This window comes from Psychrobacter sp. S1-30-MNA-CIBAN-0213 (assembly GCF_040309845.1).
In the GTDB taxonomy this organism is placed as follows: Bacteria; Pseudomonadota; Gammaproteobacteria; order Pseudomonadales; family Moraxellaceae; genus Psychrobacter.
Genome location: NZ_JBEOPE010000007.1, coordinates 1 through 57,671 on the forward strand (window position 1 = coordinate 1; position 57,671 = coordinate 57,671).

The 57,671-nt window shown below is 42.5% G+C and carries 39 protein-coding genes (1 of these 39 running past the window's edge); 14 read left to right on the forward strand and 25 right to left on the reverse strand.

Features of this window, described 5'->3' with window-relative positions:
- The 4 genes from dnaX to AAEY87_RS08375 form a co-directional block, all read right to left on the reverse strand.
- Nucleotides 1–1,520, reverse strand: a 1,520-nt coding sequence (gene dnaX, locus AAEY87_RS08360) for a DNA polymerase III subunit gamma/tau (RefSeq protein ID WP_350656779.1), incomplete at its 3' end; no start/stop codon positions are given.
- 170 nt (nucleotides 1,521–1,690) lie between these two features.
- Nucleotides 1,691–3,226 (reverse strand): lysine--tRNA ligase, encoded by a 1,536-nt coding sequence (lysS, locus tag AAEY87_RS08365; protein WP_350656780.1) that lies wholly within the window; start codon nucleotides 3,224–3,226, stop codon nucleotides 1,691–1,693.
- 122 nt (nucleotides 3,227–3,348) lie between these two features.
- The gene (gene prfA, locus AAEY87_RS08370; RefSeq protein ID WP_350656782.1) at nucleotides 3,349–4,437 is read right to left on the reverse strand and encodes a peptide chain release factor 1; all 1,089 of its coding nucleotides are present in this window, start codon (nucleotides 4,435–4,437) and stop codon (nucleotides 3,349–3,351) included.
- 207 nt (nucleotides 4,438–4,644) lie between these two features.
- A complete protein-coding gene (locus AAEY87_RS08375; RefSeq protein WP_068327899.1) occupies nucleotides 4,645–5,790 on the reverse strand; it encodes a beta-ketoacyl-ACP synthase III in 1,146 nt (381 codons plus the stop codon).
- Between the two features lie 268 nt (nucleotides 5,791–6,058).
- On the opposite strand from AAEY87_RS08375, the gene pnuC reads away from it, so the two are divergent.
- The 5 genes from pnuC to creD all read left to right on the forward strand — a co-directional run bounded on the left by pnuC (nucleotide 6,059) and on the right by creD (nucleotide 10,954).
- On the forward strand, nucleotides 6,059–6,769 hold the full coding sequence (gene pnuC / locus AAEY87_RS08380) for a nicotinamide riboside transporter PnuC (RefSeq protein WP_350656784.1): 711 nt from the start codon (nucleotides 6,059–6,061) through the stop codon (nucleotides 6,767–6,769).
- Complete coding sequence (locus AAEY87_RS08385; RefSeq protein ID WP_350656785.1) at nucleotides 6,720–7,346, forward strand: AAA family ATPase; 627 nt, start codon at nucleotides 6,720–6,722, stop codon at nucleotides 7,344–7,346. The genes pnuC and AAEY87_RS08385 overlap by 50 nt, the downstream gene beginning before the upstream one ends.
- Before the next feature lie 99 nt (nucleotides 7,347–7,445).
- Complete coding sequence (locus AAEY87_RS08390; protein WP_350656786.1) at nucleotides 7,446–8,384, forward strand: DMT family transporter; 939 nt, start codon at nucleotides 7,446–7,448, stop codon at nucleotides 8,382–8,384.
- Nucleotides 8,385–8,538: 154 nt separating this feature from the next.
- Nucleotides 8,539–8,910 (forward strand): MliC family protein, encoded by a 372-nt coding sequence (locus tag AAEY87_RS08395; RefSeq protein ID WP_350656788.1) that lies wholly within the window; start codon nucleotides 8,539–8,541, stop codon nucleotides 8,908–8,910.
- Between the two features lie 334 nt (nucleotides 8,911–9,244).
- Nucleotides 9,245–10,954 (forward strand): cell envelope integrity protein CreD, encoded by a 1,710-nt coding sequence (creD, locus tag AAEY87_RS08400; RefSeq protein ID WP_350656789.1) that lies wholly within the window; start codon nucleotides 9,245–9,247, stop codon nucleotides 10,952–10,954.
- A gap of 124 nt (nucleotides 10,955–11,078) precedes the next feature.
- On the opposite strand, the gene AAEY87_RS08405 is transcribed toward creD, so the two are convergent.
- Nucleotides 11,079–11,678 (reverse strand): class I SAM-dependent methyltransferase, encoded by a 600-nt coding sequence (locus AAEY87_RS08405; protein WP_068327915.1) that lies wholly within the window; start codon nucleotides 11,676–11,678, stop codon nucleotides 11,079–11,081.
- Nucleotides 11,679–12,079: 401 nt separating this feature from the next.
- Between AAEY87_RS08405 and AAEY87_RS08410 the strand changes: the two genes are divergently transcribed.
- The gene (locus AAEY87_RS08410; RefSeq protein WP_350656790.1) at nucleotides 12,080–12,673 is read left to right on the forward strand and encodes a cytochrome b; all 594 of its coding nucleotides are present in this window, start codon (nucleotides 12,080–12,082) and stop codon (nucleotides 12,671–12,673) included.
- Between the two features lie 464 nt (nucleotides 12,674–13,137).
- Here AAEY87_RS08410 and hrpA read toward each other — a convergent pair whose 3' ends face one another.
- The 11 genes from hrpA to AAEY87_RS08465 form a co-directional block, all read right to left on the reverse strand.
- A complete protein-coding gene (gene hrpA, locus AAEY87_RS08415; protein WP_350656791.1) occupies nucleotides 13,138–17,421 on the reverse strand; it encodes an ATP-dependent RNA helicase HrpA in 4,284 nt (1,427 codons plus the stop codon).
- Between the two features lie 233 nt (nucleotides 17,422–17,654).
- Nucleotides 17,655–17,972: a hypothetical protein gene (locus AAEY87_RS08420; RefSeq protein ID WP_068035980.1), complete on the reverse strand. Its 318-nt coding sequence runs from the start codon at nucleotides 17,970–17,972 to the stop codon at nucleotides 17,655–17,657.
- A gap of 1 nt (nucleotide 17,973) precedes the next feature.
- Nucleotides 17,974–18,567, reverse strand: a complete 594-nt coding sequence (locus tag AAEY87_RS08425; protein ID WP_350656793.1) for a DUF1543 domain-containing protein — start codon at nucleotides 18,565–18,567, stop codon at nucleotides 17,974–17,976.
- 77 nt (nucleotides 18,568–18,644) lie between these two features.
- Nucleotides 18,645–20,075: a guanine deaminase gene (guaD, locus tag AAEY87_RS08430; RefSeq protein WP_350656794.1), complete on the reverse strand. Its 1,431-nt coding sequence runs from the start codon at nucleotides 20,073–20,075 to the stop codon at nucleotides 18,645–18,647.
- A 94-nt stretch (nucleotides 20,076–20,169) separates the two neighbouring features.
- A complete protein-coding gene (locus AAEY87_RS08435) occupies nucleotides 20,170–21,285 on the reverse strand; it encodes an XdhC family protein (protein ID WP_350656795.1) in 1,116 nt (371 codons plus the stop codon).
- Entirely contained in the window at nucleotides 21,278–23,866 is a 2,589-nt protein-coding gene (gene xdhB / locus AAEY87_RS08440; protein WP_350656797.1) for a xanthine dehydrogenase molybdopterin binding subunit, read from the reverse strand. The genes AAEY87_RS08435 and xdhB overlap by 8 nt, the downstream gene beginning before the upstream one ends.
- On the reverse strand, nucleotides 23,863–25,629 hold the full coding sequence (locus AAEY87_RS08445; RefSeq protein ID WP_350656799.1) for a xanthine dehydrogenase small subunit: 1,767 nt from the start codon (nucleotides 25,627–25,629) through the stop codon (nucleotides 23,863–23,865). The genes xdhB and AAEY87_RS08445 overlap by 4 nt, the downstream gene beginning before the upstream one ends.
- Before the next feature lie 305 nt (nucleotides 25,630–25,934).
- Nucleotides 25,935–27,296 (reverse strand): uracil-xanthine permease family protein, encoded by a 1,362-nt coding sequence (locus AAEY87_RS08450; RefSeq protein ID WP_068035990.1) that lies wholly within the window; start codon nucleotides 27,294–27,296, stop codon nucleotides 25,935–25,937.
- A gap of 435 nt (nucleotides 27,297–27,731) precedes the next feature.
- The gene (locus AAEY87_RS08455; protein WP_068035993.1) at nucleotides 27,732–28,421 is read right to left on the reverse strand and encodes a 1-pyrroline-5-carboxylate dehydrogenase; all 690 of its coding nucleotides are present in this window, start codon (nucleotides 28,419–28,421) and stop codon (nucleotides 27,732–27,734) included.
- Between the two features lie 11 nt (nucleotides 28,422–28,432).
- Nucleotides 28,433–31,687, reverse strand: a complete 3,255-nt coding sequence (putA, locus tag AAEY87_RS08460) for a bifunctional proline dehydrogenase/L-glutamate gamma-semialdehyde dehydrogenase PutA (protein WP_350656800.1) — start codon at nucleotides 31,685–31,687, stop codon at nucleotides 28,433–28,435.
- Nucleotides 31,688–32,613: 926 nt separating this feature from the next.
- The gene (locus AAEY87_RS08465; protein WP_068035998.1) at nucleotides 32,614–33,909 is read right to left on the reverse strand and encodes an NCS2 family permease; all 1,296 of its coding nucleotides are present in this window, start codon (nucleotides 33,907–33,909) and stop codon (nucleotides 32,614–32,616) included.
- A gap of 526 nt (nucleotides 33,910–34,435) precedes the next feature.
- Here AAEY87_RS08465 and tolQ point away from each other — a divergent pair.
- The 4 genes from tolQ (at nucleotide 34,436) to AAEY87_RS08485 (ending at nucleotide 38,166) form a co-directional block, all read left to right on the forward strand.
- Entirely contained in the window at nucleotides 34,436–35,173 is a 738-nt protein-coding gene (gene tolQ, locus AAEY87_RS08470; RefSeq protein ID WP_068036000.1) for a protein TolQ, read from the forward strand.
- A complete protein-coding gene (gene tolR, locus AAEY87_RS08475) occupies nucleotides 35,170–35,628 on the forward strand; it encodes a protein TolR (RefSeq protein WP_068036002.1) in 459 nt (152 codons plus the stop codon). The genes tolQ and tolR overlap by 4 nt, the downstream gene beginning before the upstream one ends.
- A 92-nt stretch (nucleotides 35,629–35,720) precedes the next feature.
- On the forward strand, nucleotides 35,721–36,737 hold the full coding sequence (locus AAEY87_RS08480) for a cell envelope integrity TolA family protein (RefSeq protein WP_228138828.1): 1,017 nt from the start codon (nucleotides 35,721–35,723) through the stop codon (nucleotides 36,735–36,737).
- Between the two features lie 136 nt (nucleotides 36,738–36,873).
- Nucleotides 36,874–38,166, forward strand: coding sequence for a beta-propeller domain-containing protein (locus AAEY87_RS08485; RefSeq protein WP_350656802.1), 1,293 nt, complete (start codon nucleotides 36,874–36,876; stop codon nucleotides 38,164–38,166).
- 80 nt (nucleotides 38,167–38,246) lie between these two features.
- On the opposite strand, the gene AAEY87_RS08490 is transcribed toward AAEY87_RS08485, so the two are convergent.
- The 7 genes from AAEY87_RS08490 to AAEY87_RS08520 form a co-directional block, all read right to left on the reverse strand.
- Nucleotides 38,247–38,906 (reverse strand): c-type cytochrome, encoded by a 660-nt coding sequence (locus AAEY87_RS08490; RefSeq protein ID WP_440453677.1) that lies wholly within the window; start codon nucleotides 38,904–38,906, stop codon nucleotides 38,247–38,249.
- A gap of 58 nt (nucleotides 38,907–38,964) precedes the next feature.
- Nucleotides 38,965–40,566, reverse strand: coding sequence for a flavin monoamine oxidase family protein (locus AAEY87_RS08495; RefSeq protein ID WP_350656803.1), 1,602 nt, complete (start codon nucleotides 40,564–40,566; stop codon nucleotides 38,965–38,967).
- Nucleotides 40,567–40,647: 81 nt separating this feature from the next.
- Nucleotides 40,648–41,976 (reverse strand): cytochrome c, encoded by a 1,329-nt coding sequence (locus AAEY87_RS08500; protein WP_350656804.1) that lies wholly within the window; start codon nucleotides 41,974–41,976, stop codon nucleotides 40,648–40,650.
- A 323-nt stretch (nucleotides 41,977–42,299) separates the two neighbouring features.
- Nucleotides 42,300–42,914 (reverse strand): c-type cytochrome, encoded by a 615-nt coding sequence (locus tag AAEY87_RS08505; RefSeq protein ID WP_227514036.1) that lies wholly within the window; start codon nucleotides 42,912–42,914, stop codon nucleotides 42,300–42,302.
- A 56-nt stretch (nucleotides 42,915–42,970) separates the two neighbouring features.
- On the reverse strand, nucleotides 42,971–44,572 hold the full coding sequence (locus AAEY87_RS08510) for an NAD(P)/FAD-dependent oxidoreductase (protein WP_068036012.1): 1,602 nt from the start codon (nucleotides 44,570–44,572) through the stop codon (nucleotides 42,971–42,973).
- A gap of 200 nt (nucleotides 44,573–44,772) precedes the next feature.
- A complete protein-coding gene (locus AAEY87_RS08515) occupies nucleotides 44,773–46,212 on the reverse strand; it encodes a c-type cytochrome (RefSeq protein ID WP_350656807.1) in 1,440 nt (479 codons plus the stop codon).
- A gap of 1,001 nt (nucleotides 46,213–47,213) precedes the next feature.
- Nucleotides 47,214–47,822, reverse strand: a complete 609-nt coding sequence (locus AAEY87_RS08520; RefSeq protein ID WP_068036016.1) for a flavodoxin family protein — start codon at nucleotides 47,820–47,822, stop codon at nucleotides 47,214–47,216.
- Nucleotides 47,823–48,468: 646 nt separating this feature from the next.
- On the opposite strand from AAEY87_RS08520, the gene AAEY87_RS08525 reads away from it, so the two are divergent.
- Complete coding sequence (locus tag AAEY87_RS08525; RefSeq protein WP_068327965.1) at nucleotides 48,469–49,728, forward strand: YeeE/YedE family protein; 1,260 nt, start codon at nucleotides 48,469–48,471, stop codon at nucleotides 49,726–49,728.
- A 98-nt stretch (nucleotides 49,729–49,826) separates the two neighbouring features.
- Here AAEY87_RS08525 and pgeF read toward each other — a convergent pair whose 3' ends face one another.
- Nucleotides 49,827–50,771 carry a peptidoglycan editing factor PgeF gene (gene pgeF / locus AAEY87_RS08530; RefSeq protein ID WP_350656809.1) on the reverse strand — a complete coding sequence of 315 codons (945 nt, stop codon included), beginning with the start codon at nucleotides 50,769–50,771 and terminating at the stop codon, nucleotides 49,827–49,829.
- Nucleotides 50,772–50,774: 3 nt separating this feature from the next.
- A complete protein-coding gene (locus AAEY87_RS08535; RefSeq protein WP_502945462.1) occupies nucleotides 50,775–52,028 on the reverse strand; it encodes an RluA family pseudouridine synthase in 1,254 nt (417 codons plus the stop codon).
- 640 nt (nucleotides 52,029–52,668) lie between these two features.
- Between AAEY87_RS08535 and AAEY87_RS08540 the strand changes: the two genes are divergently transcribed.
- The 3 genes from AAEY87_RS08540 to rpoD all read left to right on the forward strand — a co-directional run.
- Nucleotides 52,669–53,847: an outer membrane protein assembly factor BamD gene (locus AAEY87_RS08540; protein ID WP_068036023.1), complete on the forward strand. Its 1,179-nt coding sequence runs from the start codon at nucleotides 52,669–52,671 to the stop codon at nucleotides 53,845–53,847.
- A gap of 307 nt (nucleotides 53,848–54,154) precedes the next feature.
- Nucleotides 54,155–56,383, forward strand: coding sequence for a DNA primase (locus AAEY87_RS08545; RefSeq protein WP_350656811.1), 2,229 nt, complete (start codon nucleotides 54,155–54,157; stop codon nucleotides 56,381–56,383).
- Nucleotides 56,384–56,801: 418 nt separating this feature from the next.
- Nucleotides 56,802–57,671, forward strand: the beginning of a protein-coding gene (gene rpoD, locus AAEY87_RS08550) for an RNA polymerase sigma factor RpoD (RefSeq protein WP_350656812.1). It continues 1,029 nt past the right edge of the window; only the first 870 of its 1,899 coding nucleotides appear in the window; the start codon lies at nucleotides 56,802–56,804; its stop codon lies beyond the right edge, outside the window.

The window sequence follows — 57,671 nt, forward strand, 5'->3', positions numbered from 1 at the left end:
GGCTCAGCAATTGGTTCAGGCTCAGCAATTGGTTCAGGCTCAGCAATTGGTTCAGGCTCAGCAATTGGTTCAGGCTCTACGCTATCGTTAATTGATGACTCATAAGCTTGAGGCAAGTTAGAAAAATTATCTATAACAATATTAGTATCAGCCATTTTGATAGACTGATTAATATTGGCTGTATCTGTTGCAAATGCACTTTCTGAGAAGTGAGCTTCATTGCCCGTCATCTTATTAGCACTTTGCTCAACACTATTATTAACTTCTTCATTAATAGCAACTTGCTCATGAACATTACTGACATTATCAAGACTATAAGGTTGCGGTTCGTGCAATGATGCAACATGACCTACAGGAGCTATAGGTTCTGATATATCTATTGAGCTAGTTGACTCAATAGAATGAGACTTTAAGACTTCATCAATAGGTAATGGGCGAAACGCTAATAGACGTAAGATACACATTTCAAGTGCTTGCATTGGCGTACTAGCAAGCTTGATACCTTCGCGTGCTTGTACTACGATTTCATAATACAACTGCAAAACATCAGGACTAATATGCTGGGCCAGTGCATTAATATCTTGTGCTTGCGCTTCATTTACATTTAAAGCAACTTCCGGTAATAGCTGCGTCAAGGCTAATTGATGCAATAGTTCAGCGAGTCCATCAAACATGCTAGTGGCATCGACCATTTGCGCGCGCATCTGCTCAATATGAGCGGCAACTGCAGACTTATCATGGTTGTAAATATCAGTAATCAAGCTTACCAAATCAGCGGCATCGATTAAGCCAAGCATGGCATTAACTGTCACATCATCAAGCGCACCTTGACCAAAGGCAATCGCCTGATCGGTAAGAGACAGCGCATCACGTACAGAACCTTTTGCAGCACTTGCCAGCTGCCAAAGTGCAGGCTGCGTATAGGCAACTTGTTCTTGAGTCAAAACGTTTGCTAAATGCTCACTAAGCAATGTCTGCGGCAAAGGACGCAGCACAAACTGTAAACAGCGCGAGATAATAGTAATCGGTAGCTTTTGTGGATCGGTGGTCGCAAGTAGAAACTTAACGTGCTCAGGCGGCTCTTCTAAGGTTTTGAGTAGCGCATTAAAGCTGTGCGTAGACAGCATATGCACCTCATCAATAAGGTACACTTTATAGCGGCCTTGGCTCGGCGCATAAGGGACATTGTCAAGTAGCTCACGTGTGTCTTCAACTTTGGTACGCGAGGCTGCATCAATCTCAATTAGATCGATAAAACGACCTTGATCGATGGCGACACAATTATCACAAACACCGCAAGGCGTACTGGTCACGCCAGTATCACAGTTCAAACACTTAGACAAAATACGAGCAATCGTGGTTTTACCAACGCCACGTGTCCCAGTAAACAGATAAGCATGATGCAGGCGATTATAATCAATCGCGTTGATCAACGCTTGCGAGACGTGCGTTTGCCCAATTAACTCATGGAAGTTTTTGGGGCGGTATTTACGCGCTAGAACTTGATATTGCTGCGACATAGCTATCCATTGTGCCAAGTGGTTAGAATTCTTATTTTGAGTATGTTTTTTGAGTGCTTATTATAGCAAAAAGCCAGCGCATTCGTCTGGCTTCTTGCTGATTCAAAAATGACTTTATGTCCGCTCAATAAGCAATTGTAACTAAAGATTGATTAAAGAGCGATTGATCACTAGTCGTTTTTGCGGCGCATATGCGGAAATAAAATCACATCACGGATGCTGGCAGAGTCAGTGAATAACATGACCAAACGATCAATACCGATACCCTCACCTGCTGTCGGGGGTAAACCGTAAGATAAGGCTTCAATATACTCTTCATCAAAATGCATGGCTTCCACATCGCCAGCGTCTTTTTCAGCGACTTGACCACGAAAACGTTCTGCCTGATCAGCCGGATCATTGAGCTCACTAAAGCCATTAGCCAATTCACGACCACCAATAAATAGCTCAAAACGATCGGTAATTTCAGGATTGTCATCGTTGCGGCGTGCTAACGGTGAAGTCTCAGCAGGATATTCAGTAATAAAGGTTGGCTGACGTAATTGATGCTCAGCCGTCTCTTCGAAGATAATGGTTATCAATTTACCGATACCAAAGACGTCTTTTACTGGTTGCTTAAGCGTGTTCGCTACATAATCCGCTAAGTACTCACGGTCATTAATACGCGACATATCGAAGCCTTCAGCATATTTTTCAATAGCTTCAGTCATAGTTATACGCTCAAATGGGGCTTTTAGACTGATACTTTCTTCTTGATAAGTAATTTCAGTAGTGCCTAAAATGTCCATCGCCAGCTTATTAAATAGACGCTCGGTTAAATCCATCAAATCATGATAATCAGCATAGGCCTGATAAAACTCAATCATGGTGAATTCAGGATTATGGCGCGTGGATACACCTTCGTTACGGAAGCTGCGGTTAATCTCAAATACTTTTTCAAAACCACCAACGACCAAGCGTTTTAGGTAAAGCTCAGGAGCGATACGTAGATACAACGGCATATCTAGCGCATTGTGATGCGTCACAAATGGACGCGCAACGGCACCACCTGGGATAGGATGCATCATCGGCGTCTCGACTTCCATGAAGCGCTCATTCAACATAAACTGACGAATGCCGCTGATCACTTGACTGCGAATCACAAACGTATCACGAGTCGTCTCATTGGTCATCAAATCAAGATGACGATTGCGATAACGCGCTTCTATGTCAGCTAAGCCATGAAACTTATTTGGCATTGGGCGTAGTGATTTGGTCAGTAAATTAAACTCTTCAATATGCACATATAAATCGCCTTTACCTGAGCGACCAATATAGCCTGATACGCCAACGATATCGCCTAAGTCTAACGACTTGATGCTCGCGAGCGTCTCTGTATCCAACTCTTTACGTGCTACATATAACTGAATACGACCAGTCATATCTTGAATGACAATAAATGCCCCGCGGTTCAGCATGACGCGCCCAGCCACATTGACCTGTGTTTTTTCACCTTTAGCAGCGTTATCTTCAATCTCTTGCTTTGATACGCCTTCAAAGGCTGCTTGCAAGTCTTGCGCATAATCAGTGCGTTTAAACTGATTTGGATAAGGCTGTTTACCTGAAGCGCTAATATCATCTAGCTTAGCTTGTAGCTGAAGGATAAGCTCATTCGCTTCTTCTAAAGTTGGGGCTTGGTCTTGGTTTGGGTTGTTGGGCTTTGACATAACACTCTCAAAATTGTTGGATAATTAAATGCACACATTAAAATAATAAATTTATCTTGATGACGAGCTGCTGATTATCATGATAATGGCTGGTAGATTTATTTTACTAGCTACTTATTTTCTTACTCACCGCCGATACTGGCCATCAAGTCCGCTTGATGCTCACGTAATAGTGAGTCTAGAATCTCATCCAAATCACCTTCCATAATTGAATCAAGCTTATATAAAGTCAGATTGATACGATGGTCAGTCATACGCCCTTGCGGAAAGTTATAGGTACGGATACGCTCTGAGCGATCACCACTACCGACTAAGTCACGACGGATAGAATCTGCTACATCGACTTGCGCTTGAACTTTAGCTTGTTGAATTTTAGAAATCAGCATTTTCATAGCATGAGCACGGTTTTTATGCTGACTGCGTTCTTGCTGACACTCTACCACGGTACCGGTAGGAATGTGAGTTAAGCGTACGGCTGAGTCAGTAGTGTTAACGTGCTGACCACCTGCGCCACTGGAGCGAAACGTATCCATTTTTAGATCTGCAGGATTGATATCAACGCTGTCATCGATTTCAACTTCTGGCATTACTGCAACGGTACAAGCTGAGGTATGTACACGGCCTTGACTTTCAGTCTCGGGTACACGCTGCACACGGTGAGCGCCTGATTCAAACTTTAGACGACCATATACACTGTTGCCTGACACACGACTGATAATTTCTTTATAGCCGCCATGCTCACCTTCATTAGCTGACAGCACTTCCACCGTCCAGCCTTGAGTTTGCGCGTACTTTTGGTACATGCGGAACAAATCACCAGAGAATATTGCCGCTTCATCACCGCCTGTACCCGCTCGAATCTCTAGAAATGCTGGTACTTTATCATTGGGATCTTTTGGCAGCATCATGACGTTGAGCGCCTCTTCCATCTCTACGATGGTATTTCGGGCGTTATCAATCTCATCCTGCATCATCTCTTTCATTTCAGGGTCTGAGGCGTCCACTAGCATACTTTCAGCATCAGCTTGATCGGCTTCTGCACGGCCATAATTCAACCACAAAGTAGTGATTTCCATCAAGTCACTGTGTTCAACCGACAGCTCACGGAATTTATTATTATCGCTGATAACACCAGGATCGGACAATAAAGCGGTAACCTCTTCATAGCGGTCTACCATCTGGTCTAAGCGCAAGCGCAAGGATTCTTTCATAAAAGGGCTTTTTTAAATGAGGGAAATAAGATGGCGATTATAGCAAATTTTTGCAGTGAAATTAAAACCACTGCGTAAACTTAATCTTTATACCGATAATTAGCGCTGAATTTGCCCAAAATATAAATTTTAAACCATAAAAAATAGCCAAGATTGCTCTTGGCTATTTTATTTACTATAAGACTGGGCAGTCAAATAAGGCTAATTTTAAACCTTACGTACTATTACTGAACCAATAGAGTAACCTGCACCGAATGAGCAAATCACGCCCAAATCGCCAGATTTCAAATCATCTTTATGACGGTGAAAGACCACCATCGGGCTTGATGAGCTAGTATTAGCAAATTCAGCGATAACGCTTGGTACGATAGCTTTATCCGCCTCTTTGCCCATTACCGTACGCAAAATAAGATCGAGCATATTGGCATTGGCTTGGTGTAGCCACATCATTTTGACTTCACTTGGCTCAAAATCATTCTCTTGTAGATGCTGGAGTATAATTTCCGAGACTTTCGGGCAGACTTCACGGAATACCTTGCGACCATTTTGTAAGAACAACTTATCCGTTACTGGCTCTTTGATATCAGGATACATTTGCGTTTCAGCCGCCAAGAACTCTGAGCGATCCATAAAGCCGTATTCGTTTTTGATATTAGTTGAGAATTCAGTAAATAGTTTACTGCTTAAAATCTCATAGCCTTTAGGCGTGTCCAATTCTTCTACAATACAAGCAGTTGCGACATCACCAAAAATAAAGTGACTGTCACGATTACGCCAGTTTAAATGTGCAGAGGTAATCTCAACGTTAACCACAGCGACACGTTTAGCGAGACCAGATGCAATAGAACCATGTGCTTGTGATAGTCCGAAAGTCGCGGCACTACAAGCAACGTTCATGTCATAAGCATAGCCGCCAACCATCCCAATTTCTTTTTGAATCTCAATAGCGACTGCAGGATAAGTGCGCTGAAAGTTTGAGCAGGCAAGTATGATACCGTCTAAATCATTGGCTTCAAGCCCTGCATCAGCAAGCGCATCTTTGAGGGCTGCCGCACCCATTTCGGCCATAATAGACAGCTCTTCGCCCAGATTACGATAAGCGATGACTGGTGCCATAATTTCAGGATTTAAAATACCGGCTTTTTCCATCACATAACGTGATTTAATGCCCGATACTTTTTCAATGAATTCGGCTGATGAATGTTGAAGTGCAGGAATAGTGTCATTGGCTATCTCGTCAGCATGTTGCTCGTTATAATTGTCAACATACTGGTTAAATGACTCTACTAGCTCTTCATTACTGATGCTAAAGGGTGGTATATACAGGCCAGTGCCGGTGATACAAGTCGTCATGATAAGCTTCCTTGTCTACTACTATTTGGCTTATGAATAAGCGTAAAAAAAGAGAAAATAGCGCAAGTCTAATTTCGGTGAATAACTGTAAACTTAAAATCGATGTCTTTATTATGCCTGAATATTATTATTTTTCTAATACTTTGTTACAAATAATCAATTTCACGTCAATAATTGGCAAAGGCTGACGTCATCGCTGCCTAGCTACTATATAATTAACCTCAATAAAAACTATTCGATTTTGTCAAAATAATAGCTAGGGAACATAATGGAAGATCTTCTTAATTGGTTATTCGGACAGTACGCCGACTATCCTACACTCTTTATTATACTTGAAATCATTGGCGTTATATTTGGCGTTGCTAGTGTGTTACTTGCCCGCAAGCTCAATGTACTGGTCTTCCCTATTGGTCTGGTTAGTACTGCTATTTTTGTGTATTTGTTGTGGGAATGGCAACTGTTCGGGGACATGTTTATCAATGCTTATTACACGGTGATGGGCTTATATGGCTGGTTTAACTGGTCAAGAAACAAAGAGGCAGTTAAAGAGAGCGATAAAGGTTCTAGTCAAGACGAAATCAGTATTGAGCATATTCAATCAAGTGATTTGCCAATCATGGCATTATTAGCGACTGCTACGGTTGCCTTTGTGGCATTGGTTTATTATTTCCGTCCCGTGATCAACAATGGTTTTAGCTTCGATGGCGCAGTACTAGGGATGCATTTATTTACTTGGGTTGATTATACCGATATGCTGACCACCGCGCTCTTCTTGATAGCTATGTGGCTGATGGCAAGTCGTAAAATCGAGCATTGGCTGCTATGGATAGCCGCTGATGCTATTTCAGTTCCGTTATATTTCTATAAAGGCCTTACCTTTACCGCACTACAATACGTAGTGTTCACTCTCATCGCAGTTTGGGCATATTATGAATGGCAACGACGCTACCGCATTCAATCTCACGCAGCATACGTATAAATCGGTCATCAAGGTTGCCATCTTAGGTGCAGAAAGCACTGGTAAGACTACTTTATCTCGTGATTTGGCAGCATATTTTGGTAGCCCTTGGGTGCCAGAGTATATGCGTATTTATTTGCAGGAGAAATGGGATAACGAGCAAGTGACATGCACTTGGGACGATTTGTTACCAATTGCCCAAGGTCAAATTGATCTGGAAAATAAACTCACCCAGCAAGCGGCTCAAAACCTGCAACCTAGCCGAAACCCCAATCCCAACCCTGAAACTCAAAAATATCTATTCTGTGATACCAGTTTGTTTGAGCTAATGGTTTACTCTAATTGGTATTATGGTGACTGTCCTGATGCACTCACACAGGCAGCACTGTCACATCATTACGATTTAATACTGCTAACAGCAGTAGATATTCCTTGGGTCGCTGATGACTTGCGAGACAGTCCGCATGAGCGGGAAGAGATAAGTGCTTATTTCGAAAGTCAGTTAAATTGTCATGACAAAAACTTTAAGCGAGTTGGCGGTGATAGAGAAGAGCGAGTTCGGCAAGTTGTAGAATGTTTAAAAGAATTAGATAGTTAATATATTAATGCTTAGGCTATTTTATTAACAATTAATTTATGTTGATAGTTATCAGTCCTGCTATCACCACACTCAAACTATCGTTTATTAGGAATTTTTTTGAAAGCTACGTTATACACGATTATTGCTCTAATAGCCTTTGCCGCAAACTCTCTGCTTTGTAGGATGGCGTTAGCTGAAGGCTATATTGATCCTTGGAATTTTACTATTGTTCGCCTATTAGGTGGTGCTGTTTGCCTTGCAATAATCATGAGCGTGCATACACGCAAGCTAAAACATAAACACACTGTTAATAGTAATAATACCAATACCGCAGCTATCGCAATTTTAGAAGATCCTATTTTGCAAGACAAGGGCAGCTGGTTCAGCAGTATAAGCTTGGTGGTTTACGCGCTTTGCTTTTCGCTCGCCTATGTGGAGCTTGATACTGGCACTGGCGCGCTTATTTTATTTGCAGCGGTCCAGTTCACGATGATTGGCTGGGGCATCTACCAAAAAGAGCAATTAAGTACAGTGCAATGGGCGGCTCTTTTTATAGCCTTTACAGGTTTTGTTTACTTGATGCTGCCTTCAGCGGCAGTGCCTTCGCTTTTTGGGGCAGTGATTATGGCAATGAGCGGCATTGCATGGGGAATTTACAGTATACGCGGCAAAGCCTGTGTATCCCCTCTTCGCGCTACTGGTTTTAACTTTATTAGAAGCCTTGTCGCCCTTCCCCTATTGTTATTGATAGGAATGAGTTATCTAGCCGATGTTAGTACAGACGGTGTCATATTAGCGAGCGTATCAGGAGCAATTACCTCTGGCGTTGGCTACAGTCTTTGGTATGTGGCGATGCCGTTGTTAAAAAGTACCCAAGCAGCTGTTGTGCAGTTCTGTGTGCCAGTACTGGCAGCAATACTAGGTGTGGTGTTTTTGTCTGAACAATTAACCCTGCGATTTATTATTGCCAGTGTGGTTATTCTAGGTGCTGTCTCGGTGTTTGTTTTAAACAAGAAAAAACCTAAACTTTCTATTCAAATAAAAACCAGTGAATAGTCGCTCGCATTAATGAAAAAAACCGTTTAGGCAATACCTTGAAACACTTTGAATACCATATTAATGGTAAACAACAACGCGAAAAAAACGCTATATTGTAATATACTGCTTTACATCTCAAACGATAAATTTACCAACATTATTGAGGATTATTATGAAAAAATTATTAGCCGTAGCACCTTTCGCAGTATTATTGTCAGCCTGTGCAACTAACGCACCAACTGTTACAACACCGACTACCAATGCTCAACAAGTCGTTCAATCATTTACATGTGAAGACGAGGGTGTCATTACTGCTACTTACGCAGCGAATGGTCAAGCTGCAGACTTAAATGTTACTTTGCCTAAAGTTGGCTTGAGCAATGCAAAAATCACAATGAAACAAGCTGTATCGGGTTCTGGCGCTCGTTATGTCAACGATGTTAATCCTAAAACGACTTACGATTGGCAGACTAAAGCTGATTTTGGCATCATGACTGTAAAATCTGATAACGGTCAAGAATATCAAGTTAATTGTGATATCTAATAAATAATAACAGTCACAGTTATTGCAGATAGCCAATAAAAAAAGCCCACGTAATATATTACGTGGGCTTTTTTGTGCATTACATTTCCATAGCATTTTTCAATAAAGCCATAAATGAATGCCGACGTTAAAAATATGGCGAAATTTCCTTTATTAAAAGCTGTATTTTTATTTCAAACAATGATTAGGTGCAAATATTTATTAACAGAGTTTATATTTCCATAAACTTTCCATCTAATCTACATATGTTCTCTCTATACCCTCTCTATGATGTTATCTAATCCATTGACAATATTAGTAGCCGTCGATTCAAACATCATTTAGAGGAATGCGCATGCAAAAAACACTGCTTAATAAACTGTACATCATCGTTGGCCTTTGCATAATCTTCGCTGTTGGTCTGACTATGTTTCGCACTGTGATCTCCGAACGACAACATTATGCAGATATCGTCGTAGCAGAGATTGCCGAGCAGCACGTCAATCCGCAAGAGGTTATTACCCCATTTATCGCTATCCCAACCACTGTAACGCCAGAATGCTTAGTAGATTTAGAAAACGCTACTAAATGTAAGCCGTCCTATTCAGCCATCGAAACTCTCTTTGCGACTCAAACGCAGGCCATAGAAAATCTTAAGGTCAGTACCGACACTTATCAGCGCGGGGTTTATCATGCTACCAGCTACGATGGTGATATAAAATTTGACCAAAACTATGCGTTAGGCCAATACGTTAAGGATTTAAACTATACACCTAGTATCGACCTTAATGCTAATGAAACCCAAGCATCGTTAAATACAGAATTGAATACTGATAAATTACAACCAAAACAGACGGTTTTTCATTGGGACGAAGCCAAGCTGATTATTCCAGTGTCAGACTTACGCGGCGTTGCCATAACACCAACGGTAACCATTAATAACAAGCAAATCAAAGCGACTTACCCGAAAACACCTATGATAAAAGGCTTAACGTACGTTGAAGTTCCTGTTCCTCAAGACATTTTAAATTCTCAAGATATGATAAAGCCATCAAATAACGGTAATTTGGTTGGGCGAAATGGAACAGGTGACATTGGTGATAACTTAGCCAGTCAAAGCTTATCCATTAGCCCTGATAACTCGCAAACTTCTAATCTAAGTAACGATGCTGCTAATGCTGTAGTTAGTAGTACTGAAACTGTCATTAGTGAAGCTGACAAAGCTAGCAAAACTGATGCGCTTAAAACTGGAATGATTAAAATTATAATCGACCTGCCTTTATCCGGCATTAGCAGCCTAAATACGGTACCGACTGGGCAAAGCTTTACGTTAGCCATGCAAAGCAACTGGCATGCACCAAATTTCATTGGAAAAGCGCTGCCAAATATGAAAAACTTTACTTCCAATGGCTTTGAAGCCAACTGGCAAAATGAATATTTGACTGTTGCCAACAATCAACGCCTATCACAATGTTTAAGCACACCTAACAATCAATGTAGCGTCATAAGTAAAGCGGGTAATCCTTTAGGTATTGATGATGTAGTATTGGTAGAAGAAGGCGCAGCAACTTCTAGGAGTGCCAATAGTACCCATCTAAACAGCTTTGGCGTAAGTTTTGCTGAGCCTAATGATGTCTATCTGCAAACTGAGCGTACCTTAAAGTATGCATTGCTATTGATATTGGTCTCGTTCGGTACATTCTTCTTATTTGAAGTGATTAAATCTAGCCGCATCCATCCTATACAGTACTTATTGGTCGGCTGCGCCCTATTGGTCTTTTATGTCTTATTACTGCCGTTAGCTGAGCAAATCTCCTTTTGGAAGGCCTATGCGACTGCAGCGACTGCTTGTGTCGGCCTGATCGGTTGGTACACCTACTATGTGCTCAATGGGGTAAAACGAGCCCTTATTTTTACTGCGATACTAGCAGGACTATACGCTGCCTTTTACGGCATTTTAACAGTAGAAGATTTAAACTTGCTGCTTGGTGCAGTATTCTGCTTCGTTGTACTCGCCAGCGTGATGGTCTTGACTCGTAAAATTGACTGGTATCAAGTCACTTAACTGTCATCAAAAAATGACCAATAAATAACGATCAAAAACATTTATAAAAAACGAATAAAAAAGAGCAAAGGTAGCCTTATGTTACCTTTGCTCTTTTTCTGATATAGCAGTTTCTCTAGCAATTTTACTTTCTTCTACCAACATATTGTACGACAGCACTTAAACCTTGATGATGCTTGCCTTCTGAAATCATACGCTGTTTTTCAACGCCAATAATTTCTTCTAGCTCAGCCAATTCTGTCTGCAAATTTTCTAGTGAATTAAAACGTTCTTTTTGCGCAGCAGGTGGTCCGCCGACGGCTTCCATATCAAGTTGCTGCTCGGTATAAGCCTCGACAATAAACACGCCATTTGGTTTCAATGCTGGTGCAATCTGCGCATGAACGTACTGACTAACAGTTTTAGGCATATGCGCCCAAATAGAGACAATCCCATCCCACTCTCCTACACCAAATTGATAATCGGCCAAATCAGCTATTTGAGTGATGATTTCAACGCCCCGCTCACTAGCCAGTTTCAAGGCTTTATTTAAACCCACATCGGATAAATCCATGGCAGTCACTTGATAGCCTTGCTCAGCTAAAAATACCGCGTTCCTACCTTCGCCTTCTGCCAAACACAGTACTCGTCCACCTGCTGGTATGTGCTGGAACTGCTCTTCCAAAAAATCATTTGGTTCTGTACCAAAAGCAAAGCCTGGTTCGCTGTAGCGTTCGTTCCACATATCGTTTTCCTTTTCTATTTTATTTAGCATTCTAATTATTATAGTTATATTACCGTGGGTACAACTTCATGGAAACTGTAATTTCGAAGATAAAAATACTCACATTTATAACAGTCATAATTAATCTAGAAATAATTATGCATTGATTAACCTACGCTTGCTAAGCGTAATAGCAATGTAAGAAAAATATAATTAAAAGCATGTTATAACAGTGGAAATAAAACTTTAAATTAAGTTTTTCTTAATATAACCTACCGTACTATTAGACGAACTACATTAATATCAACTCATACTGGTTAAACGTGAGCTATTGAGTACGTAGTTTAACGTGAAATAAAAATACCTGATTTCAGAGGCATTTTTACAACCTTTCAGAATATTTATAAATTTTAGAGGAATTTATGAGTTTAAAAAATACCAGTTATAACTACGGTACTATAGCAAAATGCTTGCATTGGGGAACGGCTTTATTATTCTTAGGTGCTTATGCGAGCGTTTATTTTCGCCATTGGTTTACGGTAGATGATACGCCTATTAACTGGACGGCACTTCAGCTACATTTATCTTTCGGTGTGAGTATTGCCGTTTTAGTGGTGCTGCGTATTATCTGGCGTATGATGAACCGCACCCCAGACGAAGAACCTGGCACTAAGATGGAACATCTCGCAGCCCATGCTGGACATTTCGCTTTATATGCGGTCTTGATCATTATGCCAGTTACAGGCTATTTAGGTTCTAAAGTGAATACGGAATTTTATTTCTTGTTTGATATTCCGATGTTTGAGAGCACTTCATTGTTCCGATCTGTCATCCGTGATGGGATGGGTATCAGCTATGAGGCATTTGAAGCACCATTAGATTTCCTTCATAAACAAGTATTCGGTAAATGGTTGGCTTGGATGCTCGTCGTAGGACACATTTTGGCAGCTTTATATCATCACTATGTGAAAAAAGATCGGACGCTTATTAAGATGACGACTGGTGGTGAAGGATGACATTCTGATAGAGTTATGTTGATAAAGTAAAACCCACAACTTTAATTGGTCGTGGGTTTTTTATTGAGTTGTCTAAAGTTCGCGTATGGTGTGACCAGCGCACCCGTAAAAAGTATATCGCATGAAATTGGTGCGTGAGAGAAATCCTACGCGCATTTAATTTTGTAGTTGAAAGCACTCTAATCACGATTGATATTTGTAAAATCATAGCCTTGCCGCTAGCCGTGATTGAAGCGGTAGCTTGGTGGAATGTGGGGCATACAGCACCTTGCACGTTAGAAAATCAAAGATTTTCTCTTGCGTTGGGGCAAAGCAGTGTTTTGCTTTATCCCGCCTCAGGTCGCTCAAATGTTGGAACGCTACTGTGTTTAGGCGCTGTGCCCCATAGATAATCAACTACAAGCAAAAAGCGTGATGGGCTCCAAGATATTCAAAACTTTAAAAATCGGTAGGTTACGCATCCGCTAACCAACTCTATCCCAAACCTTACTAAGCCGCTTCGGTGATACTGCCATACGAGTTTTCATCGGCTGGGCAAATAGCTGAATGCGATATTCTTCCACCATCCAGCGGTACTCACTGATCGCCGTATCACTAGCACGATTGCTCAGTCGCTCCATATGTAAATCCAGCGCATAAACGCCATCAAGATCGGCTTCAAGATTGTGCTCAAGGCGTTCGATACGAATCTCCATCGCCTCTAGATAGCGCGGATACTGCTGCCAATGACTGTAATCCATCCGGTAGACAAAGTTGGGTAGATGCAAATCCTCTAGCTGGTCTTCGATATCATCGATAGACTCACCAAATACTTCACGATCAAGCATCAGCAGACTTTGACGAATACGTTGCCAGCGGGTGTAGACGTTTTTGAGGGTTTTTATAACGCTTTGACCCGTCAATAAGAAGTTGCTTAACACCACATCAAGCGTTTGATTGTATTCCTCAGGAGTAAATGGCAGCTCCTCACTCAGTCCAATCGCGATATCATCAGCGCTCTCAGGTAGATCGGCACTATGATCGAATAAGACATAATGCTCCTCAAGTGCCGCATCTAAAGTGGCATCGATGACGATGGTTTTTAACTTTTCCATATCACCAAGCGGTGCAAATGCCAATTTAAATATCTTATCGACTTGGCTGGTCAGCTGTTTTTTCTTGGCGCCAAGCTTACCTTTGATTAATGTCAAAACCCCGATACGGTGTGCCTGCAATGCGGCATTCACATCGGTGTATTGATGAATCGATACCGCCTCACCTGACGCGTCTGCTACGAGCGCAGCAAACTGCTTCATCACCACGCCTGCGCTATGATGGTTTTTGCTAAAGGCAAAATGCTCAGGGAAATCCGTATGCGCGCCTTGCTGCTCATTCACGGCTTGTCTGGTCTCAGAAGCATGGCGAATTTGTAGCGTTTGCAGATCACGACCTTTTTCGATAATGCGGTTCTTGTCATCGACCACGCAGATTTGCGGCTGCAAATAACGATCAATGCTAGACGGATCAAACTTATCAGGTGTCACTGACATAATGCCGCGACGATTTAGCGCTTGGCAAAGCTGCTTAAGCAATCCTTGTCCGCCCTCTGGCTGTAGCTCATCAAACAAGCTATCGGCAGTATCAGGAATCGGTACGATTTGGCGGCGGATGTCTTTGGGCAGAGATTTAAGCAATTGCAATACCAGCTCATAGCGCCAACCGGGTACGCCCCACAATAGCTCAATAGCATCAAGCTGCGGTAGCGCGACAAGCGGCACGCGAATGGTCACGCCATCATCATCGCTGGCAGGGTCAAAGATATAACGTAGCGGCAGTTTTAAATCGCCCAACTGCCACACTTCTGGGAAATCACCTGTGGTCGGTGCTTGGCTGTTAAGTACGTCATCATCGGTAAAGAATAGATATTTGCTATCATTCTTCTCTACCTCTGCGCGCCAATCTTCAAAAGCTTTACGACTGGCAACATGCTCAGGAATCTTTTTATCATAGAACTGGTATAGCGTCTCTTCATCAACGAGCAAATCACGGCGACGCAATTTATCTTCAATGCGTTCAATGTCCGCAATTTTGTCCATATTGTGCTGTAAAAACGGCGCTTGGCGACCAAAGTTACCCGTGACCAGACCATCACGTATAAAGATTTCTCGTGACTCAATCAGATTGACTTGCTCATAGTTGGTCAGCTGCTTACTGATAATAATCAGCCCAAACAGACTAATCTGCGCGTAAGCTTTGACACGTCCCGTCTTCTTCGACCAATGCGGCTCAAAGTAGTGATACTTTAATAAGTTACCTGCCGCTGAAATAATCCATTCTGGTTCAATTTTGGCAACAGTACGCATAAATACTTGCGAGGTTTCGACCACTTCAAAGGCCATGACCCAAGGCGGTACTTGTTTGAACACGGTACTGGCTGGGAAGATTTTGGCTTTTTGCTGACGAGCTGCTAGATACTCACCACGATTCTCGGTTTTATGAGCAATCGTAGATAATAAACCTGTTAATAACGCGCGATGCAAATTGGCATATTTAACCGCTTTAAGTTCTTCATCTTCAATCGCGGTAGGGTCGCTAGTCGTATTTTCCAAAAAAGCCTTTTTATCACTCCCTTTATCTGCCTCTTTCACATCAGTCAGCTTAAGCTCAGTGACCATTTGCATCAACTGACGATGGGTTTGACTCCATTCACGTACACGCGGGAAGCTCAAATAGTTTTTCTTCGTAAACTGCTTACGCTGATTACCAGACAGCTTATTGCCATCCTCGTCTTTTTCAAACAGTGCTTTCCACAGACTTAAATAGAATAAAAAGTCAGAGTCATCTTGACGAAATTCTGCATGCTTTTGATCCGCTTGCTGACGTTTATTGGCTGGACGTTCACGTGGGTCTTGCACGGCAAGCGCTGCCACAACGATAAGCATTTCTCGAATACAGTCAAAGTCAGAACCAGCAACCAGCATACGCGCCAGCCTTGGATCGATCGGCATACGTGCCATCTTTTGACCAGTAGGCGTCAGACTTAAATGATCGAGACCTTTTTTTGGTTTTGACTTGTTGGTTTGATTCGCAGAAGTTGCTTCGTTTTTAGACGTAATCGCCCCTAACTCATCAAGCAATTTATGCCCATCAGTGACCAAGCGACTATCGGGCGGCTCAATAAAAGCAAAATCGTCAACACTACCTAAGCGCAGGTTTGCCATCTGTAAAATAACTGATGCCAAGTTAGTACGCAGAATTTCAGGTTCCGTAAATTCTGGACGACCTGTAAAATCTTCTTCGCTGTACAGACGAATACAAACACCTGGCGCGACACGACCGCAACGCCCTTTACGCTGATTGGCAGCGGCTTGCGAGATGGCTTCAATCGGCAGACGCTGTACGCGTGAGCGATAAGAATAGCGTGATATTCGTGCAAAGCCTAAGTCAATGACATATCGAATACCGGGTACAGTAAGCGCGGTCTCAGCAACGTTGGTGGCGATAACGATACGCCGACCGCGACCTGAGGGTTGAAAAATACGTTGCTGCTCTTCGTAAGTCTGCCGTGCAAACAATGGCAACACTTCGGTATGCTTGGGTCCATGACGTTCAAGCACGTCTTGGAGCTCACGAATCTCTGCTTCAGTGGCGGCAAATATTAAAATATCCGCTTGGTCGGCATGACCTTTATTTTGCGCATCGCTGAAGCATTCTTCAACTGCGGCAACCACCGCACGCGGTAGATTCTCTTCAAAGTCGTCGTAGCTGTCATCATCCGAGCTATTCACCGGCTCATCAGTGAGCGGACGGTAACGAACTTCCACTGGAAAACTACGGCCTTCAACATTAAAAATCGGCGCAGGGACGTTGCGCTTGAGCTTATTATCATAACGGCTAAAGTATTCACTAAAGCGCTTGGTATCAAGCGTTGCTGAGGTAATAATGATTTTTAAATCTGGGCGTTTTGGTAGCAACTTTTTCAGATAACCCATAATAAAGTCAATGTTTAAGCTACGCTCATGCGCTTCATCAATAATAATAGTATCGTATTTACTTAAAAATCGATCATGACCCAATTCCGCCAATAAGATACCATCAGTCATAAGTTTAACGACTGACTGCGCGGTACCTTGTTCATTAAAGCGAATTTTAAAACTGACCGTATTACCAAGCTGCTCGCCCAATTCTTCGGCGATACGGTTTGCCACACTACGGGCTGCTAGTCGCCTTGGTTGGGTATGCCCTATTTGCCCAGTGATACCACGCCCTGCCAGCATTGCCAATTTCGGCAATTGGGTGGTCTTACCAGAACCCGTCTCACCTGCGACAATGATGACTTGGTTATCGATAATAGCCTGAATTAAGTCATCACCACGTTGGCTAACGGGCAGATCAAGATTTAACTTAGCAGGTAAATTTTCAGGAATACTATCCATACGTGCCTGCACCGCTTGCTGTGAGCGGGTTTTAATTTTGTCATACTGCGCACGTTTTTTAGCTAGCTCATCAACTGCTTTATTATCAGAATCGCTACTGGCTTTCTTATTGTTAGCAACAGCAGCACGCGCCAGCTCACGCTCTAAGCGACTTAAATAGTAACTGTCTTTTGCCAGCACTGGTAAATCAGTAGCAATATCAGCTTGAAAAGACGCTTTATCACTGTTTACTGTAATATTTGAATTTTCGTTATTTAAGCTTATAGAATTATTTTCTTTGCTAGCTTTGTTTTCAGTAAGGATTTCTGAGACATTCTTAGAAGTATGGGGCATATTTACTTAGGCTATTTATTATTTGAAAGTAGTTAGATTATGGAGGTAGTTTGGGTGTGATTCAAGTTGGTTGTAGTGTTTGCTTCGCAACTGCAAAGTCTTTTACCTATTTTCAAAACGCTTATTCAGAAATTCTTCAAGCTCATCAGTCATATCATTAAATTTAATCAGCAATGCCTGTTTGAGAATCATCCAATACGGCTTAAAACTATAAAAACAGCTAGATAGCCAACTCAATCACTACTAGTATAAACAGTCTGTTGACTAGTAGCAGCTCCCGTAAAGAAAGTCTGCAATTTTTGCAGTGGCACTCTAGGAAAAGGTAGGTGTAGCGACAGTATTAACCTCTCAAACGCTACTATCTCATCAACCAATGCCTTCGCAATGTCAGGTTGAATCTGTGAATTTTCATAAAGATTATCAATCAACCAAGTTAATTGCGGAAAATTGGCATTATTATGAACCTGATAAAGGGTGGGCAATAGATCATCAGAAATTTGGCCACGCGTTTTGCGAATCATGCCGTTTTTGTAGTACATATTTAGAGCCATACTAGAGTAACTTCCTTAAGTTTTTAACACTGAGATAACCAACGTACTCTTTATCATCTTCAGCATTTGCAAGCTCATGGTTATCATGAGTAATAGGTTCAATTAAAATCTGTACGTTTGAGACAAGGTCGTTGACGTTATAAATATCATCAATATCTACCTCAAACTTATCATCGATATGCGAGGCTGCGTTGAAAGGTGAGTCTTTATCTTTGTAAGTGAACTGTTTGTAAAATTCACTTTGTTTTGCTTGTTTAATGGCATCCGTCTGATGGGTAGCAACGATAAGTAACTTGTGATGAAATTCCTCAAAACTGCCCTGCTGATAGCCGCCTAAATTGATAAAGAACAATTTTAAACCGTTGGCATTCTCTATTTGGCTGCTTGATTTGACCAATTTGATACTATAATTATCAACCTTGCTAATAGCTCGATACGAATCAATATGCCATTTATTTTTTACTTCTGGCCAATGGCTGTTGATGTCTGCTATCAACTCGCTGACTTGGTTAGCAACTCCAAAGAAAATATCATGCTGCTCAATTACCCGACCCTTAGGGCGAGCGCCTAGTTGAATCATGAATAATGTTAGCATAGAGAACTGCCTTATAGATGAACAACTTTGTAGGTAAAATAATTTTTGAAAAGAATAAACGTTAAGTTGCTTTAAATTTAAGATGACCCCGATTTATAACGACTCACCCCAGCAATAATCGTCTCCTCAATCACCCTATCGTCACCGAGCATCATCATTACAAATAATCGTTCTTCAAGGGTTTTAGTCTGTGCCATACGTCTTTCTAACAAAGGCGTTCCTGCCATATCTATCACGACAAAATCAGCTTCCTTATTAGGCATAAAGTTACCGATTTTATCATCTAGCATCAGCGACTGCGCATTGCCCAAGGTAATTTGATATAACCCTTGATGAGCGGACAGTTGGTTGTTCTGTAGCTGCTGAACTTTATAGGCTTCTGACAAGGTGACGAGCATCGATAAACTGGTTCCCGCCCCTACATCAGTGGCAATACTGACGCCGGTATAGCTTAATGTTTTAGGTAGATCAAATAGTCCACTACCTAAAAATAAATTGGACGTTGGGCAATGCGCTATCTGGGTGCCAGTTGCGCGAAGCCTTTCATACTCTGAGGTTTCAAGGTAAATGCCATGTGCTAAAGTGGTATAACGACCCAGCAGTCCCATATCCTCGTAAACATCTAAATAGCCTTTATGTTTGGGATAGAGCTTACGTACAAAAGCAACCTCATCACGGTTTTCTGCCAGATGTGTTTGTAGATAAACATTATCATAGCTGGCATAGAGCTCGCCTGCTAATTGCAGCTGTGTTGGCGTTGAAGTAATAGCAAACCTTGGGGTAATCGCCACATGTTGGCGTCCACGACCATGCCAATTATTAATAATGTCTTGCGTGTCTCGAATGCTCTGTTCAGCAGGCACACACAGATGCTCAGGGGCGTTTTGATCCATCAACACATTACCCGTAATCATGCGAGTATTAAGCCTGTGGCTTTCAGTAAAAAAGGCTTCTGCGGACTGAGGATGACTAGTAGAAAACACCATGGCACTGGTCGTGCCATTGGCGAGCAACTGATTTAAAAAGAATTGCGCGGTATCATGGGCAACCTTTGGATCACCAAAATTGGCTTCAGTGACAAAAGTATAATTATTAAGCCAGTCAAGTAGCTGCTCACCGTAAGCCGCAATCATATCTATCTGCGGATAGTGCACGTGGGTATCGATGAAGCCCGGCATAATTAGCTTATTACGATAGTCATGAATCTTTACCGTTGCTTGATCATTGATTTCAGCATAATTCGCTAACATTGCCTCGCTACTATCATAATCTACAATGTAGCCTGTCACATCATCTACAACCAATGCACCATTAGCAATATACTCAGGATAGACGTTCACGCCAGCAATGACTGGTAATAGTGTTATGCTTTTATCAATGGTTGCTGGATTTGAATAATTAGAAGATGTTGAGTTGGGTTTTTCAGCATGCGCGCGCTCAGCCCTTTGATTCAGATCATCTTCGGTAAGATAGTGCAGGAGCTGCGCTTGATAAATATGTAGAGCCATTAGTAAATCTCCCGTCACTTGGTCATACCAAACGTTTTGGTTAGAATTTAATAGTAGAGGTAGAAATCAGTATTGATGGTCTATCACTTATGGATCATTTTTGATGATAATGCTGCAAAATTTGCGCAGTGATAGATACGGCAACGGCCATAGGTTCTTTACCACCGATTGGTAGTCCTATGGGCATGGTTAGTTGATCGACTATCTGCTTATCATAACCACGTTGCAGCAGACGATTTTTAAAACGCTCTGCTTTAGTTGCCGAGGCAATACAACCGATATAAGGCATAGATATTTTTGAATAGTCATTATCTAGATCGTTACCTAAATCATCATTATCGAGACTAGTTGCTAAACGGTTTGCCTCTGAACTAGCATCCAACGCGGCACGTACTAACTCAAAATCAAGACTATGATCATGGGTCATAACCAAAATAAAACGCTGACCGCTTTGTTCAAGAAATGGCTCAATAAACGGGCGAATGAAATCAACAGGATCATCGTCAATATGCGGACGGATATGGGCAGGAAGATTATAAAGCTTAGGCTGATTTAAGCTTGGCTGGGTTTCTAGTGTTTGAGTTAAGCCTTCTGTTTTAATAGATTTATTTGGCAAATTAGAATTTTCTAATAAATAACGCTCAAACATCTCAGGGCGACTATCTACCCAATCGACTTGGCAAGGTAGCTCTGCCAGTATCGTCATCAACGCTGCTGCCACATGCCCTGCTCCAAATACCAATATCGACATCGGTGGCGTCACGTTGAAACATTCAAACATAACGGTGACACTACCACCGCAGCACTGCGCCAACTTTGCGCCTAGCGGATAATGCTTGGTATAAACAGTATCGCGTCTTACCACTTTAGATGGCGTCGAATCACTGTCGTTATCGTTATCATTGTCATTGTCGATACTCTTATTGACACCTTTATCTCTTTTAGAAGTTTTTGGTATGGTTGTATCTATCTCACCATTTAGCAATTGCCGTGCTGTCGCAACAACATCATGCTCAAGACCGCCGCCACCGAGCGTATCGCAGCAGTAATCCTGTGTGACCACCATTTTGGCCTGTAGCGCTCGGGGCGCAGAACCATTGACCGCAACGACAGTCGCCAACACGTGCGCAGATCCTTGCTGCTGATATTGTGCTAGACCATCATACCAACGTACTGGTATTGGCACTGGTGGCAATAATGAATTATTCACTGTGCGTAGGCTCACTATGTGCAGGGCCTCTTGAACCCGCTACGTTAGGATGCTCTATCGCTTCTGGCTGATCGTCGACTGTCTGACCTTCGACCTCTGGCGGATCGATATCTTCGGCATGCGGCACGAGTTGTGGCTTAACTTTATCATCGTCAATACCGCAGTCGTCCTCCTCATCTTTATTCAAACTATCAAGCGCATCAAAGTTTACATTCGTGTCAATTTCCCACGCCTCGCCTTGCATGCGCATCACCGCTTTTAATACCGCCTCTGGGGTCGCGGGCATCGTAAGCTCTGGGTTTTTCTTATAATCACTTAAGCTTGCGATTGCATTATTGATAGCACACCAAACGCTAGCTGCCAGCATAAAAGGTGGCTCACCAACTGCTTTAGAATTATAAATGGTTTGCTCTTCATTTTTACGGTCGTACAGTTTAACTTTAAATTGTTTTGGCAAATCGTGCGACGTTGGAATTTTATAATTGGCAGGGCTGTTAGATGCTAGCGTGCCCTTTTTATCCCAAGTAAGCTCCTCAGTTGTGAGCCACCCCATGCCTTGCACAAAGCCGCCTTCAATCTGTCCAATATCGATAGCAGGGTTAATCGACTGTCCTGCATCGTGTAAGATGTCGCAGCGCAGCACTTGATATTCACCAGTTAACGTATCTATTTCAACTTCAGAACACGCAGCACCTAAAGCGAAGTAAAAGAAAGGTCGACCCCACGCTTTAGAGCGGTCGTAAAATATCTTTGGCGTTTTATAGTAACCAGTGGAAGACAGACTAACGCGGTGCTGATAAGCTAACTGCACCATTTCAGCAAAAGTAAAATCTTCCTTATCGCCAATATAGACATGATTGTGCTCAAAGCGTATGTCTTCTTGCGCCACCTCAAAATACTCAGCGGCAAACTCGACAATACGTGCCTTAATGGTTAAACAAGCGTTCTGTGCTGCTTTACCATTGATATCGGTGCCCGATGAGGCCGCAGTTGGCGAAGTATTAGGGACTTTATCGGTACGTGTTGCAGATACTTTTACGGTGTCTAAATCTACATCAAACTCATTGGCGACAATTTGTGCAATTTTGACAAATAGCCCTTGCCCCATTTCTGTCCCGCCATGATTGAGGTGGATGCTACCATCGGTATAGATGTGGACTAGAGCGCCTGCTTGGTTAAGCGTCTGCACCGTAAATGAGATACCAAATTTTACCGGAGTTAGGGCAATACCAAGACGTTTGTCGCTGCCTTCAGCTTCGGCTTGCTCATTGGCTTTTATCATCTGCTGGCGACGCTGATCGTAATCACAATCTTTTGCCAGTGTCTCCATAATCGTTGCCAAATCAAAATGCTCGATCGGCTGACCATAATGAGTACTTTGTCCATTTTGGTAGAGGTTAGCCAAACGCACTTTCAGAGGGTCTTTGCCTAAAGTATAGGCAATATGATCCATCATATATTCGGCAGTCATCAGACCTTGAGGCCCACCAAAACCTCGATAGGCAGTATTCGATACCGTGTGCGTTTTGCAGCGATGTCCTGCTACGTGCGCAGCTGGATAATAATAAGCGTTGTCACAGTGGAACATCGCTCTATCGACGATAGCATCGGACAAGTCTGGTGCATAACCACACAAGCCAGCCAGCTGCATATCGACGCCAAGGATTTGCCCTGACTCGTCGACACCGACCTCATAACGGTTAGCAAATTCGTGGCGTTTACCAGTCACTACCATGTCATCTTGACGATCCAAGCGCATACTGACAGGTACATTGTGACGTTTGGCAACGATACCGCAAAAGCATGCCCATGCAGCGGCTTGGGTTTCTTTGCCACCAAAACCGCCGCCCATTCTGCGTACGACCGTGTTGACCGCATGAAAGGGCAAATCCGTCACCTCAGCGACCAACTGCTGCACTTCACTTGGATGCTGCGATGAGGTATAAACTTCAAGCCCGCCATCATCACAAGGCACGACATACGACACTTGACCTTCCAAATAAAAGTGCTCTTGTCCCAGCATATGAATATGGCCTGCGATACGCATAGGCGCATTTGCAAGCGCTGCTTCGGTATCACCGCGCTGCATAAAGTGGCTAGGACGTACAAACTGCTCCTGCTCTAAAGCCTCATCAATACTCAGTATCGCTGATAATGGCTCATACCCTACAACTGCTTTGAGCACCGCCTTTTTTGCAGCACGATGAGTGGTTGCAACGACCAAAAACAGCGTCTGACCCACGTACTCTGTGATCTCATCCACCATCAACGGCTCACCGTCGAATACAGCGCCGATATCCGTCTGAGCGGGTAAGTCTTTAAAACTTAAAACATCAATCACCCCGTCAGCTGCTTTAACAGCGCTGAGATCCATACTCGTTATACGAGCATGAGCGTGACTGCTTTTACCAACTGCCAAATGTAAAGTGCCTTGCGGCTTTAAGATATCATCCACATAGGTCGCCGTCCCCATGACGTGACTTATCGCACTATCATGTTTGGCAGAAGTGCCGATTTTGTTTTTAGGCGGACGTACGCGGCGAATACTGTAACTGTCAAATAAGGAGGATTGATGGCTCATGATGATTCTCTCTCAGTTTGCGTCTCTTTTATCAGCTGCTTGCCACACTTCATCAACAAACGTTGTACCACATGCAAGCGATATTCACGACTGGCTCGGACATCCGTTAATGGTGAGACATCCATCGGTAGTGCTTTTGCAGCCTTCTTAAAACTTGCAATTTCGAGGGGCTGGCCTAGGAGTGCTTGCTGGCAATTCTTGGCTAATAATGGTACAGCCGCCATACCGCCCAGACCTATTTTTGCATGGTCAATAGTCATACCCTCTGCCGACAGATCGATTCTTACGGCAACCAAACAAGCAGAAATATCATCTTCATAACGCTTACTAATTTTATGAATAAATAGATGCTGATTAGCCTGCATCAGTGGCATATGAATAGCGACAATGTAACTGCCTGGCCGAAGCTTAGTCTTCTTATAATCTAGAAAAAATTCTGATAAAGGTATTATCTCGTCGACATAAGATGTTTTGTTATGTTCATTGTTTTCATCTTTAGCACTGGCATCTTTATCACTAACATCTTTATTATTGAGGTCACAATGTCGCAAATGAATACGTGCCTCTAACGCCAGTAAAATTGGCGGTAAATCACCAATTGGCGACGCATTAGCGATATTACCGCCAAGTGTACCCATATTACGGATTTGTGGTGAAGCTGTTCTTGCAAATAGTGCCGCGAAGGCCGGAAAGTTATATTCAAGTATCGGCAGCATCTGCTGATACGTCATGCCAGCCCCAAACGTCAATTCTTGTACTGCTGCTTTATTATCAGTGGAATTACCTAACTCGGATAACGGCTTTGAATCAGCCTTTGAGCTAGAATTTGAATGAGAAAGCGACCAAGTTTTTAGCTCATCAATAGCAGATAGCTGAATAATCACTTCATGATCAACCAAGTGCTGAGTAATGCTTAATCCCAAGTCCGTACCACCGGCCCAAATAGTCGCATTCGGATATACAGCTAATAGCTGATTAAGTTCATTCACTGTCTTTGGAATGAATAACTGACGCGACCCTTCAGCAAGGGCAGGCTCAATAGTTAAGGCTTTATTCAAGGTATCCAATGATGCAGATTTAAGCAGCACATCACTTTTACTTGCCATCGCATCCGTAGCTAAGCTTATCGTTAAATCTTTTGCTACTGTTTTATCAGCGTCTCTTTGCTGACCAATTTTACCCATCGTCAGACCTGCTTCGATAATGGGACGATAACCGGTACAACGGCATAGATTCCCTGATATTGAAGCGACAATATCATCATAACTTAGGTCGTCATAGCTTAGGTTGTCATTAGCTAGCTCACCATTTGAGCTACCCTGCTTGGCATTTTCCTGTTGTTGCATACGATGATTTTCATATAAATTCGCAAGTGACATCACAAAGCCAGGGGTGCAAAATCCACACTGCGAGCCATGACAGTCAACCATCGCTTGCTGTGCAGGGTGCAACAGCGCCCGCTCTGGATGATGTGCTGGATTGTCCGCTAAATAAGAAGCGGTCATTAAATGATGACCATCCATCAGCGACAATAGAGCAATACAGGAGTTGAAGGTATAAAAAGGAGTGCTGTCACTAGAATCGCTTGTCGCATGATTAGGCAAGCATTGCGCCATAATGGTACAGGCGCCGCAATCCCCACTACCGCAGCCTTCTTTAGTATCAGTTTGATGTTCGTGCAAGCGCAGATACTCAAGTACCGTTGTATTCGGATTGAGGTGGCTTATCTCATGACGCTTTCCGTTCAGATAGAAACTAATCATAGCAATACTCGGCTAAAAAATTGGGCTTTGTGAAATTAGACAGCTTAAATACATTGTTAATATAACCACTTGCTAGATGGCGCAAACCAATCAGTCTATATTTAATAGATATCACACAATAACGGCATTTAACAACGTTTTTATTGTCTACATTTTGGGCGTTATATAATCAATTTACTTTGACAATATTACGGCATGGCTGATAGGAATTTTTGCAGCATCTGTCTGCGTAGGCACAGCAAGCAAGGAAATTTTTATCAGCCTCACGTGTATATAAAACACATAACACCTTTATTTGATATGGGCTATATATCATCCTCTTGGGTGTCCACTGGCAAAAATAAACTTAATGAAATCGCAGTAATAGCGCCTATTGCTACAGGCGATATCAGCACGTTACGTATCAATTCAGGCAATTGTGATAATACCTCAGGTACCATAGATACACCGATGCCCATCCCCACGGAGGTAGCGATAATCAACATATCACGGCGGTCAAGCTTGGCGCTAGCCAATACTTTAATACCAGCCACCGCTACTGTCCCGAACATCACCAACGTTGCGCCGCCAAGTACCGGCTGAGGCATGGTTTGCAATATAGCGCCAAAGATAGGAAATAATCCGATGATAATCATCAGGGCAGCAATGTAGATACCGACATGACGACTGGCGACGCCAGTCAGTGCAATGACGCCATTGTTTTGGCTAAAGGTGGTCGACGGCATGCTATTTAACGTAGCAGCAATCATAGAATTGACCCCATCTGCCAATACACCGCCTTGGATTCGATTAAGGTAAATAGGGCCTTTGACAGGTTCTTTAGAAACCACAGCGTTGGCTGTTAGATCACCAGTAGTCTCAAGGGCACTAACACAATATAGAATGGCTATAGGAATGAAAGCGGCAATATCAAACTGGAAACCAAACCTAAATGGGATGGGAACAGTAATAAAACCAACATTGTTCAAGGAAGAAAAATCTAGCCTACCCATAAAAAAGGCGGCTAACATTCCCAAAATTAAAGCAATGACAATGGAGGAAAGTCTTAATAATGGGTTTTTTGAGCGGTTGAATACAATCACTGACACCAGTACAACCATACCTAAAAACAGGTTTTGCAAACTGCCAAAGTCCTCTGCACCAAAGCCACCTGCAATATCAGTCATGGCGACTTCAATCAGCGGAACACCAATAAGAATAATAATAGTGCCAGTAACCACAGGGGTAAATATTCTTTTTAATTTGTGAATAAAGCGGCTAAGAACAACCTCAACAAAGGCAGCGCAAAAACTAACCCCAAAGATGGTAGCCAAAATATCTTCTGGCGAACCACCACGGCCTTTTACAATCAGTCCAGCAGCGATAATAGCAGTCAAAAAAGCAAAGCTAGTACCTTGTAAACTGAGCATGCCAGCGCCTATAGGGCCTATTTTTTTACATTGGATATAAGTGCCAATCCCAGAGGAGATTAGAGCGCAGCTGATTAGATAGGGAACGTAATCACCCAAACCTAAGGTTCCGGCAACAATCAAGGTGGGAGTGACAATAGCGACGATACTAGCTAGTAGATGTTGTAAAGCGGCGAAACTTGCCGGCCAGAAGCTGGGCTTGTCATTGAGTTGATACATCAACTCGGAGTTTTTTTGGGATTCTAACGATTTAGACATTGTTAATCATCCTTGATTAATATGGTCTTAAGTCTACTAACAATCCTTGTTAATAGGTTTAGGTTGCCTCGCTAATTACTTTATTCTGGTTTCGTTTAAGCATTTTAATTTTAGTGACAACGTTAATTTAAAAGATGACTATTTAGTCAGGTTTTATTTATAGTATCACTACTATTGTTTGCCTACAAGCTATAAAACATAGCTTCATAAGATTTTTAAAACATAGTTTCGTAAGATGTTGAAAGTTCATCTCCTAAGACCTAAGGCACTTTGGAGCTGACCATAAAAAAAACGGTTAACGCTTATTTTTCAAGAGTTTTAAAGCCCTTGTAAATAAACATTAACCGTCATTTAAATAACGCTAAGCAATTTCTAATTGCTTAGCGAGTAACTATTTGATTTTTATTACGTTACTTTTTATTATGTCCTAGGTTATTATGTCCCAAGCTCAAGCAAGCTTGCATTACCACCGATAGCAGTCGTATTGATGGTTAGCACGCGTTCAGTGACAAAGCGGTACAAATAATCTGGCGTGAGCATATCGGATAAGCCTTCCATATCTGTCACTGCAATCACTTGAGTTAAGATACCATCGGTATTAGCCAATGTCTGACTAATCTCCTGTACTTCAGCATGACTACCTGCAACTGCGACTTGTGCGAGACGATCAATGTGTAGCAAGGTAATCGTTTGTGAGTCATTCGCGACACTTAACACATCATCACTGATACCTGTATCATAGAGCACTTTCGCCGCTTCCGCACACATCTCTTCTTGGCTTGGGCAATGCAATATTACCTCATTACCCGTTAGCAATGCTGCGATAAGCTGCCCCAGTACCGCCATCGTTTTGGCTGATTCGCCACCAACAACCATCGTCTTACCGCGAGCCGTCACATACAAGTCGTTGGACTCGCCAGTAGCACCTGTCATGCGGTGCACTTCGTCAAGACTTGGTGCAGCGCTCAATAGATGATTAAATAAGCGACGCGCTTTATTGGCATCACCGGTGAACAATGCCAGCTTGGGGATAGCAGCTTCAAGATAAGTAGCACGCTGCACTGCGCCAAGTAGTCGCCAAGCTTCACAAACTTGGGCATGATTTTTTTTGAATTCAGTCGCCATGTTGCTACTCCTTATGCGAGTTCTGTTTGAGTGGATGATATAGTATTGTTTGTTGTATTTGATGTTTTAGAGCCTATTTGTTCAGAACTTAGTTTCATCAAACGTGCGACATAATGTGGGCCACCTGCTTTTGGACCAGTGCCTGATAGGCCACAACCACCGAAAGGTTGGACGTTGACCACAGCACCAATCTGATTACGGTTGATGTAAGTATTACCTACGACAGTACGGCGCTCAATATGCTCGACGATATTTTCAATACGGCTATGGATACCTAAGGTTAAACCAAAGCCTGTTGCATTAATGGCATCGATAAGCTGGTCTAAGTCACGCGCGTTGTAACGTAGTACATGCAATATCGGGCCAAAGTGCTCGCCACCGATAACGTCGATGGTTTGTACCTCAATCGCTGTTGGCAATACAAAGGTAGATTGCTCTTCACTGACCACTGAGCTGGCACTCATAGGCGTTTGCGCCAAGATAGTCGCTGTCGGTTCAGACTTCATACGCTCGATATGACTCTCAAGTCCTTGCTTGGCATCTGCGTCAATCACTGGACCGACATCTGTAGCGACGTAAGTTGGATTTCCTACGACCAGCTCTGCCATATGACCTTGGAGCAACTCAATCAAGCCATCTGCCACGTCTTCTTGTACACATAAAATACGACATGCTGAACAGCGCTGTCCTGCCGAGCCAAATGCTGACAATACTGCATCCCTAACCACTTGTTCAGGCAATGCCGTGGAATCGACGATCATGGCATTTTGACCACCAGTTTCAGCGATCAAAATTGGTAGCTCGCCACTCGTTTGCGCATGATCATTTAAGCTTTGGTTAATACGCTGCGCTGTTTGCGTTGAGCCAGTAAAGATCACGCCAGATATATTATCCGCTGCTGTCAGTGCCCCGCCTACTTCGCCAGCACCAGTGACAAACTGCAACGCTTCTGCTGGTACGCCAGCTTGATACATCAGCTGTGCACCAAAATGAGCGATTAAGCTGGTTTGTTCAGCAGGCTTTGCCACGACAGTATTACCAGCTGCTAATGCAGCAACGATCTGACCTGTGTAAATCGCGAGTGGGAAGTTCCACGGACTGATACAGACAAATGTGCCACGTGCCTTATAAACTTGGCGTGATTGCTTGCCAGCTAAGTCTGTAAACTCGTGAGTGACATCATTTAAGCGCTCAGCCTCATCAGCATAAAAACGGCAAAAATCAACCGCCTCTTTAATCTCATCAATGCTGTCTTGCGTGGTTTTACCCGCTTCAATTTGACATAGCGCCATTAACTCAGCGTAGTTCTCTTCATATAAATCGGCAGTTTTGCGTAAGATAGCTGCACGCTCAGATGCAGATACTGCTTGCCACTTCACTTGCCCAGCCACAGCAACGTCGATTGCTTGACGAGCTAATTCAGCATTGGCATATTGTACTTCACCAGCAACAACTTCATGGTTCCAAGGCGCACGTACTGTATGGCTATCAAGCTGATGCGCTGCACCATCCACTTCATATGCGCTAACTGCTTGACCATTGATGATAGGTGCCGCTGACCATGTTTTGTGCAAATGACTATCGATAGCTGTTTTGAGCGGATACCACTGCGACTCTACAAATATATTAGGCCCAAAGCTAGCACGGCGCGTGCCATAGATATCCAATGGTAACGGAATCTCTGGATTATGCAGATTGTCATTGGCCAGTAGCTTGTCGTACGGGTGCACCGTTAGCTTATCAATCGGATAAGATTTATCTAATAACTGATGTACAAATGAGCTATTCGCACCATTTTCAAGCAAGCGGCGTACTAGATATGGCAGTAAATCTTCATGCGCGCCAACGGGTGCATAGATACGTACAGGAATATTGTAAGATTGCAAGATATGGTCATAGAGTGCATCCCCCATACCATGTAGACGCTGGAACTCAAAGTCTCTATGCGTACTCATGGTCATCACTGATGCCAAAGTATGGGCGTTATGAGTAGCAAACTGCGGCCAAATTAGACCACGTAGATGATCTGATAGTAAGAAGCGAGCACAAGCAAGATATGCGGTATCCGTGCCTTCTTTACGTGTCCAGACTGGATAGCCTGACAAGCCTTTTTGCTGCGCAAGCTTAATTTCTGTATCCCAATAAGCGCCTTTGACTAGACGTAGTGGGATACGGTCACCAACTTCTGTAGCCAAGCGCGCAAGCCATGCAAATATCGCAATAGCCCGCTTTGAGTAACCTTGAACGACTAGCCCTAGGCCATCCCAGCCAGCGGTTAATGAATCACGATACAGCGATTCAAATAATTTGAGAGAAATCTCTAAACGATCCGCTTCTTCGGCATCAATACTGATATCGACATTGACTTCACGAGCGGCTTCAATGAGTAATAAGCAGCGCTGACGTAATAGCCCTAAAACCTGCGCTTCTTGCGTCGCTTCATAGCGTGGATGCAAGGCAGACAGCTTGATAGATACGGACGGCTTAGGCATACCTTCTTTGACTTTAACATCAGCAGTAGATTTAATCGCATGCAGATAGTCATTGAAGTATTTTTCGGCATCCTTATGGGTAATGGCTGCTTCGCCTAACATATCGAACGAATAGGTATAGCCTTTATTACGGTAAGGTTGGCTGTTTTTATTAGCGTCCTCAATAGTCTCGCCCAATACAAACTGATGCCCCATAATGCGCATGGCTTTTTGCATCGCACCGCGAATCATCGGCTCGCCCATCTTTTTAGTCATGCGATCCAAAAACCCAGATGCTGTGGTACTACTATCAATACTTACCACACGACCGGTCATCATCATGCCCCAAGTCGAAGCATTGACCATAAAACCATTGTCATCTTTGAGATGTTTTTTCCAATCCGCCACGCTCATCTTGTCACGGATTAACGCATCAGCCGTATAGTTATCTGGCACCCGAATCAATGCTTCAGCCAAGCTCATTAGCAAGATACCTTCTTGGGTATCAAGGCTATACTCGAGCAACAATGAATCTACCATCTTGATAGCTTTACCGTCATTACGCACATACTCAACCAGCTTGCGCGTCTGCTCGCTAGCATCATCTCGCTCTTTATCACTAGGCTTAGCTAGTGGTAGCAACTTGGTCAACCAGCGGTCTTCATCGACACTATATAACGGTGAAATACGCGCATACAGGTCATCTGCCGACTGAGTAATATACTCAGGTGCAAGCAAATCGATAGGATCAAATAAAATAGGCTCTTTGGGTGTAAACTGGTCTATTGGGTTCATACCAACTCCATAACTATCGTTAAAAAAACCATAATAAATGGTGCGTGTGGACTCTTAATGACTTAAACATTTAGGATAAAGCGATTAAACATTCAGCCAAATAGCGGCAACAAATACCTATCAATGATAGCTACTTATAAGAGACCAAACAACGCCATCACAAAACGAGCAAATCCAGCATAAGCTGGAGAGGGTTAAGTAGGTCGTTCGATTGTTAAAAAATACTACGTTAACAATTCAAAGGCAACAACGAACAGTTAAGCGGCATTAGTGCCTTCTTCTTGTTTGTAGTGAAAGGAGTGCAATCGACAATTAATGGCTTTAATATGAAATTAATGAACCCAAAATTGTGATCTTATATGACGCTAATTCACTGTAAGAAAAACCTCTACGGCGTTGATTGAGGTGATGCGCTTAACTCCGCCATATTATCATGAAATAATTTTTCAAACTAACATTATCGGTCATTTATATTAATAAATATATCATTTAAAAACAAATAGATAGCAGCACAAAGTTCTTGAAGCTATTTAATTTATGGTTTTTTGTTTGCTATTAACTATTAAGCACTATTTCTAACTGTAATAATTACGAATTTCTCGCCAAAAAATACCCTAGGGCTTGTCCTCATTTTGATAACGGTAATAAAAATGAGATAGGTTTTTGTCAATCAAAGGAAATTTTGCAGAGAATATGAACATATTGTCTAGAAATTTTCAAAGAGTGACGGAAATATAGCCATTTTTAGCTCATTAGAGGTTCACTCGTTCAGATTGAGGACACGCCCTAGCCTCTAACCAAAAAACCCTCTTTATCAAAGAAAGATAAAGAGGGTTTAGGAGTGGGTAATGCTGTCTAGCTGTCTGTAAATACACTTCTTAGAAACATAGCACTTATTAATAAGAGCTTATAAATAACCTAAAAAACTATAGCCATATAATCTTGGCAAGTAAGATTATCGTTAGCACCCATACTGCGATAGTCACTTCATTAAGTTTGCCAGCTATTAACTTCACCGCAGTAAAGGTAATAAAACCAAGCGCAATACCATCAGCGATAGAGTATGTTAATGGAGTGAACAAAAGAACGACGACAACGGGCGCTGCATCAGTCAAATCGCCCCAGTTAATATCTTTTAGTGTACCTAGCATCAGTACAGCTACATAAAAGATAGCACCTGCGGTAGCATAAGCTGGAATCATACCAGCCAGCGGTGCAAAGAAAGTACTTAATAAAAATAATACCCCGACCGTCACTGCCATCAGGCCAGTACGACCACCTGCTGCAATACCCGCGACACTTTCAACATAGCTCGTAGTCGATGAAGTTCCAAGCATCGCACCGGTAACCGTTGCTGTTGAATCCGCTAGCAGTGCTTTGCCCATATTAGGGATTTTACCGTCTTTATCAATTAAGTTGGCTTGACTCGTAGTAGCCACTAGCGTACCTGCGGTATCGAACAAATCAACAAATAGGAAAGCAAAAATGACACTGATCATGCTCACGTCAAACGCACCAGCAATATCAAGCTGCATAAGTGTGGGTGCAATGGATGGTGGTGTGGACATAACACCAGTGAACTCAGTATGACCTGCCAACAGACTAATCAAAGCGACCAGTAAAATACCAATCGTTACCGCTCCAGGGATTTTTTTGTAAGATAGACCGATAATAACGAAAAAGCCTATAGCAGCCATCATTGGTCCAAATGACGTCATATCACCGAGGGTAACCAAGGTTGCATCTTGCCCAACGATGACACCAGAGCTTTGTAGCGCAATAAATGCTAAAAATGCACCGATACCTGCAATAACACCCTGTTTCAGAGCCATTGGAATAGAATTTATAATCCATTCCCGAATCTTAAATAAGCTTAAAAGTATAAATATACAACCCGATAAGAATACAGCACCGAGCGCAGTTTGCCATGCATGGCCCATACCCAAAACCACGCCATAGGTAAAGAAGGCGTTAAGACCCATGCCCGGTGCTAAGGCGACAGGCAGGCGGGCATAGATGCCCATTATAAAACAGCCTATCGCAGCGGCTAGACAGGTAGCAACGAACACTGCCCCCTTATCCATACCGGCTTCTGCCAATATGTTAGGGTTGACAAAGATAATATAAGCCATCGTCAAAAAGGTCGTTATACCAGCAACAATTTCCGTTTTGATCGTGGTATTGTCACCATTAATTCCAAAATAGCGCTCAAGTGCATTCATAAGGGTCAATTCCGACTGGCCAGTAAAAAGAACAGGTTTGATGGTGTTTAAAATATAGTGCCTAAAATAAATATGACGTCAGCAAAGGAATTGCGACGTCATTATCAAAAGGCAGTGGTAACAAAGCGCAACATTCTAGAGAAATTAGCGCACAAATTCAATCATTACCCATGCCTTACGCGTCCAAAACCAAAACTAAATTCTATTTATAAACAATAGTACACGGTAAGAACGTATTATCAAACAATAAATTAAAAATCTGTCTACTGACCATTTAACACATTAATAATGACCTTTTAAGCATTTAGCAGTAAACTAGGGGGTTAAAATATTGTTACGGCAAATATCACACTTTGATTAAGCGGTTATTTTCATATTAAGTTATTGAAATTAATATGAAAATATATGATATTTGATTATACATAATAAGTATTAAATTATCGTTTTTATTGTAGTTACTTGGGGTTATCTGGCTTAGGCATTTTTGTTTTAGTCAGTTGTTGTTAATTATCAGTGAGCCTGTTACATGCCTGAATCATTAAACATTATAGATCTTATTACTCAAGCCAGCCTGCTCGTGCAGATTGTGATGGGGCTATTGCTACTAGCATCTTTGGTTAGTTGGGTCATTATTTTTCGCTTAAGCGCTCGTCTTGGCACGGCCAAAAACTTCGATGAGCAGTTTGAGACTTGGTTTTGGTCGGGCGAAGATTTGGCCAAGCTGTACCAAGGTGTTCAAGGCTCTCCTGAGCGTCAAGGCCTTGAGCAGATTTTTTATGTTGGTTTTTCTGAATACTTAAGAATGCACAAAAAACGCCAACCTAAAGATGACATTATTGATGGCGTTGAGCGTAAGCTGCGGGTTGGACTTGGTCGTCAGCAACAGTTGCTTGAGTCAGGAATCACTACCCTTGCCAGCATTGGTTCGGTAGCGCCTTATGTTGGTTTATTTGGAACGGTCTGGGGTATCATGAATGCCTTTTTAGGTCTCTCACAAACAGAACAAGCCACTCTTGCCTCCGTAGCTCCCGGTATTGCTGAAGCGCTTATTGCTACTGCAATGGGGCTGTTTGCTGCTATTCCAGCCGTGCTAGCGTATAACCATTTCACTGCAAAATCAGGCCAGCTTTATGAGTCGCGTGCACTATTTTGCGATGAGATGACGGGTATGTTACAGCGTGAGACCAGTAGCCAAAATGCACTGCATAAAGAGAATAAAATTACTGAGACTATAATTGGCGCAGGTCAGGTGACAGGGCTATGAAACCAAACCCCTATAGCCGCAAGAAAAAAGCGCTCAACGCTGAAATGAATGTCGTACCTTATATCGACGTTATGCTGGTGTTATTGGTGATATTTATGGTGACAACACCGATGCTGACGACAGGGGTCGATGTTGATTTGCCAAAAGAGCAGACCAATGCAATGAGTCAAAATCAGCTACCTGTTATCGTATCGTTAACAAGTAGCGGTGAGATTTTTATCAGTTATGAGAACAATATAGACATGCCTATCAGTGAGCCAGAACTGATTAATACTTTATCCAATTTACAGTCGCAAAATAGCAACGCTGGCGTGCAACCGCTTCAGGTAATGATTAATGCAGATCAAAATAACCAATATGGTTCAATTATGACCTTAATGGCAAACTTGCAGCAGGCAGGTATTCAAAAAGTAGGACTATTAACAGGTGCTCCCCTGCCCACACCTACGTTATAATAGCCTTAACTAAAAAATCTACTGTACTCTGCACACACTTGCCTCTATATACGCTTAGTTTAACGAAGCAGACAATCTGATGAAACACGTCAATGAGTATCAAAACCATGAATAATGCTCCTGCCGTTTATGTCCCAACTCCGCCAGAAGGTAATGGGCTGACACTGCCCATGATATTGAGCTTGTTGGCACATGGCATTGTGCTTGGAATACTGATCTATACCTACCAATCGCCCGAATTAGAAACCGTGGGTAATATTGAAACTACCATGGTCACACCGGGAGAGTTGGCTGAAATGCAAGGGCAGATATTAGCCAATCGTGCAGCGATGCAAGCAGCTAGTAGTAGTGATGGCAGTGCAGTTGCCATTGAACAAATGAATGCAAATAGCAGTAGCAATGCCAGCCAAACAAACGTACCACCAAACACACAAAGAGAGTCTATATTTACTCGCTCTGATGACCCAGCTGATCGTCCAGTATTAATGAGTCAAGAGCAGCATCAGCGACGTACTGAGCAAATGCAAGAGTATGAGCGTAATATAGCTGAATTGGCAGCGCAGCTAGATGAGTCAGCGTTAGCAGAGCTTAATGAGGTTGAACAACAGAAACAAAATGAGCTTGATGCTGAGCGCGCTCGACTGAAATCATTTCGAAATACAGAGAATAACCCACCCAAAATCAAACGACCTAATAATACACAGTCCAATTTAGAGATAGATACTGGTAACTCAAGCAGTGCTGGCAAGAATTTTAGCTTATCCGATGGACAGTCAACGGTATCTGGAAGTACCACTACCTCAGGGCAATCAGCTGGTAGTAATAGCAATGCGTCAGGTGGGAGTCGCGGTGCGAGCAATAGTGAGATTATTAACTTAATCAGACGCAATTATAACCCACCCATAGCGGCTAAGGGTTCAACCCAACGTGCGACGTTAACGATAACAGTCAATAGCAATGGTGATGTGGTCAATGTCTCTGTTTCAGGCTCTGATCCAGCTGTAAACGAAGCTGCTAAACAAGCAGTACTGAGTACCCGTAATTTACCGATTGATACTGACGACCCTAAATATCCTACCTTTACGGTACAGTTCAAGGGCAGTAATTGATAACATAGCAAACTCCTAGTTTATTGCCAATTTCATCTTAAAAAACTTGCGTCAGTTGTGATATTGTCTTACCGTGATACTCAATTAAAGTATATAAAAAACGATTACCACCTTATTCTAGGAGCTAAATTCAGTCATGCGTACTCACAAAAAACTTTTGATTACTTTATTTGCTGGCGCCTCAAGCCTACTTGTTGCTCCTAGCTTATACGCTGCCCCTGTCGTACTAGAATTAGATTATGAGATTCCAGTACAACAAAATCAGGTCGCTTTTGTGCCTTTCGCTGGTGATTCTGTGCTATCGCCCATTATCTTAAACGACTTGAGTAGAACTGAGCTCAACGTTACTAGCAAAAATTTACCGCAGCAACCGCGTAGTAGTAGCGAGCTCGCTGGGACATTACCAGTATGGCAAAGCTTAGGTATTCCTTATCTAGTAGTCGGTAGCACCCGTACCAATCGCGGTAAAATCGAGACTAACTATGAAGTGATTGATGTTGAATCTGGTCGCGTGCTTCAAGGTAAGCAAAGCTTAAGTGCGGATAACAATCAAGAAAGTTTGCGTTATGCAGCGCACGTTATCGCGGATAAAGTTTATGAGCTTGTTACTGGCACGCCGGGTGACTTCTCAGGGCGTATTGCTTATATTGAAGAGACTGGACGCGGCAAAGATAAGATATCTCGCTTAAAAGTCATGGACGCCGATGGTGAAAACTCTAGAACCATCACTGAAGTCACAGGCTCAATATTTTCGCCAGCATGGTCACCTGATGCTTCGCGCATTGCCTATACAGTACAGCGCGACAAATCCTATCCATTAATTTATGTACAAAATGTGAGTGGCGGCGCGGCCACTGTTGTTACTCCATATAAAGGCAGTAACCTAAGCCCATCTTTCTCCCCTGACGGTAGTAAAATACTATTCTCCAGCAGTTTTGAAGGTAGTGCTGATATTTATGAGATGAGCGCAGGTGGTGGCAACCTTAAAAAGCTGACAAACTGGCCAAGCAGTGAAGTGCAACCAAATTATGCGCCGGATGGTAAGTCTTTTGTATTTGTTTCTGATAGAGCAGGCTTTAATAAGCCACAAATTTATCGCTATGAGTTTGGCTCAGGTCGGACAACCAAAGTATCTAATAGTGGTTATGCAACCAGTCCGCAGTTTAGTAGTGACGGCACGCAAATTGCCTTTTTGAGTGGGCGCTCAGCTGCAATTATGAACAGTAACGGTGCAGTGACTGCTAATTTGGGTAATACCGGTATTGATGAGGCTCCAAGCTTCTCACCTAATGGTAAGCGTGTGGTATATGCCTCAACTCAAGGCGGGAAAGGCGTATTAACCATTAAGTCATTAAATGGTGGTGAGTCATTCGGTAAGTCTGGTCAAGGCATTATCCGCTCACCGGTATGGTCAGCCAGCCCGCAATAATTTTATTACTTCGTAACGTTTTAAAAAAAAGCATCTGATAACTTATTTATCAGACGCTTTTTTTGTTTATGATAACAAGCTTACTCACTAGGATCCGCACCCGGTGGAAATTCATGGCGTAATTGGGCAACGTTAGCCGCAGTGACCGTATCCGTAAATTTATTCAGATCGCTATGCACGTATTGAGTCACAGCCGCTATTTGCTCATCATTCATCATACTATGAAAGGATGGCATACCGCGCAAACCATTCATCACAACGCTAATGATATAGTATTTTGATTGCATCTTACTATTATTGGCTAGCGGCGGATAGTAGCCTGCCCCTTGCGCACCTTCGCCTTTTTGCATATGACAACCCGCGCAGGAGTCCTCATAAAGCTTTTTACCATTCATCGTAAAAAAGCCTGTTTTACCTTGTGAGCTACCTTCAAATTTTGCGAGCCATTTTTGTAAGTTGGCATCATTCTGCATCTTTGGTATCGAGCTAACATTGACGATATTCATAGGCGGGCGGGCAAGCGCTGCTTTCGACATATACACCCCACCCCATGCGCCATTATTACGGCTAGCCTGATTGTCAAATATCACTGGTGCTGATTGTTGACTGGCAATAGTAGTCGCCTTTTCTTTAGTATACGAACTACAGGCTGACAAGGTAGCTGCACCTCCGATAACTAAGATGATTGCCGTTCTACACAACTTGAGCGGACGAGATGGTTCAATTGGGTGTAATCTCATCATATCCATGACTGCTCCTAAGTTCATTATAGTCATCCTTGCTTAATCGTTACCCTTATTAGCCGAGATTTTTTGCTTTTTGATGTAACCGCTTAGCTGTATCCATACCGGATAATATTGCGCCTTCCTGCCAAGCTGGAATGTGTGAGCAATGCTCCCCTGCCAGCACGATTCGATGATCAATACTGCAAAGCGTATCGTAATACTGCTCACGGCTAGATTCACTCCAAAGCCCATAGCAACCGAGCGACCATGGGATACGATGCCACGCGACCGAAGTACCTGAGCGGAACTCTTTGGTATATTGTGGATGTATGTATTTACCATACTCTAATGCCGCATTAATTCGTTCTTTTGGTGTTAGAGAATTAAACTTATAGGAAGCTTCTCCAAACCCATAAGCTCCCAGTAGTACGCCTGAACCAGTAGTAAACAAGTCTTGTGAAGGATAAGATATTTGTGAGATAGGCATATCAGTATAAGTGATACCGCCATATATCCATTCATCCTCCTCCCAAAAGCGGCGCTTAAATTCTAAACCTACTTTATAAGAGCTGTCATAAGGGACGGCTGCCATCGCTTGCTTCATTGGTGCTGAGACATTGATATCAATTTGGGTTAATACTGATAATGGAATATTACAAATACACCAATCTGCACGTACAGTTTTGGTTTCACTATCGATGTTATTACTATCGACATAATCAACGGTTACACCAGTCTCGTCTTGATAAACCTTGGTGACTTTGGCATTGAACATAATCATATCGCGGCATTCACGCGTGAACGCATCACCGATTTTGCCCATACCGCCAACGGGCTGAAACATCGCTGGTTGATGCACATAAACGGTATAGTTGGCATAGATATCTGACCACATTCCCGAATTTAATAATTTGTCCATTGGTATCGGAGTCGAGGGCTTGGCATCGGGCATCAACCCGCCACCTGGATAAACGCTATAACCGCGATGCTTGCTAGTTTCATGGCTTTTGACATAGCGATAATTATTATCAAGAACGCCCCAACCTTTTAAACCTTCTAACAGTTTTTCTTTGTCTTCTTTATTAACGGTATTATCAAGGCCACCAGTATTAACCGCTTTGGATAACAACTCTGAGACATAACCGCGAATGTCACTTTGCACCTCCCCTAAACGCTGCGGCGCGCCATTAAAATGATTGGTACGATGCAAATAAGCACGGTCATTGGTTTGAATAAAAGGCTGTAATGCGACTCCGAACTTTTTACAATAATGGAATACGGCATAATGATGTACAGGCAATCGCCACGGGCCGCCATTAAAATAATTGCCTTTTTTAAAGTCGCAAGTGACCTCAGCTCCACCCAGCTCTGTATATTTGTCACCGCTGTTTAATGTCCAACTGCGTCCACCACCGCGATTTTGGTACTCAAGAACCGTCACTTTATAGCCCGCTTTACGTAACTCATAAGCCGCAGTGAGACCACCCAAGCCTGCCCCAAGGATAACGATACTTGCTCCAGCAGGCGCGCCCTTGAGATTCATTTCTTGCTTAAAGCTAGATTCAGACGCAAAGCCCAGCGTGGTCATCGCCTGATACATGGCTGTTGCTCCAGCAGTTTTGCCAATCATTGACAGCAGTTGCCGCCGTGTGGGTGATTGAAGCATATCGTTCATTATATTGTCCTTGTAATAAAGCAGGCGTGCATAGCATTAGATACTGATAAGCGTTTTTGTGATCTGTCTTGATGCTTACACTTACTTCAGTATGCGTTTAACATCAGTGGCGCTAACATCGCTGTTTGGCAGTCCACCGAAACTAACTCGCACATAATTGGCGATACTGGCAATTTGAGCATGAGTTAATTCTTTTGAAAAACCTGGCATCTTCGGCGCTGTATTTAGTGCGCCTTTAGCGCCATATGCAATGACATTAATCAGCGCATCTGGCTTAGCACGGCGAATGCTGGTTAGTCCTACGATAGAGGCATAACGTGCATCAGGCTGGGCGTAACCATCGACACCATGACAACTGGCGCAAACAGCAAGATACAATGCTTTTGACGAGCTGCTATTAGCGTTGATACTGGTATTGGCTTTTGCTTGCGCTAAATAGTCTTTTTGCTCAAGTAAGTTGTAAGTAATAGAGTCACTGGCTGGACGTGGCAAACGTGAGACATACACTGGTATTAAGTAATCCTCAGTCTTGATGGCCGGTATTACCTTTAGATAATCGGCGATTGCTATCAAGTCTTCATCGGTTAAATAGCGAGTACTGTGCGCGACTGCCTCACCCATTGGCCCACCAGCATACGCACGTTTATCAAGCTTTCCAGTACGTAAATAAATACTAATGTCTTGCTCACTCCAGCGACCAATCCCGCTATCGTTGTCAGGCGTAATGTTTGGTGCATACCATTTACCAAGCAGCGCACCAGATAAATACTTGTCTTTATTAAGACCCTGAGTAAGGTTGCGTGGTGTATGACATGTGCCACAGTGCTCTAAATTATTGACTAGATATTCACCACGTTGCTGCGTTTGGGTAAGACCTTGACGGTTTTCAGTAGAAGGTACGTTGATGACGTTCCAAGCTAACATCAAACTGCGAATATTTAATGGAAATGGTAATTTAGTGGTTTTTTCAGGTGGTTTATCAACGACTGGTACAGTTTGAAAATAAGCAAATAATGCACTGATATCGTCATCAGTCATCCCATGATAGGACGGATATGGCATGGCAGGATAAAGCTGGTAACCCGGTGCACGTCCCTTGCGCAGAGCTTTTGTAAAATCAGCTTCGGTATAATTGCCAATGCCATAACGTTTAGAAGGTGTGATGTTGGTCGAATAAATATTGCCGATAGGCGTTTCAATCGCTACGCCGCCACTATAGTCTTCACGATGACAAGCCATACAGTCAGCGGTACGCGCAACATAAGCACCGCGATTAGCGAGAGGACTATTTGCTGGGCTAACATTGGGTAAAGTTGCACTAGGAATAGGAAGGCTTATCTCTTTAGCCATCAAAGTGCTAGAGGCCATACTAAATGCAAGTGCTGACAACAGCACAGAAAACGGCTTCATAATAAACATCCTTGTATGTCACCTATATAATGTTTAGCAAATAACGTTGAGGCAACTCTACTAAAATAAAACTATTTCACTGAAATTGCTTGCTTAATTATCTATCAAGCACGTTTTTTTACAAAGACTCAGGAATAAAACATCTGAAGGAATAGCTGCATTTTAAGCCGTTTTTAATAGCTATCACCTCTAATATTTAGTCGAATTCTAGTAATAGCCAGCAATAAAAAAGCGTCCAATAATATTACTGGACGCTTTTTTGTTGAGCTTTTTATTGATTACTATTGTTAGTTATTACCTAAGTAAGATTAATTATGACAAACTTATTCGCTTGGATCATAACCTGGAGGGTTGGCATGCCTTAGCTGTGCCACATCTTTAGCAGTAACGGTCTGCTTAAAACCATTTAGATCATTGACCACATATTGAGTAACAGCTGCCATTTGCTCATCGTTCATCATCATATGGAATGACGGCATTCCGCGAAAGCCATTAATCAATATGTCAATAATGTAATATTTCGACTGCATTTTACTGTTATCTGCTAGCGGTGGGTAATAGCCCGCCCCATAAGCGCCCTGACCTTCATGCATATGACAGCCTGCACAAGAGTCGTGGTATAGCTTGGCGCCATTGGTAGTAATAAAGGCATTTGAACCTTCAAACTTGGTTTCCCACTCTGCAATACTTGGATCGTTTTCCATGCTCGGCAGTGAGCTGTCATCAACGATGTTGATATTGGGCGCTCTTAATTCATCACGAGTCATATACACGCCGCCCCAAGCCCCAGTATTACGACTGGCTTGATTATCAGCCGGTTGCACAGTGTCTTGTTTACTAGCCAGTGTCTCTACATCATCTGCTTGTTGGCTACAGCCTAATAATACTGCAGTGCTTATCCCACTAAGCAACATCATATTGAGCATTCTGGATGTCATGTTTTTTATGCTTATATTGTCCATGATAGCCTCTGAATTTATTATAGTTATCAACATTAACCAAGCATTTTTGCTTTTTGGTGTAAGCGATTGGCTGCATCAATGCCAGATAGAATAGCGCCCTCCTGCCATGCAGGAATGTGTGAGCAGTGCTCACCTGCCAGTACAATACGGTTGTCAATACTACACAACTGATCATAATACTGCTCACGGCTTGACTCACTCCAGATACCATAACAACCTAATGTCCATGGGATACGGTGCCACACCACTGACGTTCCTGCGCGGAACTCTTTTGGATACTGTGGATGAATGTATTTACCATAAGCAAGTGCAACATTGATACGCTCTTTTGGGGTTAGCGTGTTGAACTTATAAGAAGTTGGGCCAAAGCCATATGCGCCTAGTAACACCCCTGTTCCCGTTTTAAACATGTCTTCTGAAGGGTAAGCGATTTGCGTGATAGGCATATCAGTATAGGTCAAGCCGCCAAAGATCCACTCGTCTTCTTCCCAAAAACGGCGGTTGAACTCTAGGCCAACTTTATAAGAGGTGTCATAAGGTACGGCAGCCATTGCCTTTTTCATAGGCTTTGAGACGTTGATATCAATTTGAGTCAATACGGTCAACGGAATATTACAAACACACCAATCAGCACGTATAGTCTTGGTTGCCCCATCTGGACTGTTACTATCGACATAATTGACAGTGACGCCACTTTCATCTTGATGAATCTTGGTGACTTTGGCATTAAACTCAATCATATCGCGGCACTCGCGGGTGAAAGCATCGCCGATTTTACCCATACCGCCTACTGGCTGGAACATCGTTGGTTGATGGCCATAAGTCATATGATTGCTATAGATATCTGACCACATGCCAGAATCTAATATCTCACTGATAGGTAGAGGCTTTGAGGGTTTTTCGTTTGGCATCAAACCACCACCAGGGAAAACGCTAAAACCGCGGTGCTTGGTAGTCTCATTACTGGCTCTATAGCGATAGTCTTTGTCTAGCACACCCCAGCCTTTTAGGCCTTCAAGTAACTTCTCTTTATCCTCAGTATTCACCGAACGATCAAGACCTCCGACGTTAACGGCCTTTGATAGCAGCTCGGCTACGTTACCTTGTATATCGTTTTTTACATCGCCTAAGCGCTGCGGCACACCGCCAAAGTGAGTAGAGCGATGCAAATAAGCACGGTCATTGGTTTGAACAAAGGGTTGCATCTCAACGCCAAACTTTTTGCAATAGTGAAATACTGCATAATGGTGACTTGGCAAACGCCATGGTCCGCCGTTAAAGTAGTTACCTTCTTCAAAATCACAGGTAACCTCTTCACCACCAAGCTCAGTATATTTATCGCCGCTATTAAGCGTCCAGCTGCGTCCACCACCACGGTTTTGGAACTCGAGTACCTTGACATCATAACCTGCTTTACGCAACTCATAGGCAGCAGTAAGGCCGCCAAGACCTGCACCAAGGATGACGATGCTAGCACCGGGAGGCGCACCTTGAAGATCCATAGATTCTTTAAAACTAGATTCAGAAGCGAATCCTAAAGTGGTCATTGCTTGATACATCGCAGTTGCGCCCGCTGTTTTACCGATCATCGAGAGCAGTTGGCGCCGCGTTGGTGATTGAGGCATGTCATTCATAATAATGTCCTTAAGTAGACTGTCGTGCGTGACGGTGTAGCAGTAGGCACTTCTCTTATTATTAGTTTGGCTTATACGCTCTGTATCTTATGCCAAGCTCTATTCCTCTGCCGTCTTGCACTTAATCTATGTCTTGTAATAAGCGTCTCATACGCATTTATAAGATTACTTGCTTGGTTGTCTGAACAAATCAATTCCAATTATCTGTGGCGTCTAGAACGTATAATCGTTCGAATAATAAATATAATAACGACGATAGCTACGATGATGCCTATTATCGCAAGCAAGCCTGCATACTTAATTAAAAAAGGTTGCTCAGGTTCTGATGCTATTACTTTATCGACATCAGCGGCACTTACATTACTGCTAGCAAGACTGCCAAAGTTCACGCGTACATAATTGGTAATACCAGCAATTTGCTGACTGCTTAACTCTTCTGAAAATCCAGGCATTTTAGGACTGGTATTGGTTGCGCCATTAATACCATGAAGAATAACGTTGATTAGACCATCTGGATTATTACGTCGGATACTACTTAGACCGACAATAGGTGCATAACGGGCATCGGGCTGACCATAACCATCGACCCCATGACAGCTACCACAAGCAGCAAGGTATAACGCTTCGGGCGAATTACTACCGCCACTAACATCCGCTTTAGCCTGTGCCAAATAATCTTTTTGAGCAAGAAGATCATGAGTGATTGATTCATTAATCGGGGTTGGTAAACGTGATGCATCGACCGGATGAATTTTATCATCTGTTCGGACAGCGGGTACGGCTTTAAGATAAGAGGCAATTGCATTCAAATCTGCATCTTTTAGATAGCGAGTGCTGTGCGCAACCACTTCACCCATCGGACCGCCAGCAAAGACCCGTTGATCCAGCTCACCTGTACGCAAATAGGTGATGATATCTTGCTCACTCCAATTACCTATCCCACTCGATTTATCAGGGGTGATATTTGGTGCGTACCAAGTGCCAAGTTGTGCACCTGACAGATAATTATCTTTATCAAAACCCATGGTACTGTTACGCGGCGTATGACAAGTGCCACAATGAGCAAGGTTATTTACTAAGTACTCGCCGCGTTGCTGCGTTTGCGTTAGCCCCTCACGATTTTCTGTAGAAGGTATGTTAATCGCGTTCCAACCTAACATTAAGGTACGAAAGTTAAACGGAAAAGGTAAATCTGTTTTGTACTCAGGAGCTTCATCAACGACTGGTACGGTCTGCAGATAAGCAAATAACGCACTGACATCTTCATCTTTCATGCCGTTATAAGATGGATATGGCATGGCAGGATAAATCATGTGGTCGGGAGCACGGCCTTGCTGGAGCGCTTTTTTTAGATCCGCTTCGGTATAGTTGCCGATACCATAGCGTTTTGACGGGGTAATATTGGTCGCGTAAATATCACCCATTGGAGTTTCAATTGCGACACCCCCCGTATAGTCCTCGCCATGGCAAGCCATACAGTCAGCAGCACGTGCAATATAAGCACCGCGGTTGACTAAATCGCTATTGGCAGGGCTTACATTAGGCAAGCTTGCACTTGGAGTGTTAACTCCTTCAGCCATCACGGTGCTGGAAGTGAAACCAATAATAAGCATCGATAACATTATAGAAAGTGGCTTCATAATATCCTCATATAGCTGGCATATAGTGGCTGGAAAAATTAAGGCTGCTTAATAAAAAAGAAGTAGAAAAAGGTAGTCAACAGTTTTCAAAACTAACAGTCCGGTTCTATTCTGCCTTATTATTGTGATTAGTCCTCTATAGACTTTCAGTGTTGGTATTGGTGTTGGTTACTCGTTTATGAATAGATATTTCCATTAATTATTACACTTATATGTCAAGTAATTTATATTTACCCTCTTAAGGTAAAACTATTTCGCTATTATTGCTTAAATATTAACCTATTTAACTCATTTTTTTACAAAAATTAAAATTTACCATTGACACATCAACTGTGACAAAATTTTCAAAATAATTAATCATATAATATTTAATAAATATATAATAAAGCCTTTAAAAACATCTACTAAGCTTAAATATAGTTCATTATTTTATTAAAACGATATTTAATAGTTGCATGAAAACTCACTACTTTATTCGCTTAGGCTAATTTATACAGATAGTATTGTATACATAACATATACAAATGCTGAGACAGATTTTTTAATGTAAATATATAACTCACAAATAAATAATTTATACAACATAAAAAATCAGCTGTTTTCTGTTGAAGTAAATTTGATGTTTTTGAAAATAAACGACACTAAGCAAAAGTATACTATTGCTTAATAATAGGTTTTGGTTATTATGTAAGCTATTTGAGTACTACAAAAGGTATGCTGAGAATTACTATGAAATCGTTCAATTTTTCCTGCGTGCTTTTAATCATGACGCTACTTACTGGCTGCCAAGCCATTCAGTTTTTTGATAGTCCTATTCCTGTCACCTCTAACCCTAACTTAGTCAATGTTAATTCGGTTGATAATCCGTTCAATCAATAGCAATCAATATAAACAGCGCCCATTAAAAAAGCAGACATCAATATTGACGTCTGCTTTTTTATCATTATTTAATATTCGCTACTTTATAAGTAATGAGTATTAATTTACTATATTTTAATCACTTAACATGCTGGCTGATGCTTAATTATGGTCTTTGCCAAATGATCACCAAACCAAATAGCAGTATCAATATCACCTTTGCCTGGAGTTTCCTCAGGTGGTCCATCAAGCGACTGAGTCATCAAACCTAAGAAGCTTGATAATCGGTTTAAATCATTTTCACCATGACCTGTCGGCATAAGTGGTAGCCCAATCCAGTTCATGCCATGCTGCATAGCATATAATGAAATCTGCTGTAATACTGCCAATTTGTCACCGCTTAGACCACCTGAGTTAGCAAAAGCGGCTGCCCACTTACCTTCCCATTTTCGATGATACCAACGCTTGGAGGTCTCATCCATAAAGGTTTTAAATTCAGCCGTGACACTGCCCATATATACCGCACTACCAAAAACGAGCAAATCTGCCTGATCCAAAAAATCCCAGTCAACGTCATGAACATCGACAGCTTTAGCTTGCGCCTCTGGTAATTGTTGGCGTGCACCCTCGACTATCGCTTCAGCTACGCGCTTGGTATGACCATAATTACTATGATAGATAACCGCTATCGATACAGTTGGCAGGTTATCAGTATTGGAAGATTGCAAAGACGGTGCTACAGATGTATTCATACGAACTCTAATAATGGGTAATAAATAATTAATTGAATAGTTAAAAGTTAATACTTTAAAACTTCATGAAGTATGATTAATAACAATTTGAGCGGCGCACGATAATCAGTGCCATTTGGCTCATTGCTGCACTTTGCATTGTTTAGCAGCAGTAAAGGCCACCCTCATGATCTATATGTTGATAAAGCACACTAAATAATATGCGCCAAGCTTCAGTAAATTCAAGCATATCAATATTAGACGCGTCTTGGTTAGCACTTAATTTATTAGCGCACACTTTTTTTATTAGTGCACACTCTAGCGAGATTTGACAGATTATCAACCAATCTTATGTAAGTAATCAATATTAGTCTGCATAAGCTACGAGCCAGCTCCTGCCAATTATAGTAAAAAGCGATGATAACAAACGAGCTGATTCAAATATATGTTATTCCATATTATTATATGCTAATTCTTATTCTTCTAGTGCCTTCCTGTTTACTTTAATGCTAATAAGACTATGATGTAGCGCTGATTCGTTACTCATTGTAGAACTTCAACAAGTTCTATAAATCGACATAGAATCCACACTTCTACATCCAATATTCTAAAAAACTCTTATAAAAATAACATCCGATCAAATGCATCGGAGAAGGAAGCTATTACTTTGAATACTATCACTAGAGTTCAACCGGTAAACGACACAAAAGATCCTGTTGTAAGAGAGAATCTTGCTTTAAATGCACCGCAGAAAGCGTTAATAGCGGGAGGCGCGGTTGCAGGTCTACTGTTGCTTATTCATTTACTTGATACCCAACACATATCCCAATCATTGCTCCTTGGCATTGGTCTTTTGCTAGGCTATACCCTTTTTCATGCTCGCTTTGGTTTTACCTCCGCGTTCAGACGTATGATGGCGGTAGGCAATGGGCAGGCAATGCGCTCCCATATGCTGATGTTGGCGGTCGCTGTGACGTTATTTGCGCCAATACTTGCCTATGGCACCACCATTTTTGGTGGGCCAGTCGCAGGCTATGTCGCACCGTTAGGCGTTAGCTTGGTAGTGGGAGCTTTTGTATTCGGCATTGGCATGCAACTTGGTGGCGGCTGTGCTTCTGGCACGCTCTACGCGATAGGAGGTGGACGTTCTGTCATGTTCATAACTTTTATCTTCTTCATAGTCGGAGCCACGATTGGCGCTTATCATCTTCCATTTTGGACAGAAGAGATGCCAGCTTATGCACCCTATTCGTTAGCCACTTCTACAGGCCTCGGTTATACAGGCGCGTGGCTAGTATCGCTTGCACTATTCGGTTTAATCGCATGGGTAACGTTAATCATTGAGAGAAAAAGAAACGCACCAAAGATGGCACCCGTGCCTTCTGAATCTGGTTGGAAACGGATTTTTCGAGGCTCTTGGCCACTGTTTGCGGCGGCAATTATTCTAGCCCTACTTAATGCATTGACCTTACTAACGCGTGGTCAGCCTTGGGGCATTACTTCAGCCTTTACATTATGGGGTTCTAAAATTGCTAGCGGTTTGGGCGTTGATGTTGCCAGCTGGGGCTATTGGCAAGGGGCTAATGCTGCCGCTCTTGATGCTTCTATTTTTGCAGATTCAACGACTGTACTAAATATCGGTATCATCATTGGCGCATTTATTGCTTCGGCAGCGGGTGGTTTGTTCAAATTTACCCAGATCACTGCAGGTAATTTTGCTGCTTCTGTGATTGGTGGACTGATGATGGGATACGGTGCGCGTCTTGCATTTGGCTGTAATATCGGTGCTTACTTCGGTGGTATCGCTTCTTTTAGTTTGCACGGTTATATCTGGGGCATACTCGCAATGGCAGGGACTTTCTTAGCATTATACTTGCGTCCGCTATTTGGACTGTCAGTACCGAAGTCCAATGATTCTGTGTGCTAATAATAAGTAATCAGATTGAATCGACAATAAAAAATAGCAGGTTTTAGGCTGCTATTTTTTATTTCTATATACCCCAATATTTTTTTCAAGCATTGTACCTAAATGGCTAAACTGCGCACGACAATCAATGCCATTCGCCCTGTAGCTGGCTGCTGCAAATGCGTCTGCCGCCGATAAGAATAATAACGAGGATCAGCATAGCTACAGTCAATATCTGAATCGTTAGAAACACGGATACCTAACGTTTCTAATTGATAGGCAGCAAGCTTCGTTAAATCTAGCTTTATCTTATCGCTGCCATCAGTAGAATTGGCTGGTATAGAAAATAGCGCGGCAAAATTATCCAGATGCTCGGTTGATAATGAGTTACTTTCTATACAACCTGCTAATAACTTATCTCGAACTTGGCTACCTACTTCATAGTGCGCTTGGCTAATACTAACGCCAATCCAAGCTATAATCTGCCCTGCCGACTCAAAACGCTCAGCAGTAGTCTTAATAATGCCACACGCCAGCCCTTGCCAGCCAGCATGAATAGCTGCTATCTGTCCACTTGCTGGTTGATATAAGACAATAGGTACGCAATCTGCGGTCATGATAGCTAGACCCAGTTCAGCTTGCTGACTGATTAGCGCATCAGCATCTACCGGACGCATACTCAGCGGACTGACATCAACATCATGAATCTGCTTGCCATGAACCTGATTGACCCAGTGTAAGCGTTTGATAGAGGCACGCTGCTGCGTTGCTAATTGCTGGTTGATAGCAGCTAATAGACGCATACGATTATCTAATACTTGTGCAGGGTTATCAGCGACATGCAATCCAAGGTTCAACTCACCATAGCTTGCTTGCTCTGTTTGCAGCATTTTTTGAGATTTCTGATTATACGTCTCAGACTCTGTACTTTTAAAATCAGCACCTTCAAGACCTGGATTTTTAAAATCAGTATCCTCAAAATCAGCCGTTTGCAAGGCTGCTGTCTGAAACACAGTCACATCATCAAGCTGTGCCAGCATCGTCAGGGGAAGTTTGTCTGTCATATCTTATTCGTCATCATAGCCATCACTTAACACTGCCATCAACTTCTGCATATCTTCAGGAATAGGTGTCGTCACTTCGATGTCCTCACCCGTCGTCGGATGAACAAAGCCTAGGGTATAGGCATGTAATGCTTGACGCGGAAAATTACTAATCGCATTGCGCTGAGCCTCTGTCAAGCCTGCTCGTAATTGACGACGACCACCATAGACGCGATCACCCACAATTGGATAGGTAATATGACTTAAGTGCACACGAATCTGATGGGTACGTCCAGTCTCAAGCCCTACATCTAATAGACAATAATTATCATTAAGGGCAGTGACGTTTAACAAATGCGTGACCGCTTCACGCCCAGCTGTCATAACAGTCATCTTGGTACGCTGATTACGATGACGGCCAATCGGTGCATCAATACGACGATGGCGCATCAGGCTTGCTTGATCGCCAGCTACTACACACTGATAATGACGATAAACAGATTTGTCTTTCAACTGTTCCATTAAAGCCATTTGAGCGGGTTTGGTTTTGCCAATAAGCAATAACCCAGAAGTATCTTTATCAATACGATGTACCAGACCTGCACGCGGCAAATGATGCTGCTGCGGATAGTGATACAGTAGCGCGTTGACCAAAGTGCCGGTCTGATTACCAGCGCCAGGATGCACCACCATACCCACAGGCTTATTGATGACCAATACGGCGTCATCTTCATAAACCACTTCAATATCGATATTTTCTGGCTGATCTTCGCTGTGCTGCTGCAGTGTCGTCGAGAGATGTATAACGTCTCCCGCTTTGACGCGTTGCTTAGGCTTTTGCACGCTGCCATTATATAACAAGCTGCCGTCGCTAACCCAGCCCTGGAGCTGCGCACGCGAGAAGTCAGTGAAAACTTGTGAAGCAAGCTTGTCTATACGTAAACCCGCTTCATTTTCAGTAACGGTATAGGTCATATCAATAACTTGCGGTATAGCTTGTCCAGCTATAGAATTATCGTCACCTTGCTCTTCATCATGACTTTCATCATCGTCGTCATCGATTTCTTCATAATCTAGAGCCGACTCATCGTCAAGCAAATTTTCATCAATTAAATCATTGTCAAGTAAGTCGCCATCGTTTAACAATTCATCCTGTACGGATGGTTGTTGCGCTGATAGTTCAGTATCAGGTATCTGTTTCGGTGTTATATTTGTGGTCATAGCATTATTATTCGTAGCAGATTTATAGGTGACAATTTCCATAAATGAAAAAGTCATAAGGAGTAACTTTATAAAGCTATAAAGCCGCAATTCATAGGGTATTAAAATTAGAACCCTAAAAAATCACAATAAAAAGTCGGTTAAATATCGCTATAGTGTAACATGCCAAGAGCCTTTAGCCCTACAGTTGCGAGTACTTATCTATCATCTTCTATCGAGACATATGCCACTAGACGTTCTAACATATAACTCTCTATAATATAACGTTGCCGTAATTTACTGTATATTCGGGAATAATAGCAATATTTGTCGTCGCCCATCAAAGTCGCTCATGCTAAACTATTCAAAATTTATCATATGACGCTTTACTGATAAGCATAGCCATCAAACTTTGCAACAATAAAAAGGATAACTGTCTATAAATATAGTGCTGATTAATTGTAATTTGACTACAAAATAGCGCACGAAAAAATAGACGAAGGAAACGTTATTCTATAAAGTAATCGTGGTTTTGCTGTATGCTATGCCGCAGCTATGTTCAATTATGAGCAGTTATTTACTTGATACCTTGCTGTTTTATACCTTTGTTGTTTTGCACGTTGTTATCTTATAGCTTGATAGTCAGCTTTTTATCATTAACTTTGTTCTTAGTATGATAGCGCCACCGCTATTATGCGCCTTGTGTCGGAGAAGAAGTATGCGCCCTATTGGCAACACATTTATCAAAATCTCATCAATAACCTTGCTTGCCATAAGTGTAAACTTGGTAGGCTGTCAGACTTTTAAAAACCTGACTAGTAAAGACAGCGATGCGGTCGAAACTGCTGAAAAGTCAGAGCAAGGTTACTATAGTGATGCTATTGCTCAAATCGATAAGGGACGCTATATACAGGCTATCGAAGACCTGACTAATTTACGTACTTTTTATCCTACAGGGCAATATGCTGAGCAAGCACTGCTTGACACAATGTATGCTCAATATGCAAGTGGCAGCTTTGAAACAGCAGCGGCAAGTGCTGATCGATTTATTAGCCTCTACCCTGCTAACCCGCAAGTCAGTTACGCATATTACGTACGCGGTGTGGCCAATATGCAAGGCTCATCTGAAGGTATTAAACTGTTTAAGCTTAATCAGTCTGAACGTGATACTGCCTATTTTCGTATCGCCTTTGCTAACTTCCAAGAGCTTATCAATAAATACCCCAACAGTCCTTATGCGCCCGATGCAGCGCAACGTATGACTTTTATCTATAATCAATTTGCTCATAGTGAGTTGACCGCTGCTAACTGGTATATCGAACGTAAAGCGCATGTAGCCGCTGTAAATCGTGCCAAATGGGTATTCCAGTATTATCCACTGAGCGAAGCCGTACCAGAAGCGATCGCTATCCTTGCTTACAGCCATCAGCAGTTAGGATTGACGGACTTAGCGAAAGAATATAAAACCCTACTCCAGATCAACTATCCAGAATGGCTTACTAGCGATGGGCGTGTCAGGTTGTCTACCAAGGCTGACCGTTCATGGTTGAATAAACTAACCTTTGGACAGCTTGGTCGTGCCAGCTTAAAAGATACACCGCTTAGCAATGGTGAATATACTGGAGCAACCAAAACTCAAATAGTTCGAGCGGCTACTCAGCTTAGATTGCCAGCTACTAATGCTGCTTCTCCAGTTGCTAGTGGTGCGCCAACTCGTCGCAATACTGGTGTTAATATAGGTTTGGGTTTACCTGAAAATGTGACTGAGCAAGTATCTAGTCAAGGTAGTCCAAGTGCTGCGGCAACAGAAGCCACCGTGAATCCACAAAACATGAATCCAACTCGCAGTACTATGTCACCTACTGATGATACTGTAGATATGGACGATGACAATTAAATTATCTAGGTAATTGTTATACCTTTAAAATAGACTACAACTTACGATAAACCATAGGGCCAACTGTATAGTTGGCCTTATTTTCCTATTGATTTTTTACAAATTCTGCATCTTATATAATGATAGATGAAACGCTAATATTTTGAATTTAGTTATCTATTCATTGCTTAGGCTATTTTATTATTGCTTTAAATCCTTATCACTTCTCTCAGCTTTGCTATGGATTTGATTTAACGGTTTAGAATAATACAAAAATAAAAGTGCTAAAATAACGCTTGTCTTATCCTATGGTAAATTATTTTTTCTCATGAGCATTCCTAATCATATTCTTGAACAACTGAACAGCCAAGCTGACTTGATTAGTATTATTGGTCGTCATACGACGCTTAAACGTGCAGGTAGTGAATATAAAGGATGTTGTCCGTTTCATGGTGAAAAGTCACCTTCGTTTTATGTTAATCCACAAAAGAACATTTACCACTGTTTTGGCTGTAGTGTCGGTGGCAATGCCATTAGCTTTTTACGCGACTATGAAAGTCTAACTTTTATTGAAGCGGTGAATGAGTTATCAAAGCAAACTGGCATCGAAGTGCCAAAAGATGACCAGCAAAATGTCAGCTATCAGCGCAACAAACCTAATAGTAAGCCAACAGCCAAGCCAGCATCTAGACCAAATGCCAGGTCAATACAGCAAACACCCTCTACTTCATCACCTACCTCATCGGATACACAATCAACAGCGCTATCTAATGGGCAGTCGTCAGCTGATATCCCGTCTATTTCTTCTGACTCATATGAGTATCAGCAGACTAACGACTATGCAAGTCCGCCCAATTATGACGATGCAAGCTATAGTAGCTCGCTCACAGACAGTCCCTATGATGGCACAAGTTATGACAGTTCAGAGTACAGTAGTTCAAAATACGAGGACTACCCGCCTACATGGCCTGCGGATGGTTCAGCATCATTTGATTCCGTAGCATTCCATCCAGTAGATCTGAATGATAATAATGTAAGCGACCAAGACGGTAATCTGTATGAATTACTGGAGCAGATTCAAAAGTTTTATCAGCACAATCTAACCACGCACCCTCATGCCAAACATTATTTTATGACGCGCGGTATTACTGAAGATATCTTTGAGACCTTCGGGCTTGGTTACGCGCCGTTTGGTTGGCAACATCTTGAGCATCAGTTCCCGCAAGACATTGAGGGACTAAAAGCCTTAGGTCTGGTACGCCAATCAGAGTCAGGACGTGATTATGACTTGCTCCGTGATCGAGTCATCTTTCCAATCCGAGACAATCAAGGACGCACTATTGGTTTTGGCGGTCGAGCGTTAGATGATGAAGTTAAGCCCAAATATATTAACTCTTCAGACTCGCCCGTCTTTCATAAGCAGCATGTACTGTATGGCTATTATGAATCAAGACAACAGCGTGCAGACCGCTGGCTAGTGGTCGAAGGCTATATGGATGTGATTGCCCTTTACCAAGCTGGTATTTATGGTGCGGTGGCATCCATGGGCACGGCTATTAATGAAAGCCAAATCTCGCGTCTATTGACCCTTAATCCCACTCTAACATTGAGTTTTGATGGAGATAGCGCTGGGCAAAAAGCCGCTTGGCGCACCCTTGAAGTTGCTCTACCTGTCCTAAGCGACGATAAAGAACTGCGATTTCTATCATTGCCTAATAACCATGATCCTGATACGTTTATCAAGGCTAATGGCGCGGAAGCTATGCGTGAGCAAATCATCAATGCTATGCCGCTATCGCAATACATTTTTGCCTATTTAAGTGAGCGTTATGATTTAGCATTGGCAGAAGGTAAAGCCAAGCTCATGTCACAAGTGCGCACTTTGACTACCTCACTACCTAAAGGCAGTAGTTTTCGTTATCTATTAAATAATGACATTTATCAAAAACTGGGTGGCAAACGTAGCCAAAACGTTGAGGCCAAAGACGCGTTGCTAGATTTTGATGGCGATATGACCATCAGCCAGCAGTTGCAGCTATGTTTTTTATTTCAGCCGCGTATATTCCAAGAAGACCCTATCGAGGCGATTTGGCGACAAGCTGGTATTGATAGTTTAGACTTCCCTGCTCATATCAAACAAAAAGCGCCTGCTGATGCTTTTAGATCATTAGCTTGGGAAGACTTGCAAGATGCCGCATTACTCGATGTGGTCAATACCATTAAGCGTTGTTTGGTATATCTACCAACAGATGCCAATGCCGCCGCACACTTTATTATGTCGAATGTACAACCTGTTACTCAAGAGATGTTAAGCCGCAGTTGGGGCGCTTTTTATAAGACACTAACGACTAGAAATATTTTGAGTGTTGATGAGCTGGTCGAAAACTTAGTCATGCAGCTGCTTAAACTTCATATGCAAAAAAAGATGCAGGATCTAATCAAAAATCCAGATCATGTCAGACTTGCCATCGTACGCAAGCAGACACAACTATTAAATGACTGGTTACGTGCGCAGCAAGCAGAACAGTCAGCGCAAATGGCCACTGTTAAATCTTGATTTATTAGCTATTAAGCAGATAGTAGATAGCTAATAAAGAACCAACCCTTTAAAACATTGTACATCGCCCCCATCATTTATGATTATGGCTAGCACACATTTATAATAAGATATAAGTAGCAACTAATTGACTGTACCGTGCTCGATAGCGGTGGTCTGTGTTAAACTATGCGGCTGTGAATATTGACTGTCATTTTAGATACGGTCATATCGCCTTATTTTTTGAGTAGTATTTTTAGTAAGTTTTATTGAGCAATTTTATTGTAGTTTTTTGAGCCTTTATTCATATCAACTCATTTTCGTTATTATTGACATCCCCTACGCCTTTTTGTGATCAATCTATTGATTAGATCCACGCACCCAGCAAGCGATGGCACGTCATATCACGGAAATGTCCGACGCAAGCAAGTGAGTATTTATGAACGATAAGTCAGTTTCTAAGTCCACGTCTCAACTGGCCACCTTAATTCAAATGGGCAAAGAGCAAGGGTATCTTACCTATGCTGAGGTGAATGACCAACTGCCCGACTCCATTACAGAAAGCGATCAGATCGAAGACATTGTCCAGATGCTAACTGACGTCGGTATCAAAATCTTTGAGTCCGCGCCTGATGCTGATGACATCTTGATGAACGATGACTCAAGCGATGACGATATGGCAGCTGACGAAGCAGCGGCAGTATTAGCCTCTGTTGAGACTGAGCCTGGTCGTACTACCGATCCTGTCCGTATGTATATGCGTGAGATGGGTACGGTCGATTTGTTAACGCGTGAGGGCGAAATTGCCATTGCTAAGCGTATCGAAGAAGGTATTCGTGATGTGCAGCATGCCATGGCTTATTGGCCTGGTACAGTACAATTCGTTCTTGATGAATATCAGCGCGTAGTGGATGGTGATAAAAAGCTATCTGACGTCATCACAGGTTTTTTAGACCCTGAAACAGACGAAGATATAGCAGCAGCAAAAGAAGAAAAAGAAAGAGAGAAAGAGAAAATTTTAGTGATGAAGTCAAAAGCTATCGCTAAAGCCGAAAAAGATGACGACGATGATAGCGACGATGTAGATGACGCTGATGCAGATGATGTCGAAGAAGAAACTGGTGGTATCGATCCAGAAGAAGTGCGTCTTCGTCTAGAAGAGATCGAACATCTATTTATTAAAGCCAAACAAGCCTTGCTCGATTATGGTCGTGGCAGTACGCAAGCTGACGAAGCTTATGAGCAACTTGCCAGCCGCTTTATGATGTTGAAGCTTAACAACCGCATGTCAGATCAAGTCATGGCTATC

Coding starts and splice junctions, on each gene's coding strand:
- AAEY87_RS08375 (WP_068327899.1), bottom strand. CDS start 5,790: ATGACGACTTGTATCACCGGCACTGGCCTGTATATACCACCCTTTAGC.
- prfA (WP_350656782.1), bottom strand. CDS start 4,437: ATGAAAGAATCCTTGCGCTTGCGCTTAGACCAGATGGTAGACCGCTAT.
- AAEY87_RS08500 (WP_350656804.1), bottom strand. CDS start 41,976: ATGAAGCCGTTTTCTGTGCTGTTGTCAGCACTTGCATTTAGTATGGCC.
- AAEY87_RS08540 (WP_068036023.1), top strand. CDS start 52,669: ATGCGCCCTATTGGCAACACATTTATCAAAATCTCATCAATAACCTTG.
- AAEY87_RS08450 (WP_068035990.1), bottom strand. CDS start 27,296: ATGTCTAAATCGTTAGAATCCCAAAAAAACTCCGAGTTGATGTATCAA.
- AAEY87_RS08505 (WP_227514036.1), bottom strand. CDS start 42,914: ATGACATCCAGAATGCTCAATATGATGTTGCTTAGTGGGATAAGCACT.
- tolQ (WP_068036000.1), top strand. CDS start 34,436: ATGCCTGAATCATTAAACATTATAGATCTTATTACTCAAGCCAGCCTG.
- creD (WP_350656789.1), top strand. CDS start 9,245: ATGCAAAAAACACTGCTTAATAAACTGTACATCATCGTTGGCCTTTGC.
- tolR (WP_068036002.1), top strand. CDS start 35,170: ATGAAACCAAACCCCTATAGCCGCAAGAAAAAAGCGCTCAACGCTGAA.
- AAEY87_RS08485 (WP_350656802.1), top strand. CDS start 36,874: ATGCGTACTCACAAAAAACTTTTGATTACTTTATTTGCTGGCGCCTCA.
- AAEY87_RS08495 (WP_350656803.1), bottom strand. CDS start 40,566: ATGAACGATATGCTTCAATCACCCACACGGCGGCAACTGCTGTCAATG.
- pgeF (WP_350656809.1), bottom strand. CDS start 50,771: ATGACAGACAAACTTCCCCTGACGATGCTGGCACAGCTTGATGATGTG.
- AAEY87_RS08425 (WP_350656793.1), bottom strand. CDS start 18,567: ATGCTAACATTATTCATGATTCAACTAGGCGCTCGCCCTAAGGGTCGG.
- AAEY87_RS08465 (WP_068035998.1), bottom strand. CDS start 33,909: ATGAATGCACTTGAGCGCTATTTTGGAATTAATGGTGACAATACCACG.
- pnuC (WP_350656784.1), top strand. CDS start 6,059: ATGGAAGATCTTCTTAATTGGTTATTCGGACAGTACGCCGACTATCCT.
- AAEY87_RS08445 (WP_350656799.1), bottom strand. CDS start 25,629: ATGATTAGTTTCTATCTGAACGGAAAGCGTCATGAGATAAGCCACCTC.
- lysS (WP_350656780.1), bottom strand. CDS start 3,226: ATGTCAAAGCCCAACAACCCAAACCAAGACCAAGCCCCAACTTTAGAA.
- AAEY87_RS08520 (WP_068036016.1), bottom strand. CDS start 47,822: ATGAATACATCTGTAGCACCGTCTTTGCAATCTTCCAATACTGATAAC.
- AAEY87_RS08490 (WP_440453677.1), bottom strand. CDS start 38,906: ATGAGATTACACCCAATTGAACCATCTCGTCCGCTCAAGTTGTGTAGA.
- AAEY87_RS08515 (WP_350656807.1), bottom strand. CDS start 46,212: ATGAAGCCACTTTCTATAATGTTATCGATGCTTATTATTGGTTTCACT.
- AAEY87_RS08395 (WP_350656788.1), top strand. CDS start 8,539: ATGAAAAAATTATTAGCCGTAGCACCTTTCGCAGTATTATTGTCAGCC.
- AAEY87_RS08385 (WP_350656785.1), top strand. CDS start 6,720: ATGAATGGCAACGACGCTACCGCATTCAATCTCACGCAGCATACGTAT.
- hrpA (WP_350656791.1), bottom strand. CDS start 17,421: ATGCCCCATACTTCTAAGAATGTCTCAGAAATCCTTACTGAAAACAAA.
- AAEY87_RS08405 (WP_068327915.1), bottom strand. CDS start 11,678: ATGTGGAACGAACGCTACAGCGAACCAGGCTTTGCTTTTGGTACAGAA.
- AAEY87_RS08480 (WP_228138828.1), top strand. CDS start 35,721: ATGAGTATCAAAACCATGAATAATGCTCCTGCCGTTTATGTCCCAACT.
- AAEY87_RS08420 (WP_068035980.1), bottom strand. CDS start 17,972: ATGGCTCTAAATATGTACTACAAAAACGGCATGATTCGCAAAACGCGT.
- AAEY87_RS08545 (WP_350656811.1), top strand. CDS start 54,155: ATGAGCATTCCTAATCATATTCTTGAACAACTGAACAGCCAAGCTGAC.
- AAEY87_RS08535 (WP_502945462.1), bottom strand. CDS start 52,028: ATGACTTTTTCATTTATGGAAATTGTCACCTATAAATCTGCTACGAAT.
- AAEY87_RS08410 (WP_350656790.1), top strand. CDS start 12,080: ATGAGTTTAAAAAATACCAGTTATAACTACGGTACTATAGCAAAATGC.
- putA (WP_350656800.1), bottom strand. CDS start 31,687: ATGAACCCAATAGACCAGTTTACACCCAAAGAGCCTATTTTATTTGAT.
- AAEY87_RS08510 (WP_068036012.1), bottom strand. CDS start 44,572: ATGAATGACATGCCTCAATCACCAACGCGGCGCCAACTGCTCTCGATG.
- guaD (WP_350656794.1), bottom strand. CDS start 20,075: ATGGCTCTACATATTTATCAAGCGCAGCTCCTGCACTATCTTACCGAA.
- AAEY87_RS08455 (WP_068035993.1), bottom strand. CDS start 28,421: ATGGCGACTGAATTCAAAAAAAATCATGCCCAAGTTTGTGAAGCTTGG.
- xdhB (WP_350656797.1), bottom strand. CDS start 23,866: ATGAGCCATCAATCCTCCTTATTTGACAGTTACAGTATTCGCCGCGTA.